At 35.6% G+C, this 57,671-nt stretch carries 47 protein-coding genes, 8 tRNA genes, 2 rRNA genes and 1 riboswitch (2 of these 58 cut by a window edge); of the genes, 41 read left to right on the top strand and 16 right to left on the bottom strand.

Annotated features, from left to right (window positions below; genetic code table 11):
• The 6 genes from LDX54_RS06610 to LDX54_RS06585 form a co-directional block, all read left to right on the top strand.
• Positions 1-60: transfer RNA gene (locus LDX54_RS06610), tRNA-Ile, on the top strand; it begins 14 nt to the left of the window's first position.
• Between the two features lie 41 nt (positions 61-101).
• Positions 102-174: transfer RNA gene (locus LDX54_RS06605), tRNA-Ala, on the top strand.
• A 122-nt stretch (positions 175-296) separates the two neighbouring features.
• Positions 297-3,202, top strand: a 23S ribosomal RNA gene (locus LDX54_RS06600).
• Between the two features lie 72 nt (positions 3,203-3,274).
• Positions 3,275-3,391, top strand: a 5S ribosomal RNA gene (rrf, locus tag LDX54_RS06595).
• Between the two features lie 10 nt (positions 3,392-3,401).
• Positions 3,402-3,474 (top strand) — tRNA-Asn (locus tag LDX54_RS06590).
• Positions 3,475-3,481: 7 nt separating this feature from the next.
• Positions 3,482-3,571 (top strand) — tRNA-Ser (locus LDX54_RS06585).
• Between the two features lie 98 nt (positions 3,572-3,669).
• Here the strand turns inward: LDX54_RS06585 and LDX54_RS06580 are convergent.
• The gene (locus LDX54_RS06580) at positions 3,670-4,617 is read right to left on the bottom strand and encodes a YhfZ family protein (protein ID WP_198202078.1); all 948 of its coding nucleotides are present in this window, start codon (positions 4,615-4,617) and stop codon (positions 3,670-3,672) included.
• A 268-nt stretch (positions 4,618-4,885) separates the two neighbouring features.
• On the opposite strand from LDX54_RS06580, the gene LDX54_RS06575 reads away from it, so the two are divergent.
• The 12 genes from LDX54_RS06575 (at position 4,886) to LDX54_RS06520 (ending at position 16,211) form a co-directional block, all read left to right on the top strand.
• A complete protein-coding gene (locus LDX54_RS06575) occupies positions 4,886-6,160 on the top strand; it encodes a PTS transporter subunit IIC (protein WP_174795437.1) in 1,275 nt (424 codons plus the stop codon).
• A gap of 25 nt (positions 6,161-6,185) precedes the next feature.
• The gene (locus LDX54_RS06570; RefSeq protein WP_198202080.1) at positions 6,186-7,229 is read left to right on the top strand and encodes a galactitol-1-phosphate 5-dehydrogenase; all 1,044 of its coding nucleotides are present in this window, start codon (positions 6,186-6,188) and stop codon (positions 7,227-7,229) included.
• Positions 7,229-8,734, top strand: coding sequence for an FGGY-family carbohydrate kinase (locus tag LDX54_RS06565; protein WP_265666546.1), 1,506 nt, complete (start codon positions 7,229-7,231; stop codon positions 8,732-8,734). Before LDX54_RS06570 ends, LDX54_RS06565 begins: the two co-directional genes overlap by 1 nt.
• A 17-nt stretch (positions 8,735-8,751) precedes the next feature.
• Positions 8,752-9,687 carry a hexose kinase gene (locus LDX54_RS06560; RefSeq protein ID WP_265666547.1) on the top strand — a complete coding sequence of 312 codons (936 nt, stop codon included), beginning with the start codon at positions 8,752-8,754 and terminating at the stop codon, positions 9,685-9,687.
• Between the two features lie 13 nt (positions 9,688-9,700).
• Positions 9,701-11,074 carry an FAD-binding oxidoreductase gene (locus LDX54_RS06555; protein WP_265666548.1) on the top strand — a complete coding sequence of 458 codons (1,374 nt, stop codon included), beginning with the start codon at positions 9,701-9,703 and terminating at the stop codon, positions 11,072-11,074.
• Positions 11,075-11,096: 22 nt separating this feature from the next.
• The gene (locus tag LDX54_RS06550; RefSeq protein WP_265666549.1) at positions 11,097-11,921 is read left to right on the top strand and encodes a hypothetical protein; all 825 of its coding nucleotides are present in this window, start codon (positions 11,097-11,099) and stop codon (positions 11,919-11,921) included.
• Positions 11,922-12,137: 216 nt separating this feature from the next.
• Positions 12,138-12,210, top strand: a tRNA-Val gene (locus tag LDX54_RS06545).
• A 123-nt stretch (positions 12,211-12,333) separates the two neighbouring features.
• Positions 12,334-12,405, top strand: a tRNA-Glu gene (locus tag LDX54_RS06540).
• A 4-nt stretch (positions 12,406-12,409) separates the two neighbouring features.
• A tRNA-Val gene (locus LDX54_RS06535) sits at positions 12,410-12,482 on the top strand.
• A gap of 80 nt (positions 12,483-12,562) precedes the next feature.
• A riboswitch (SMK box riboswitch) is annotated at positions 12,563-12,643 on the top strand.
• Positions 12,641-13,840 carry a methionine adenosyltransferase gene (gene metK, locus LDX54_RS06530; protein ID WP_265666550.1) on the top strand — a complete coding sequence of 400 codons (1,200 nt, stop codon included), beginning with the start codon at positions 12,641-12,643 and terminating at the stop codon, positions 13,838-13,840. (Overlaps the previous riboswitch by 3 nt.)
• Before the next feature lie 29 nt (positions 13,841-13,869).
• Entirely contained in the window at positions 13,870-15,324 is a 1,455-nt protein-coding gene (locus LDX54_RS06525; RefSeq protein WP_265666551.1) for an MDR family MFS transporter, read from the top strand.
• A gap of 140 nt (positions 15,325-15,464) precedes the next feature.
• Positions 15,465-16,211, top strand: coding sequence for a tyrosine-protein phosphatase (locus LDX54_RS06520; protein WP_265666552.1), 747 nt, complete (start codon positions 15,465-15,467; stop codon positions 16,209-16,211).
• Positions 16,212-16,258: 47 nt separating this feature from the next.
• On the opposite strand, the gene LDX54_RS06515 is transcribed toward LDX54_RS06520, so the two are convergent.
• From LDX54_RS06515 to LDX54_RS06500, 4 genes are all read right to left on the bottom strand, one after another.
• A complete protein-coding gene (locus LDX54_RS06515; RefSeq protein ID WP_265666553.1) occupies positions 16,259-17,392 on the bottom strand; it encodes a hypothetical protein in 1,134 nt (377 codons plus the stop codon).
• 4 nt (positions 17,393-17,396) lie between these two features.
• On the bottom strand, positions 17,397-18,008 hold the full coding sequence (locus tag LDX54_RS06510; RefSeq protein WP_265666554.1) for an ABC transporter ATP-binding protein: 612 nt from the start codon (positions 18,006-18,008) through the stop codon (positions 17,397-17,399).
• A complete protein-coding gene (locus LDX54_RS06505; protein ID WP_265666555.1) occupies positions 18,005-19,195 on the bottom strand; it encodes a hypothetical protein in 1,191 nt (396 codons plus the stop codon). The genes LDX54_RS06510 and LDX54_RS06505 overlap by 4 nt, the downstream gene beginning before the upstream one ends.
• 66 nt (positions 19,196-19,261) lie before the next feature.
• Positions 19,262-20,455 carry a hypothetical protein gene (locus LDX54_RS06500; RefSeq protein ID WP_122026266.1) on the bottom strand — a complete coding sequence of 398 codons (1,194 nt, stop codon included), beginning with the start codon at positions 20,453-20,455 and terminating at the stop codon, positions 19,262-19,264.
• Between the two features lie 331 nt (positions 20,456-20,786).
• Here LDX54_RS06500 and LDX54_RS06495 point away from each other — a divergent pair, with 331 nt between their 5' ends.
• Positions 20,787-21,275 carry a cupin domain-containing protein gene (locus LDX54_RS06495; protein WP_110446322.1) on the top strand — a complete coding sequence of 163 codons (489 nt, stop codon included), beginning with the start codon at positions 20,787-20,789 and terminating at the stop codon, positions 21,273-21,275.
• A 58-nt stretch (positions 21,276-21,333) separates the two neighbouring features.
• On the opposite strand, the gene LDX54_RS06490 is transcribed toward LDX54_RS06495, so the two are convergent.
• A complete protein-coding gene (locus tag LDX54_RS06490; RefSeq protein WP_122026265.1) occupies positions 21,334-21,996 on the bottom strand; it encodes a phosphatase PAP2 family protein in 663 nt (220 codons plus the stop codon).
• A 283-nt stretch (positions 21,997-22,279) separates the two neighbouring features.
• Between LDX54_RS06490 and leuS the strand changes: the two genes are divergently transcribed.
• Positions 22,280-24,694, top strand: coding sequence for a leucine--tRNA ligase (leuS, locus tag LDX54_RS06485; protein WP_122026264.1), 2,415 nt, complete (start codon positions 22,280-22,282; stop codon positions 24,692-24,694).
• A 95-nt stretch (positions 24,695-24,789) separates the two neighbouring features.
• Entirely contained in the window at positions 24,790-26,433 is a 1,644-nt protein-coding gene (locus LDX54_RS06480) for a polysaccharide biosynthesis protein (protein ID WP_122026263.1), read from the top strand.
• 208 nt (positions 26,434-26,641) lie between these two features.
• Here the strand turns inward: LDX54_RS06480 and LDX54_RS06475 are convergent, their stop codons facing one another.
• The 3 genes from LDX54_RS06475 to LDX54_RS06465 form a co-directional block, all read right to left on the bottom strand.
• Complete coding sequence (locus LDX54_RS06475; protein WP_265666557.1) at positions 26,642-27,748, bottom strand: pyridoxal phosphate-dependent aminotransferase; 1,107 nt, start codon at positions 27,746-27,748, stop codon at positions 26,642-26,644.
• A 204-nt stretch (positions 27,749-27,952) separates the two neighbouring features.
• Positions 27,953-28,177 carry a PspC domain-containing protein gene (locus tag LDX54_RS06470; RefSeq protein ID WP_046325161.1) on the bottom strand — a complete coding sequence of 75 codons (225 nt, stop codon included), beginning with the start codon at positions 28,175-28,177 and terminating at the stop codon, positions 27,953-27,955.
• Between the two features lie 304 nt (positions 28,178-28,481).
• A tRNA-Leu gene (locus LDX54_RS06465) sits at positions 28,482-28,565 on the bottom strand.
• Between the two features lie 100 nt (positions 28,566-28,665).
• Between LDX54_RS06465 and LDX54_RS06460 the strand changes: the two genes are divergently transcribed.
• The 5 genes from LDX54_RS06460 to fba all read left to right on the top strand — a co-directional run bounded on the left by LDX54_RS06460 (position 28,666) and on the right by fba (position 34,445).
• Positions 28,666-29,946: a serine hydrolase gene (locus LDX54_RS06460; RefSeq protein ID WP_265666558.1), complete on the top strand. Its 1,281-nt coding sequence runs from the start codon at positions 28,666-28,668 to the stop codon at positions 29,944-29,946.
• 2 nt (positions 29,947-29,948) lie between these two features.
• Positions 29,949-30,797: an NAD(P)H-hydrate dehydratase gene (locus tag LDX54_RS06455; protein WP_046325159.1), complete on the top strand. Its 849-nt coding sequence runs from the start codon at positions 29,949-29,951 to the stop codon at positions 30,795-30,797.
• Between the two features lie 44 nt (positions 30,798-30,841).
• Positions 30,842-31,489 (top strand): L,D-transpeptidase, encoded by a 648-nt coding sequence (locus tag LDX54_RS06450; protein WP_174795420.1) that lies wholly within the window; start codon positions 30,842-30,844, stop codon positions 31,487-31,489.
• Positions 31,490-31,747: 258 nt separating this feature from the next.
• Positions 31,748-33,433 (top strand): arginine--tRNA ligase, encoded by a 1,686-nt coding sequence (argS, locus tag LDX54_RS06445; RefSeq protein WP_265666560.1) that lies wholly within the window; start codon positions 31,748-31,750, stop codon positions 33,431-33,433.
• Positions 33,434-33,530: 97 nt separating this feature from the next.
• A complete protein-coding gene (fba, locus tag LDX54_RS06440) occupies positions 33,531-34,445 on the top strand; it encodes a class II fructose-1,6-bisphosphate aldolase (RefSeq protein WP_034980057.1) in 915 nt (304 codons plus the stop codon).
• Positions 34,446-34,571: 126 nt separating this feature from the next.
• Here fba and LDX54_RS06435 read toward each other — a convergent pair whose 3' ends face one another.
• Complete coding sequence (locus LDX54_RS06435) at positions 34,572-35,540, bottom strand: AraC family transcriptional regulator (protein ID WP_265666561.1); 969 nt, start codon at positions 35,538-35,540, stop codon at positions 34,572-34,574.
• A gap of 134 nt (positions 35,541-35,674) precedes the next feature.
• Here LDX54_RS06435 and LDX54_RS06430 point away from each other — a divergent pair, with 134 nt between their 5' ends.
• Together LDX54_RS06430 and LDX54_RS06425 are read left to right on the top strand one after the other, a co-directional pair.
• Positions 35,675-36,970 (top strand): PTS transporter subunit EIIC, encoded by a 1,296-nt coding sequence (locus LDX54_RS06430; RefSeq protein WP_265666562.1) that lies wholly within the window; start codon positions 35,675-35,677, stop codon positions 36,968-36,970.
• Positions 36,970-39,228, top strand: coding sequence for a family 78 glycoside hydrolase catalytic domain (locus LDX54_RS06425; RefSeq protein ID WP_265666563.1), 2,259 nt, complete (start codon positions 36,970-36,972; stop codon positions 39,226-39,228). The genes LDX54_RS06430 and LDX54_RS06425 overlap by 1 nt, the downstream gene beginning before the upstream one ends.
• A gap of 126 nt (positions 39,229-39,354) precedes the next feature.
• Here the strand turns inward: LDX54_RS06425 and LDX54_RS06420 are convergent, their stop codons facing one another.
• Positions 39,355-39,924, bottom strand: a complete 570-nt coding sequence (locus LDX54_RS06420; RefSeq protein WP_046325156.1) for a histidine phosphatase family protein — start codon at positions 39,922-39,924, stop codon at positions 39,355-39,357.
• Positions 39,925-40,052: 128 nt separating this feature from the next.
• On the opposite strand from LDX54_RS06420, the gene LDX54_RS06415 reads away from it, so the two are divergent.
• The 4 genes from LDX54_RS06415 (at position 40,053) to LDX54_RS06400 (ending at position 42,769) form a co-directional block, all read left to right on the top strand.
• Positions 40,053-40,919, top strand: a complete 867-nt coding sequence (locus LDX54_RS06415; protein ID WP_265667648.1) for an aldo/keto reductase — start codon at positions 40,053-40,055, stop codon at positions 40,917-40,919.
• A 431-nt stretch (positions 40,920-41,350) separates the two neighbouring features.
• Positions 41,351-41,644 (top strand): CAT RNA binding domain-containing protein, encoded by a 294-nt coding sequence (locus tag LDX54_RS06410; RefSeq protein WP_265666564.1) that lies wholly within the window; start codon positions 41,351-41,353, stop codon positions 41,642-41,644.
• Positions 41,645-41,650: 6 nt separating this feature from the next.
• Complete coding sequence (locus tag LDX54_RS06405; RefSeq protein WP_265666565.1) at positions 41,651-41,929, top strand: PRD domain-containing protein; 279 nt, start codon at positions 41,651-41,653, stop codon at positions 41,927-41,929.
• A 120-nt stretch (positions 41,930-42,049) separates the two neighbouring features.
• Positions 42,050-42,769 (top strand): acyl-CoA thioester hydrolase/BAAT C-terminal domain-containing protein, encoded by a 720-nt coding sequence (locus tag LDX54_RS06400; protein WP_265666566.1) that lies wholly within the window; start codon positions 42,050-42,052, stop codon positions 42,767-42,769.
• Positions 42,770-42,862: 93 nt separating this feature from the next.
• Here LDX54_RS06400 and LDX54_RS06395 read toward each other — a convergent pair whose 3' ends face one another.
• A complete protein-coding gene (locus tag LDX54_RS06395; RefSeq protein WP_265666567.1) occupies positions 42,863-44,233 on the bottom strand; it encodes a serine hydrolase domain-containing protein in 1,371 nt (456 codons plus the stop codon).
• Positions 44,234-44,435: 202 nt separating this feature from the next.
• The gene (locus LDX54_RS06390) at positions 44,436-45,302 is read right to left on the bottom strand and encodes an RluA family pseudouridine synthase (protein WP_198202101.1); all 867 of its coding nucleotides are present in this window, start codon (positions 45,300-45,302) and stop codon (positions 44,436-44,438) included.
• An 84-nt stretch (positions 45,303-45,386) separates the two neighbouring features.
• On the opposite strand from LDX54_RS06390, the gene LDX54_RS06385 reads away from it, so the two are divergent.
• The 5 genes from LDX54_RS06385 to LDX54_RS06365 are packed head-to-tail and all read left to right on the top strand — an operon-like array spanning position 45,387 to position 52,489.
• Entirely contained in the window at positions 45,387-47,444 is a 2,058-nt protein-coding gene (locus LDX54_RS06385; RefSeq protein WP_046325143.1) for a PBP1A family penicillin-binding protein, read from the top strand.
• A 15-nt stretch (positions 47,445-47,459) separates the two neighbouring features.
• Positions 47,460-47,810: a YlbF family regulator gene (locus LDX54_RS06380; protein ID WP_046325142.1), complete on the top strand. Its 351-nt coding sequence runs from the start codon at positions 47,460-47,462 to the stop codon at positions 47,808-47,810.
• 9 nt (positions 47,811-47,819) lie between these two features.
• The gene (locus LDX54_RS06375) at positions 47,820-49,031 is read left to right on the top strand and encodes a DNA repair exonuclease (RefSeq protein WP_265666568.1); all 1,212 of its coding nucleotides are present in this window, start codon (positions 47,820-47,822) and stop codon (positions 49,029-49,031) included.
• Positions 49,018-51,519, top strand: coding sequence for an AAA family ATPase (locus LDX54_RS06370; RefSeq protein ID WP_265666569.1), 2,502 nt, complete (start codon positions 49,018-49,020; stop codon positions 51,517-51,519). Before LDX54_RS06375 ends, LDX54_RS06370 begins: the two co-directional genes overlap by 14 nt.
• Positions 51,512-52,489: an HD domain-containing protein gene (locus tag LDX54_RS06365; RefSeq protein WP_122026246.1), complete on the top strand. Its 978-nt coding sequence runs from the start codon at positions 51,512-51,514 to the stop codon at positions 52,487-52,489. The genes LDX54_RS06370 and LDX54_RS06365 overlap by 8 nt, the downstream gene beginning before the upstream one ends.
• Positions 52,490-53,073: 584 nt before the next feature.
• Here LDX54_RS06365 and LDX54_RS06360 read toward each other — a convergent pair.
• From LDX54_RS06360 to LDX54_RS06350, 3 genes are all read right to left on the bottom strand, one after another.
• Complete coding sequence (locus tag LDX54_RS06360) at positions 53,074-53,973, bottom strand: peptidylprolyl isomerase PrsA (RefSeq protein ID WP_122026245.1); 900 nt, start codon at positions 53,971-53,973, stop codon at positions 53,074-53,076.
• Between the two features lie 114 nt (positions 53,974-54,087).
• Positions 54,088-54,429, bottom strand: a complete 342-nt coding sequence (locus LDX54_RS06355) for a hypothetical protein (protein ID WP_265666570.1) — start codon at positions 54,427-54,429, stop codon at positions 54,088-54,090.
• A gap of 9 nt (positions 54,430-54,438) precedes the next feature.
• A complete protein-coding gene (locus LDX54_RS06350; RefSeq protein ID WP_198202105.1) occupies positions 54,439-54,870 on the bottom strand; it encodes an HIT family protein in 432 nt (143 codons plus the stop codon).
• Positions 54,871-54,960: 90 nt separating this feature from the next.
• Here LDX54_RS06350 and LDX54_RS06345 point away from each other — a divergent pair, with 90 nt between their 5' ends.
• The 4 genes in view from LDX54_RS06345 to LDX54_RS06330 are tightly spaced (at most 31 nt apart) and all read left to right on the top strand, a layout consistent with a single transcriptional unit that may run on beyond the window.
• Entirely contained in the window at positions 54,961-55,701 is a 741-nt protein-coding gene (locus LDX54_RS06345; RefSeq protein ID WP_110446291.1) for an ABC transporter ATP-binding protein, read from the top strand.
• Positions 55,694-56,893: an ABC transporter permease gene (locus LDX54_RS06340; RefSeq protein WP_265666571.1), complete on the top strand. Its 1,200-nt coding sequence runs from the start codon at positions 55,694-55,696 to the stop codon at positions 56,891-56,893. Before LDX54_RS06345 ends, LDX54_RS06340 begins: the two co-directional genes overlap by 8 nt.
• Positions 56,894-56,897: 4 nt before the next feature.
• A complete protein-coding gene (gene trmB, locus LDX54_RS06335; protein WP_265666572.1) occupies positions 56,898-57,557 on the top strand; it encodes a tRNA (guanosine(46)-N7)-methyltransferase TrmB in 660 nt (219 codons plus the stop codon).
• Positions 57,558-57,588: 31 nt separating this feature from the next.
• Positions 57,589-57,671, top strand: partial view of a thioredoxin family protein gene (locus tag LDX54_RS06330; RefSeq protein ID WP_265666573.1) — the beginning only. 238 nt of this gene lie beyond the right edge of the window; only the first 83 of its 321 coding nucleotides appear in the window; it begins with the start codon at positions 57,589-57,591; its stop codon lies beyond the right edge, outside the window.

Raw genomic sequence — 57,671 nt, 5'->3', positions numbered from 1 at the left:
GCTGGTTAGAGCGCACGCCTGATAAGCGTGAGGTCGATGGTTCAAGTCCATTTAGGCCCATAGGCAAGTATAAGAAAAGCAGCGTGTCTAGAAAAGACATTGGGGGCTTAGCTCAGTTGGGAGAGCACCTGCTTTGCAAGCAGGAGGTCATCGGTTCGAACCCGTTAGCCTCCATTGGATCTGAGACAGATCCAATGAGTTAGTACATTGAAAACTGAATATAATCCAAGAAAAACCGAGAAACAATCAAAAGAGAACAGATTGCTAAAGAGCGACCGAGAGAGTATCTTGAGTAAGGTCAAGTAAAGAAGGGCGCACGGTGAATGCCTAGGCACAATGAGGCGAAGAAGGACGTGACGAACCACGAAAGGCTTCGGGGAGCAGTAAGTACGCAAAGATCCGGAGATATCCGAATGGGGAACCCAATGCATGCAGATGCATTACCAGGTGGTGAATCAATAGCCACCTGGGGCAAGACGCAGTGAACTGAAACATCTAAGTAGCTGCAGGAAGAGAAAGAAAAATCGATTTCCCTAGTAGCGGCGAGCGAAGCGGAAAGAGCCCAAACCAGATGATTTATCATTTGGGGTTGTAGGACTGCGACAAGGCAGCGCAAAGGATAGCAGAATTACCTGGGAAGGTAAGCCAGAGAGGGTGAGAGCCCCGTAAGCGAAATCCCAAGCGCGCCGAGCAGGATCCTGAGTAGGTCGGGACACGAGGAATCCTGATTGAAGCAGCGAGGACCATCTCGCAAGGCTAAATACTACATTGTGACCGATAGTGAACCAGTACCGTGAGGGAAAGGTGAAAAGAACCCCGGGAGGGGAGTGAAAGAGAACCTGAAACCGTGTGCCTACAAATAGTCAAAGCCCATTAAGGGGTAATGGCGTGCCTTTTGTAGAATGAACCGGCGAGTTACGTTAATTAGCGAGGTTAAGTCAGAAAAGACGGAGCCGGAGCGAAAGCGAGTCTGAAGAGGGCGCAGTAGTTAGTTGATGTAGACCCGAAACCAAGTGACCTACCCATGACCAGGTTGAAGGTGCGGTAAAGCGCACTGGAGGATCGAACCCACGTAAGTTAAAAATTGCGGGGATGAGTTGTGGGTAGCGGTGAAATTCCAAACGAACTTGGAGATAGCTGGTTCTCTCCGAAATAGCTTTAGGGCTAGCCTGGTGCTAGAAATGATCATGGAGGTAGAGCTCTGTTTGGACGAAGAGCCGTCAGGGGTTACTGAATTCAGATAAACTGCGAATTCCAGCGATCAAGGCACTGGAGTCAGACTGCGAGTGATAAGATCCGTAGTCGAAAGGGAAACAGCCCAGATCACCAGTTAAGGTCCCCAAATCTATGCTAAGTGGAAAAGGATGTGGAGTTGCGTAGACAACTAGGATGTTGGCTCAGAAGCAGCCATCATTAAAAGAGTGCGTAATAGCTCACTAGTCGAGTGACGCTGCGCCGAAAATTTACCGGGGCTAAGCATAGTACCGAAACTGTGGATGTGCAGTAATGCACGTGGTAGGAGAGCGTTCTAAATGCGGCGAAGTTTAACTGTGAAGATAAATGGAGCGTTTAGAAGTGAGAATGCCGGTATGAGTAGCGCAAGATAGGTGAGAATCCTATCCGCCGAAAGACTAAGGTTTCCTGGGGCAGGCTCGTCCGCCCAGGGTAAGTCGGGACCTAAGGCAAGGCCGAAAGGCGTAGTCGATGGAGAACAGGTAGAGATTCCTGTACTGCTTATCTTCGTTAACAGCGAAGGAGGGACGCAGGAGGCAAAGAACGCATGGCGCTGGAAGCCATGTTTAAGCGTCAAGTGTGGTAATGAGTCAAATGCTTGTTACTGATAAGCACAAGGCGTGATGAGGAGCGAAATTAGAGTAGCGAAGGTTCAAGCGTCACACTGCCAAGAAAAGCTTCTAGTGAGAAGATAGGTACCCGTACCGCAAACCGACACAGGTAGTCGAGTGGAGAACACTCAGGTGAGCGAGAGAACTCTCGTTAAGGAACTCGGCAAAATCGCCCCGTAACTTCGGGAGAAGGGGTGCTGGTGTAAAGCCAGCCGCAGTGAATAGGCTCAAACAACTGTTTATCAAAAACACAGGTCTCTGCTAAGTCGTAAGACGACGTATAGGGGCTGACACCTGCCCGGTGCTGGAAGGTTAAGGAGAGCTGTAAGCGTAAGCGAAGCAGCGAACTGAAGCCCCAGTAAACGGCGGCCGTAACTATAATCGATCCTAAGGTAGCGAAATTCCTTGTCGGGTAAGTTCCGACCTGCACGAAAGGTGTAATGATTTGGGCACTGTCTCAACGAGAGACTCGGTGAAATTATAATACCCGTGAAGATGCGGGTTACCCGCGACAGGACGGAAAGACCCCATGGAGCTTTACTGCAATTTGATATTGGGCAGCTGTTAAACATGTACAGGATAGGTAGGAGCCGGAGAAGATAGCACGCCAGTGTTATCAGAGGCAATGTTGGGATACTACCCTTGTTTGATGGCTGCTCTAACCAGAGCCTCTAAGCGAGGCATGGGACAGTGTCAGACGGGCAGTTTGACTGGGGCGGTCGCCTCCTAAAGTGTAACGGAGGCGCCCAAAGGTTCCCTCAGAATGGTTGGAAATCATTCACAGAGTGCAAAGGTATAAGGGAGCTTGACTGCGAGAGCGACAACTCGAGCAGGGACGAAAGTCGGGCTTAGTGATCTGGTGGTACCGTATGGAAGAGCCATCACTCAACGGATAAAAGCTACCCTGGGGATAACAGGCTTATCTCCCCAAGAGTTCACATCGACGGGGAGGTTTGGCACCTCGATGTCGGCTCGTCGCATCCTGGGGCTGAAGTCGATTCCAAGGGTTGGGCTGTTCGCCCATTAAAGCGGCACGCGAGCTGGGTTCAGAACGTCGTGAGACAGTTCGATCCCTATCCGTCGTGGGCGTAGGAAATTTGCGAGGAGCTGTCCTTAGTACGAGAGGATCGGGATGGACATACCGCTGGTGTACCAGTTGTCTTGCCAAAGGCATCGCTGGGTAGCTAAGTATGGCCGGGATAAGCGCTGAAAGCATCTAAGTGCGAAGCCCCCTCAAGATGAGATTTCCCATACGCAAGTAGTAAGACACCTCAAAGACTAAGAGGTAGATAGGCTGGGAGTGGAAGAGCCGTGAGGCTTGGAGCGGACCAGTACTAATCAGTCGAGGACTTGACCAAAGCTTAAAGGCAATCAAGGTTTTTTTAGCGGATTATATTTAGTTTTGAGTGTAAAAGCTCACAAGGAAAAAGTACGGTGGCAAGAGCAAGAAGGAAACACCTGTAACCATGCCGAACACAGCAGTTAAGCTTCTTCACGCCGAGAGTAGTTGGTGGGAGACTGCCTGCGAGGGTAGGACGCTGCCGTGCTTTTTAGTATTCCGGCTTAGCTCAGTTGGTAGAGCGCTTGACTGTTAATCAAGATGTCGTCAGTTCGAGTCTGACAGCCGGAGTTAATTTGGAGTGTTGTCCGAGTGGCTTAAGGAGCATGATTGGAAATCATGTATATGGGTTAATCCTGTATCGAGAGTTCAAATCTCTCACACTCCGTAAGAAACCCTGTAGTCATAAATAACTACAGGGTCTTTTTTCGCTAATTTTTTAAATTAAAATTTTATATGTATAAAAAACTGTTTTTAAAATCAACTCTAGAAAAGCGCATCGATTTTACCTTCGACGACTTGCTTTTGAAAGTACTGAATTTTTTCAACATTGATATTGCGTAAAAGTTCAATAATTAAGCAGTTATCTGAATTAACACTAATTACAGCTTTTGAAATTTCTTCAAGACTAACATTTTTGAGTAACTTTTGTTGAATCTTGATTGAATCTATTGAAGTTTTTTGTAAATACTTTTCATTTTGAGTGCGGTGCCAAACTGCACAATCAATATTTTGGTTTAAAATTTCAAAAGGTACATTGGAATATTTTACTGGTATGTATTCAGCGTTTGGATATATTTCTTTAGTGAGTATAGATTGATCATAGGAGCTATCATCTAAACCCACTCTTATGTTTGATACAAGTCTATTTTCTATTCCTTGTTTTTCCAGTAATAGCAATCCATCTTTCTTATAAAAAGTATGGCTGTTGAATTTTAATGCTATTTTTAACTTTGGACTAATTTCTTTTCTATCTTTAGCAGAGGCAAGTGAAGAAACAACAAAATCTTCTTTTGACTTCTTACTTAGAATACGATCAAATCTAATAGCTGAACCATACCCATATACTATAACAAGTGGTATATTTAAATCGTTTAATGCTTCCCTGATCCCCATGGCTAATCCCCGCATTTCTAGGCTAAGCGGTTCAGGAAATAATCCCACAAGATGACGATTTGGCAAAAATCCCCATAGCTTTTTGATATCTTTAGAAATCAAAATCGTTCCATAATGTGGTTGAGCCTTTAGTTTAATGATTTTCTCTTGCTCAAAATCCTTAAGTGCACTTTGAATAGTCCCAGTACCAACCTTTAATTCGTCATGAAGAAAACTAAAAGTCGGTATTTTATCTCCTATCTTGCAGGATAAAAGTATTTCAGCAAGCTTTTGTTGAGTGTGTGCAGTCTTACTCGAAAATATATTAATCGCTCCCATACTATCAATTTTTATTTAATAATCTGATATTTCCAACTAAAAATAATATTGAAATCATAAATTTAGAGTTGAACATTATTAAATATCATTATACACCGAATAGTGAATGTCTTTAAAAAAACAAATTATCTATTAGAGTAGTACTTCTAAAATAATATTTTTAATATTTGTTTGATTAATTATACAAAATACTGTATTATGTATTTGAACAAAAGTAATTTAGATTTATTCTTGTATTGTAAATATGTCTTGTAAAGGGGGTAATTAAGTGAATATATTAAAGGGAGCCATTGATTGGTTTATTGGTCTTGGAGGAACGTATTTTGTTCCAATTGTTATGCTAATTATTGGATTAGTGTGCAAAGCTGGTTTTGCGAAAAGTCTAACAAGCTCATTATTAATTGGAATTGGATTAACGGGTTTGAACTTGATAACTGATTTTTCGGTTCAGGCTATGCAACCAGTAACTAAGGCTTTGTCTATAAGACTACATGCAAACTTTTCAGTAGTTGACATTGGATACGGTAGTGTTACTGCTGCCTGGGGATGGCCAGGAGTTCCTTGGATAATTTTAGGAATTGTCGTTGTGAATATTATTTTAGTAACTTTAAAACTTACTAACACTTTGTGGGTAGACATGTGGAATATTTGGCATGGCTCGGCTCTGGGTGTTATGTTTTGGGCTTTCACTAAAAATTTATTGTTAGGCATTATTGCTGGGATTGTTACTCTTGTAATTTCAATGTTTTTAGCTGATTTTCATGCCAAAAAGTTTCAGGAATTTAATAAACTTGAAGGCGTAACTATTCCTGCGCCATCAGCAACATTTCCTGCAACTTTTGCCTTTTTTATGATGAAAATTATAAACATTATACCTGGGTTAAATAAAATAAAAGCTTCTTCTTCTGATATCAAAAAGAAATTTGGTATTTTTGGTGAAAACAGTGTAGTTGGTGCATTATTAGGAGCAGTAATCGGTTTAATTGCAGGAATAGGTGTCGCCTCGACTATACAATTAGCAATAAAATTAGCAGCTGTGCTTGTAATTTTACCGGCTATGCTTCAATTTGTTGCAGATGGGATTTTACCGATTACCACTAATTTGTCTACTTTTATGAAAGATCGTTTCCAAGGAAGAAAATTAAATATTGCTGTTGATCCAGTAATGTTATTAAAAGATCCATCTGTAATGTCAACAGTAGTTATTATGTATCCAATTGCAATATTTCTTTGTGCTTTCTTACCAGGTAACAATTTTCTTCCAGTTGCAAGCTTAGCCGCTTTACCATATTGGATTGGCGGAATGGCTCCATATACCAAAGGAAATATTGTTTATAACGTCATTTTGACAACTATTTGGATAAGTTTAACAACTATAGCTGCAACTCAACTAGCTCCACTTACAACTCAAGCTGCGCAGATGACTCACGTTCTTAATGGAGTTGTTGGTGGAAAAACGTTAGTTAGTTGCTGGGATGAAGGTGGAAATTTATTGATGTGGATTGTTGTATACTTTTCGAAATTATTAGGATTTGGAAACTAGAAGTTTTAAGTAAGAGGTTAAAAATATGAAGGCTTTACAAATTGTTGATAAAGAGAAAATGGTTCTTAATGAAATTGAGCCACCCCAAATTAAAGATAATGAAGTTTTAATTAAAGTTGCTTTTTGTGGTATATGTGGCTCAGATTTACCGCGCTACTTTCAAGGAGCAGTTCACCAATTTCCTCAAATATTGGGGCATGAATTTTCAGGAACAATAGTAAAAATAGGTAAAAATGTTCAGAGTTTAAAAAAAGGGGAAAGAGTCACTGCTGCACCTTTGACGGTATGTGGTTCATGTGAATATTGTTTAGCGGGATATCCAGAATTATGTGAAAATTATGGCTTTATAGGTTCTCATCAACCAGGAGCTTTAGCTGAATACGTGGCTGTTCCAGAAACAAATATTATTAAATTACCGAGCAACGTAAGTCTTAAAACAGCAGCTTTAGTTGAACCCTTTACGATTGGACTGAGCGCAACACAAAGATTTTCGCTAAAAGTTAATGAAACTGCAGTTATATTTGGCGCAGGAACTATCGGTCTGATGATCTTAACCGCTTTAAGGGCAGAAGGTTTGGGGAAAATTATTATGATCGATATTAATGATAAAAAATTGGATTTTGCTCATAAATTAGGAGCTGACATTACTATAAATTCGTCAAAGACAAATTTGATTGATTATTTTAATGATCATGAATGCCCTACAATTACTTTTGAGGCAATAGGCAATCCAATTACACAAGTGCAAGCCATATTAGTAACTAAAAAAAGAGGAAGGGTAGTATATGTTGGAACTAGTACCCATGATGTTACCTTTAAGGCAAATGAATTTGAAGAAATTTTTCGTAAAGAATTGTTAGTTACTGGTTCAATGATGTCATATTCAGCGCCATTTCCAGGCTATAAATGGCCAGCAGCAATTAGCTTATTAAAACGGCGATTAATTAATTTAGATCAGATGATAACGGCAACTTATTCGTTAGAAGACGGGGCAAAGCCTTTCTATGATCTAACTAAGAAAGATTCAGCTAATATTAAAGTTTTATACCAAATAGGGGGTGAAGAATAATGACAGATGCACTTTTAGGAATTGATATAGGAACATCAAGTTGTAAGTTAACTGCTTTTACTATTGATGGTAAAGTTATTATTTCTGTTAGTGAAAAGTACCCCACTTATTATCCTGATGAAGGTTGGGTTGAACAGAAGCCTGAAGAATGGTGGCATGCTGTTTGCGAAGCTACTAAGAAAATTGTAAGTAATAAAAAAATGGTAGATGTTACTATTCAGGGAATTGGCGTAGATGGTCAGGGTTGGTCAATGATACCAATTGATTGTAATGGAAAAGTCATTTTTAATAACCCAATTTGGATGGATACAAGAGCTACAGATCTTTGTAATCGTGTAAAAGAAGAAATTGGAGAGGAAAAAATATTTGAAGTCAGTGGTAATCCATTTCAACCCACCTACAGTTTACCTAAACTGTTATGGTTAAAAGAAAACCATCAAGAAATATTTAAAAGAGTTTATAAAGTGCTTCAATCTAATAGTTATATAGTTTATAAATTGACAGGTAAAATAACTCAAGATATTTCACAGGGGTATGGTTTACATTGCTTTGATATGAAAAAAGGTGAATGGAGTGAGGAAATGTGTGACGCGTTCGGTATTCCTTCTACCATTTTTCCTTCAATTTACAATAGCGATGAAGTTGTAGGCCACGTTTCCAGTAAAGCATCAGCTGAAACATGGATGGCAGAAGGGATACCCGTTGTTGCTGGAGGTGTCGATGCCGCCTGTGGTGCTTTAGGCACAGGAGTTATTTCAAATGGGGAAACACAAGAGCAAGGCGGTCAAGCTGAAGGAATGAGCATTTGCTTAAATAAATATATTGCAGATCCACGGCTAATCATGGGTTATCACGTTGTTCCAGGTCACTGGCTCCTTCAAGGAGGCACTGTTGGTGGCGGTGGTGTCATTGATTGGGTAAAAAACAATTTTTGTTTTGAAGAAAAGTCTAATGCACATTATCACGGTACTAGCACATACTATGAAATGGATCAATTGTCTGCACGAGTTCCTGCAGGTTCGGAAGGAGTAATATTCTTACCGTACATGAAAGGTGAACGCTCACCTATTTGGAATCCATATGCTAAAGGTGTTTACTATGGCTTAGATTTTACTAAGACCAGATCTAATATTATTAGGGCTTCGCAAGAAGGAATTGCATACTCACTAAGGCACAATTTAGTTATTGCCGAACAATTAGGTGCTAAGGTAAAAGAGCTGTGGGCAATGGGTGGCTCAGCTAACTCTACTATATTGACACAAATAAAAGCTGATGTAACTGGAAAAATAATTCGTGTTCCTTCATCTGATACTGCCACTACTTTAGGAGCAGCAATTTTAGCTGGTGTTGGTGTCCATGTGTATAAAGATTATGAAGAGGCTAGAGCAAAAACAGTGAGAATTCAAAAAGTATATAAGCCCAATAAAAATAATTTAGAAACCTATAATAAAGGCTTTGCAAAGTACTTAAAATTGTATGAAAGCCTGAAAGGCTTGATGAAATGACATGAGGCGAATACAAATTGATTTTAACTGTGACACTAAATGCTTCGGTTGATATTACATATCTACTTGATAAATTTCAATTAGGGAAGACAAATCGAGCCTTAAATATTACAAAAACTGCAGGTGGTAAAGGTCTAAATGTTACTCGTGTTTTAAATCAAGTTGGTAATAAAGCTGTAGCAACTGGAATTATTGGCGGAACTACTGGTAGTTTTATTAAAAGTCGCTTAAATGAACAAGAAATTAAACATCACTTTTTTGAAATAGACCAAGAGTCAAGAAATAATATTTCTATAATTACTGGTAAATTACAAACTGAAATTTTAGAAGCAGGTCCAAAATTATCATCAGAAACTTGCACGAATTTTCTTAACTTTTATCATGAGATTATTAACGATTTTGACACAATAGTCGTTTCAGGTAGTTTACCGCAAGGATTAAATCATGATTATTATAGTAAATTAACTGAAGTTGCTGTAAACGAGGGAAAAAAACTATTACTTGATACTTCCGGTTCAGCTTTAAAAGCTAGTATTTCAAGTTCAATAAAACCAATGCTAATCAAGCCTAACGAACACGAATTGGAAAGCTTGATAAACCGAAAAGTTGAAGTTAAGGATATGGGTGTTTTAAAAAAATATTTGTCTATGCCACTCTTTAACGGAATAGAATGGATTGTTTTAACTTTAGGGTCTGAAGGTGCTCTTGTAAAACATCGTGAATGTTTTTATGAGATTAAGGTACCAAAAATTAATGCAATTAATGCCATTGGGTCCGGTGATTCGGTAGTCGCTGGCTTGGCACTTGGTATAGATCAAAATGAATCAACCGAAAAAATTCTTTTACGGTCAATGGCATATGGCGTTTTAAATGCTCTTGATGAACATCCAGGACACTTAAAGCTTGATGAATTAGATGCGATTAAAAATAATATTACTATAAATAGAGTTTAAAAAGGAAATAAAAATGGATTTAATAACAGATAAAGCTGAAAAAAGGAAACATATTAAAGATTGGTGGCCGGCTTCAATGAAGTGGACTGAAGAGCAAATAGATAATCATTTGCCTGCGGGAATTGTCTTTCCAAAATCAGTTGATGAAATTAAACAAGCTGTTAAATATGCTTCTGAGCACAAGCTGGCAATTGTAACATATGGCGGAGCTTCTGGAGTTTTAGGTGGGATAGTTCCTGAGCAACCATCATTAACAGTAGATATGCAAGAGCTGAAGGGAATTATCAATTTTGACGAAAATAACCATTTAGTGACAGCATATGCTGGAACTTTAGGTGGCGAAATCGAAAAGTATTTAAATAAAAAGGGCTATACATTGGGACATTATCCACAATCATTGTATTTAGCTAGTATTGGTGGATTGGTTGCAACCAAATCTGCTGGAACTTTTAGTAGTAAATATGGCAATATTGAAAATATTGTACAAAGCTTGGAAGTAGTTCTTCCAAATGGTGAAATATTTGTTAATAGAAATATTCCTCGTTCAGCAACAGGCCCTTATATTCCTAATCTTTTCGTTGGCTCCGAAGGAACACTTGGAATAATTACTAAAGTTACTTTAAAGATCTGGAAAATACCTGAAACTAAAGAATTTAGAGGTATTGAGTTTGATTCAATTGAGGATGCAATTTTTACGGCGCGTGAATTTTATCGTAGAGATATAGTGCCAGCAGTAGTACGTATCTATAATCCTGCTGAAGCACAAAATTTATATTCAACAATTAACTATCAATCAAATAAAGTTTTGATGATTATAGGCTTGGTTGGTGCGAAGACAGTTGTACCAGAAGTATTAAAACAAGTTTTAATTACCGCTAAGAAAAGAACGGGTCATGATTTAGGAGCATCAATAGGAAACAATTGGGAGCGGGATCGCTATAATGCTGCATGGCTCAAAGAAGGAAATGATAGTAATACAAAGATTGCAGATGCAATTGAGGTATCAGGAAATTGGACAATGCTACCAAAAATGTTTCATCTTGTTTCAGAGAGATTGGAAAATAAGGTAGATAAATTATGGGCACATTGTTCTCACTGTTATCCAAGTGGAGCTAATATATATTTTATTATTTTTGCTACTGGTAAAGATGCAGCTGATACTTTAGCTAAGTATAATGAAATTTGGAAAATTGTGATGGATTCAGTTCATGAAGTTGGTGGTTCTGGTGCCCACCATCACGGAATTGGACGTCAGAGGTTGCCATGGTTCAATGAAGAAGTGGGTCCAGTCTCTTTTGATTTATTGAAAAAAATAAAATCAAGCTTTGATCCCAAAGGGATGTTTAATCCAGGTATTTTAAATTTAAAAAATGACGAAAAAGAATAGTCATTATAAAAAGGAGAATTTTATGGTAATTAAATGCACAAATCAAATTGGTAAAGAATTGAGACTAAGTCGCTTCTTGAATCCTAAATCAAAGCGATGTGTAATGGTAGCGTATGCACATGGTATTTTAATCGGACCCAATCCAGGAATGGCTACAAAAGAAGAAATAAAAAGGCAAAATGAAACTTTAAGAGAAGCAGATGCAATTTTGATGCCAATGGGATTTCTTCCCGCATGCCAACAACTGTTTACTGGGAAAAATGCGCCTGAGATGATTGCATTATATGATTGGCAAAATGTTTCAAGATCAAAAAATCAAGTTGGTTATGACGAAGGAGTTGCTGAATCAATTACTTCGATTGAACGCGTCCTTTCAAGTGGAGCAATAGGTGTAATGACTTATCTTTACATTGGACAAGATAATCCTGAGGTTGAAGCCAGAGAAATGAAACGCAACTTTGAAGTAAATGAGCTTTGTCAAAAATACGGGCTCTTGCATATTATTGAACCTAGAACAATTAAAAATAAAGAAAAAGATGAAGACGGGACTATGAAATTTGATTTAATGAAAATCAATACTCGTATGGCCGCAGAAATTGGTGCTGATTTTATTAAGGTCAAATATCCAGATACGCCAGAACAATTGCAAGAATTGCAAGAAATTTCTACCGCACCATTAATGGTAGCCGGCGGCTCGAAGATTGCTGAATCTGAAGCTGATAAAATGGCTGAAGCTGCTGTTAGTGCAGGAACGGCAGGAATAGTATTTGGCCGTAACATATATCAGTCAAAAGATCCTGTAGCTGCTTTAAGACGCTTTAGAAAAATTGTCCACCAACAATGTTAACTACTTAGAAATTTTATTTATTAAATACTTTTAGTATTAAACTTTAACTCTATATTTAATTAAAGAAGCTGAAGAATAACATGCATAGTTATTTTTTCAGCTTTTTTGTTAGAAATAGCTTCTATTAGGTTAATCTAGAATTTTTTCAAAAAAAGTGTAGACATAAAAAGGAACTTATGCTAAATTATTAGAAGTGGTCGAGAGACAACAACAAATGGAGGATTAGCTCAGCTGGGAGAGCATCTGCCTTACAAGCAGGAGGTCACAGGTTCGAGCCCTGTATCCTCCATAATAATGGTGGTGTGAAGGGAAGTTCGCGCCGCCATTATTTATTGATTTAACTAATAAATTGAATCCTTGCATTTTCTTTCAGAATAGGTATACTATTGAATGTGCTTTGATTCAGAACAATGACCCGTTGGTCAAGTGGTTAAGACATCGCCCTTTCACGGCGGTAACATGGGTTCAAATCCCGTACGGGTCACTTTGGAGGATTAGCTCAGCTGGGAGAGCATTTGCCTTACAAGCAGGAGGTCACAGGTTCGAGCCCTGTATCCTCCATCGTTCTATGGCTACCGAACATGCGGTAGCCTTTTTTATTATCAATATAATATATAAAAATATAGAACGAAGAGTAAAAAAATCGGTTCAAGTCCTGAGAGGATCCTTTAATGGAGATGCCTTGTAACCGAATAGCTATTGTCTATAGGGGGACTATTATGGAAAAACGTTTATTTACTTCAGAATCAGTTTCTGAAGGTCATCCAGATAAAGTTGCTGATCAGATTTCAGATGCAATTTTGGATGCTATTATTGCCAAGGATCCGCAAGCTCATGTTGCTTGCGAGACTATTGTCAACACTGGAATTGTCTATGTTTTTGGAGAAATTTCCACAACTGCATATGTTGACATTCAAAGCATTGTTCGCAAGACTGTTTTGAGAATTGGTTATGATAAACCTGAGCTTGGTTTTGATGGCAATAATTGCGCCGTTTTAATTGATATTGATGAACAATCACCGGATATAGCTCAAGGTGTTGACCATTCACTTGAAACACGTGAAAATCAATCTGATAATGATCAGCTAGATCAAATTGGTGCAGGTGATCAAGGCTTGATGTTCGGCTTTGCAATCAACGAAACGCCTGAATTAATGCCTTTACCAATTTCACTGGCTCACCGCTTAATGCGGCAAGTTGCAAAACTCCGTAAAGATGGCACTTTAACATGGCTTAGGCCTGATGCTAAGGCCCAGGTAACGGTTGAATATGATGAAAAGCAGAAGCCTAAGCGGGTTGATACTGTGGTTATTTCTACTCAAACCGATGATAAAGTTTCTAACAAGGAAATTCGTCAGGCTATGACTGATCTGGTTATAAAAAAAGTAATACCTGAGAAGTACCTGGACGAAAAGACCAAGTTTTTGATTAATCCGTCGGGTCGCTTTGTTATTGGTGGACCGAAAGGTGATTCAGGTTTGACTGGCCGCAAAATTATTGTTGATACTTACGGCGGCTATGCTCGTCACGGTGGCGGTGCATTTTCAGGCAAAGATCCAACAAAAGTTGATCGTAGTGCCAGCTATGCGGCAAGATATGTAGCCAAGAATATAGTTGCTGCAGGCCTAGCTGAACGTTGTGAAGTTCAATTGGCTTATGCAATTGGTGTCGCTCATCCTGTTTCAGTTATGATCGATACGGCAGGAACTGGAAAAGTTAGCGATGACTTATTGACCAAAGCTGTCCGTAAAGTTTTTGATTTACGTCCAGCCGGTATTATAAAAATGCTGAATCTTAGACGACCGATTTACGAGCAAACTGCAGCTTATGGTCATTTTGGCCGGACAGATATAGATTTACCATGGGAAAAGACCGATAAAGTTCAAGAATTGTTAGACTTTGTTAACGAAAATAAGTAAATTTTTTCATAAGTAAGGGAGTTGTAATTTTGAAGAAAACAAATGTACGAGTAGTAATGATTGCGATTTTTATGACCACATTTATGACTGCTATTGAAGGTACGATCGTTTCTACTGCAATGCCGACAATTGTTTCTGATCTAAATGGGTTGGAAATTATGAATTGGGTTGTTTCAATATTTTTGTTTATGACCGCTGTATCAACTCCTTTATATGGCAAATTAGCAGACAGTATTGGACGTAAACCAATTTTTTTGTTTGGAATAGCGTTATTTGTTATTGGGTCTGCACTTTGCGGCCAAGCTCAAAATATGGTTGAACTGATTTTATTCCGTGTTATTCAAGGATTGGGTTCCGGAGCAGTTCAGCCGGTCGCTATGACAATCATTGCTGATTTATACAGTATTGAAAAAAGAACAAAAATGTTAGGCCTCAATTCAGGATTTTGGGGCGTAGCTTCAGTCATTGCCCCATTACTAGGTGGCTTTATTGTGCAAAACCTTTCGTGGCACTGGGTTTTTTATATTAATGTGCCAATAGGGATCATTGCATTACTATTAATTATCTTTTTCCTAAAGGAACCCAAAAATAAGAAAAAATCAAAACTTGATATTAAGGGAACATTTTGGTTAATAGTTTTACTTTTGACTTTGATGTTCACATTGCAAGATTTGGGAACAATCAAACCGCTTGTTTTAGCCGCTCTAGTCGCTTTAATCGTTATCAGTGTTGTTATCTTCTATCATGAAGAAAAACGCGCAGAAGACCCAATAATGCCACTATCAATGCTAAAAGGCAGAGAGTTCCTAGCTGTAAATATGATTACGCTGTTAGTCGCCGGCGTAGTTATTGGCTTCGAATTTTATATTCCAACTTGGATGCAGGGCATTAATGGTACATCTGCTACAATCGCCGGTTTTGCTGTGACCCCAAGCTCTGTAATGTGGGTTGTAGGATCATTTTTAATTGGCGGTATGTTAAGCCGTTGGGGTGTTAAGAAAACTTTCTTTGGCTTATTAGCAGTGTTGTTAGTGGCAGATTGTATGTTGCTGATTGTGCCGATACACACGCCATTTTGGGTATTCTGTGTAATTGCTACTTTAAATGGCTTTTCCTTTGGGGGAGTTTTAACTGCTTCACAGGTGCGCTCACAAGTTTTAGTTTCTAAAGAAAATATTGGTGTAGCCACTTCTTTTAACACTTTGATGAGATATTTAGGCCAAACCATGATGGTATCAATTTTTGGTATTACCTTTAATACCATTGTGGCAAACCAACTTGCTAAACATCCCAACTTGACACAAGGTATGATGAATAAAATTGTTTCGTCAGCTAAGGCTCAAGAACTGGCTGCAAACTTAGTACCTCAATTAAGACAAGTGTTGTTTAGCGCCTTAAAAGGTGTTTACTGCGTTTCACTTGCTGCAATTATTATCTCCGTTATTTTTAACTGTATTTATCAAAAAGCAGATAGTAATAATTAATAATACAAAATTTAAATAATACCGCTGGAAGAATTGTCCAGCGGTTTTTTTGCTTAAAAATATCTTCCGCAGTAGAAATATCTTTTCTTAAAAATTATAATTAATACTATTAAAAATAAAATTTAACGGGAGCAGTAAAAATGGCAAGGGAAATTACAAATTGGCGTTCCTTAGGTGGAAATGTTGGCGCTGACGGAAGAAAGGTCAAAGATGGACTTTTATTTAGGTGTGGCCAGCTATATAATCTAACCGCCTACCAAAAAGAACAGGTTCAGAATAAATATCAAATTAGGAGAGTTTTTGATTTTAGGGGTGAGGAAGAAAGAAAACAATATCCGGATTACTTGTGGTCAGGATTAGATTATGTTGTAATTGATGTTTTAAAAGACGCTCAAGTTAATCAGGCAAGTGTAGATGAAATTATTTCTGCTAACAATCAAGCTGAAGAGGATATGCTTACCACCTATGAAGAATTAGCACTTCAAAATTCAGCACAAAAAGGCTATCACCAGTTTTTGCTAACACTAATAAATGATCCGGTGCCGACTGCCTTTCACTGTTTTGCTGGTAAAGATCGTACGGGTGTGGCAGCGGCTTTGATTTTGAAAAGTCTGGGAGTAAGTGATGAGCAAATTTTTGCTGATTACTTAAAAACAATTACTGCTAGAAAACAAGAAAATCAAGCGATTTTGGACTACTTAAGAGACCAATTAACCAGTTCCCAATTACAAGATGTGGCTGTGGCTTTAACTGTGCAAAAATCCTATTTAGAAAGATATTTTAAGGCTATTAAGCAAAATTATGGTGATTTTGACAACTATTTGATTAAAGGGTTGGATCTGCCGCTTGATTTTAAAACTAAAATGAGACAAATTTATTTAGAGTAAAAAACAAAAGAGCCCGGGAAAAATATTTCTCCCAGACTCGTTTATTTTTAACTTATTTGACTATTTTTACCTAATTTCTTCATCTGCCTTAAAAGCCATGGCCATGAAAAATTAAGGATTGTGAGCATGACAATTGAGACTATCAGAACTCTGCAACCAAAAGCAAAATGCAGCTGCGGGTTGTTAAATTTGGTTGCTAAGTTTCCAGTTGCCACCTGAGTTGAAAGCAGGTAAGTCATTGGTATGTATTGCACAACTACAGTTTTGGCAGTTCCCCCAATAGCTGAGGTTGATTGTAAAATAAATGGTAAAATTGCACCACCTAACAGTATGAATAGTGCTAAGAAAAGACAACTTAATTGATTACGGGTAATTTGAGCTAAAAGAAGTAATAAAATCACGATGAAAATGCATGCCAAGATAGATAAAATAAGCGCTGGCTTTAGCCAAACAGAAAGTGGCTGATAAGTACTTTTGAAACTATCTGGCAAAATAACTCCTTGAATTGGATAAGAGAGTGAGCCACTACCAAAAAGCAAACTGCAAAATCCCCAGATTAAAAGACAGATGAAAAGAGTTAGTAAAAAAGCAATTAGTAATCCTAAAATGATATCTAGAGTTACACTGTGCTTATTTGGTAACAATACGGCACGATTTAAATGATCAACATACTTTGATGCGAATATATTACTTAAAATAAAACAAAGCATGACGATGATCATTGCAGGCAGAAAACCTTCCGAAAGTTTAAATAAGAATAACCAACCTTGTTTGGGATGCTGCTCATTTTGTTCTGGTAAATTGGCTTGCTTTAGAGCATGCAAACGGGCATTTTTCTGCTTAATTTCTTGTCTGAGATCAGCCCCACCAATTTTGACTTGCGCTGCTTGCCTGTTATTTTGACGAATCATCAGTTCATATGCATGATCCCAATTTTCATTATCTAGGGCTTTTAATATCTGCCGCTCATTTCTATTTTGATTTTTAATCGTGGGCAAATTAGCTTGGGACTGTTTCTGCTTGCTTAAATCTTGGTTTATTTGGTAACGGATTGTATTTTGATCACCTTTTAAAGCATTATAGCCTAGAATAAACCCTGCACATATTAGCACTATACTTAAAATTAGCCATGTCAAAGTATTTTTAAATACTTTTTTAAATTGTAATTCGAAATAGGCCATAGCTCTATCCTCGAACTAATTGATGGTGCTTTAATGTCAAAGTATCATCAACAATTCCTGCTACTTCATCTTGATAATGAGAAGCCATAATAATAAGCTTGTTTTGCTTTGCTAAATTAGCCAATTCCTGATAAAGAGTTTGCCGGCTATCACTGTCAAGGCCATTATTAATTTCATCCATTAGTAAGTACTGGGCATCACTTAACTCGTAAAGGGCAACTACCAATTTTTGCTTCATACCTAATGAATACTTTCTAATTGCAGTTTTTACATAATTATTCATTCCCCAGCGGTTTATTATTTCTTGCAAATCCTTGCTTGATTGCCATTCGTTTTTTACAAATTGCATATAATCGAACCCCGAAAGATTTTTGTCAAACCAGTCAGAAGTTTCCAGGTAAAAAACTTGGCTTTTGACGTTAGCAAAAGGTTTACCATCAAACAGGACTTGGCCCGAACTTGGCGCCAGTAAGCTGACCATAGTTCTGAGGACGCTGGTTTTACCAGTGCCGTTAAGTGCATGAAGCATGTATATTTTGCCATTTTGAAAGTTAAAATTGGCATTTTTGAGTATGGGTTCACGTAATGTAAGGCTTAGATCTTTAATTTCAATCATCTTGTTTTCCTCCCTTTCTGGGCTTTTCGTGCTGTGAGGTAGTTTAAAAATAACAGAATAATAATTCCTAGGGCTAAAACTAGCATGCCATTAGTAAAATTAACTTGCGGATAAGTAACTAATTTGGTTTCATCAGCAAAGACATAGGCATTACTGATGCCAAACATACCATCGACTGGTTGTAAGGAGAAAAAGTAGCTCATGGGGATGAATTGGGCAAAATTTCTCGCTGCTACTACGTATTGTGGGAGAACCATACCACCAACTAATATTAGAGCGGAAATGAATAATACCAACAGACGGTTTTTAAATACTTGTACGAAAAGCAAAACCGCATTTGCAATGAACATAAAGCTAAATAATTCTAAAATTAAAGTAGGGCAAAACAACTGATACATTGGAATGAAGATATTCCGTTTAGCTACTGCGTCTATGCCCATCATCGGATATTTAAAGTTACCAGTACCAAAAAATATACTTGGAATAATAAAAAGCAATAGAAATGCTGCTAAGAAATAACCGAATCCAATTAATGAACTAGTGCCAAATTCAATCAGCAAATGATTTTTTTGCGGCAAAAGATTTGCTAGACGCATTCGTTCATAAAAACCGGACGAATATAACTTGATCAAAATAAAAATTACGGCTAAAACTGCTAAAGGTGGCAAGACTTCCTGCATCATTTCTAATATAAAAAATCCGCCCTTAACAGAATAGTGCTCATTTTCTTCTGGTAAGTTATTTCGTTTCAGATACTGTAATTTTTGAATATTACTTTCAATTGCCAGTATATTATCTTTACTGGCATTATTACGTTTTGCATCAGCAAGATTGTATTTTTCTTGCTTTATTATGATTTGATAAGCCTTGTGCCACTTATTTGTTTGAATTGCTTTAATTAAGGTCTTAAATTCTTTCATAGAAGACTTATTTTCTGCCAGATCCAATTCAATTTTGCGGCGGGTTGTTTTGGTCAAATTAGCTTTTTGTAACTGTTTTTGATAATATCTGACATTTTTCTCTTCCAGAGCTATATTTTCTTTAGCTTCTATTATGCGCGGATTAATATAGCGAGAATTGTAGTTTTTTATCCAAAAATAAAAACATCCGAGTAAAATGGCTAAAAGGCTAATCCAGGTAAATTTACTTTTGAGCACCTGTTTGATTTGTAACTTAAAATATGGCATTTTTCTCACCTCTTTATATAAAAATTAAAAAGATAGTTTAGACGTTTTAAGATAATATTGATAAAGTTAACTTGTTTTTATTCCTTTTTGTGCTTTTTCGGCGACAAAGTAATTTAGAAGCAAAAGAATTAATATTCCTACTAGTAAAACAATTACACCGTTAGTAAAATTTACTTGCGGATAAGTTACCAATTTCGTTTCATCTGCGATGACATAGGAATTACTGATACCAAACATGCCATTCACTGGTTGTAAAGCAAAGAAGTAGCTCATCGGAATGAACTGAGCAAAACTCCGTTCAGCTACTATGTATTGTGGGATAACCATACCTCCAACCAATACCAGTACAGAAAAAAGTAACGCAATAATAGGATTCTTAAAAAACTGAACGAAAAATAACACCATGCCTGAGATAAAGATAAAACTTAACAATTCTAACATTAAAATTGGCAACAAGAGTTGATGCATTGGAATAAAAATATATTCTTTAGTCACAGGATTCATGCCCGCAATTGGATAGTTAAAATTGCCAGTTCCGGCAAAAAGACTAGGTATCAAAAAAATCAACAAGAAGGTAACGAGAAAATAACAGAAACCCATTAAAGAACCAGTAGAAAATTCGCTTAATACCAATCTATTTTGCGGTAATAAGTTGCCTAACCTCATACGGTCAAAGTAATCACTTGCAAATATTTTTACCAGAACAAAAATAACGGCTAGGACTACAAGTATAGGTAAGAATTGTTCCATAACAAAAATAAGAAAAAAACCGCCTTTTACTGGATTAATAGTCTGTTCTTTTGGTAAATGTTGTTTGGCTAATGTTTGCAGTTCCAATAAATCACGTTTACTTATAGCAACGGCTTCACTATTCGAGCCATTTTTCTTAGCATCAGCAAGCCAAAATTTGGCTTCTTTAATCATGATCGGATAGGCTTTTTGCCAATCTTTGGACTGGAGGGCCTTAATGAGTTTTTGTTTTTCAGCTATATCTGATTGGGAACTCTTTAGACTTTTTCTTATTTGCTTCTTATTGTCCTCATCTAATTTTTTCTGTTTGAGTTCTTTTTTAAAATATATGACGTTTTTCTTTTGAATAGCTACATTAGCTTTTGCAGTAATAAGTTCCATACTGACAGACTTGCTAGCATAATAATTCTTTGTCCAAAAAGAGAGGCAACCTACTAGAATAGCTATCAGACTAATCCAGGTAAATTTACTTTTGAGCATTTGCTTAACTTTTAACTTCATGTACGGCATTTTTCGTCACCTCTTAATCTAGGTTTAAAAAAACTGCTAGATTAAAATTATTGATCTAGCAGTTTTTATGACTTCAATATTAAAATTAATGTCACGGCACTAACACGGTACCTTTTAAGTGTCAACATTTAATTACTTGATGATATAATATTATTTCCTTTTTTGCAATCAAAAATTCATATAATATTTATTATCCAAAGGGTAAATTTAATTAATAAAATTGAAAAATTAATAAGTAGTTAAACTTTTGTTTTAAAAATTACTAGCTGACTTTAAAGTGAAAATGAGTTAAATTTGTATATATAATTTGAATTTTTGTTAAGGAGAAAATATGAAACGTGACGATTATATCAAAGCACTAAATCTTGAACCTCACCAAGAAGGTGGCTGGTTCAGGCAAGTTTATGCGAGTGATAAGCAGTTTTATGATGAAGATAGTAAAGCAGAACGGTTTTATTATACGTCCATCTATTTTTTGCTTGATGACACAAGTTGTTCTCACTTTCACCGTTTGAATCATGATGAAATGTGGTATTACCATGACGGTGAAGCGATTACTATTCACTGTATTACTCCAGAAGGTAAATATTCAGCCGTTAAATTGGGTAAAAATGTTTCTGCTGGTGAAAGAATGCAATTCAGAGTTCCGAAGAATACCATTTTTGCTTCGGAAGTTGTAAAACCAGATAGTTTTTGTTTAGTAAGCTGTGTAGTTTCGCCAGGATTTGATTATCACGACTTTGAACTGCTTAAAAAGGGAGATTTACTCAAACAATATCCTGCCTACAAAAAAGTCATTGAGCGGTTAGCGCTGGATTAGAATGATTTTGATACTAAAAAAAGGATTCAAAACTTTAAATCAGTTTGAATCCTTTTACTTAGTATAAATTGCTTTGTGCTCTTTGACTTTCTAAATAATAATGGTAAAGAAAGGAGTATCCAATTAAGAGAAATGCGATTCCCTCTAGAAAACCCCCAATTACGTCAGATGGATAATGGACATGAATGAAAATTCTGGTGTAACCAATTAATATTGGAAAACAAGCCCAAACAAGACATAATACTGTTTTAGCAGCTTTATTTTTGATTAATAAAATTGTTAGAACAATTAAAATTCCAAATAAAGTAGCACTGCCAACAGAGTGACCTGAGGGAAAACTGTAACCATGAGCTGCAACAAGATGTTCAGTAAGTGGTCTTTGCCTTGCAATTGCATGCTTGATGATCCAATTATAGCCATTAGCACCTATCATGGTTCCTGCAGTAAAAACAGCACATGCAAATCTTTTGCTAAGTGCTAAAACAATCACCAAAATTATAGTTTCAATTGTGATTACATTTGTATTTCCTAAATTAGTAAAAGTTGTCGCAAACTTGATTATAATAGGATTATTGTTGCAGATAATATTAATCATTGATTGGTCAAAATTGTGAATAAATTGATTTTCAGAAGCAACTAAAATTGCCCAGATAGCGTACAAAATCAAAAATATGGTCGCAGGTATTATCGTGTCTCTCTTTGTTTGTATCGTTTTGTTCAAAAATTTTCTCCCCTTGTTTTTTTTTGCATTTGTGGTAAATTATAATCATTATTGGTCAAAAAATAAAGATCAGGAACTAGTAGCAGTTTTATTTTTCTATAGAGAAAAGTCGGTTGGTGCAAGACTAGAAAAAAGATTGTGAACTGAGCCTGGAACAATTCTAACGTTTGCTATCCGCGTTAAGGGGCAAGAAGTGTCACGCTTTTAGCGTGGAACTTAGGTGGTACCGCGATTATTCGTCCTATGAAAGAATTTCATAGGACTTTTTTTATGAGGTAAAAATATGTACAATCACAAAGTTGTTGAAAAAAAATGGCAGGATTACTGGGAAAAAAATCAAACTTTTAAAACAGGTAACGATCCCAAAAAGAAGAATTTTTATGTTTTAGATATGTTTCCTTTTCCATCTGGTAAGGGACTTCACGTAGGACACCCCGAAGGGTACACAGCAACAGATATCATTGCAAGGATGAAACGTAGCCAAGGCTATAATGTACTGCACCCAATGGGCTGGGATGCTTTTGGCCTTCCGACTGAACAGTATGCTCTTCAGACTGGGCAAGACCCGGCAGTTGTTACTACTGAAAATATTGCCAATTTCAAACGGCAGCTTAATACTCTAGGATTCTCATACGACTGGAACAGGGAAGTAGCAACTTGCGATCCTAAATACTACAAGTGGACGCAATGGACATTTGAACAAATGTATAAAAATGGTTTGGCCTATGAAGCGGAAGCACCGGTTAACTGGTCACCTGATTTAGGTACAGTTGTTGCTAACGAAGATATTGTTGATGGTAAGACTGAACGCGGTGGTTATCCTATATATCGGCGCAACATGAAGCAATGGATGCTGAGAATAACTAAATATGCAGATCGTCTTCTTGCCGGTTTGGATAATCTTGACTGGCCAGAAAATATTAAAGAAATGCAACGTAACTGGATTGGGCGGTCAGTAGGTGCCCAAATTACTTTTAAGGTTAAAAATTCTAATGAAACATTTGATGTCTTTAGTACCCGACCAGATACTTTATTTGGCGCAACCTATGCTGTTTTAGCTCCTGAAAATAAATTAGTCCAAAAAATTATGACCGCTGGTCAAAAAGATGAAGTTAACGCTTATATTAAGCAAATTGAATCTAAGTCCGACCTTGAAAGAACAGATTTAAATAAAACCAAAACTGGAGTCTTTACTGGCGCTTACGCCATTAACCCCGTAAACAACAAAGAAATTCCAATTTGGATTGCTGATTATGTTCTTGCTAGCTATGGGACTGGTGCCGTAATGGCTGTACCGGCCCATGATACGCGTGATTATGAGTTCGCTCGGAAATTCAATTTGCCTATTAAACCAGTTATTAAGGGCGGAGATGTTGCACAAGAAGCATATACTGGTGACGGCCCACACATAGATTCAGAGTTTTTAAATGGGCTCAATAATGCTGAAGCAAAGGATAAAATCGTTGGGTGGCTTACTGAACACCACGCTGGAGAAAAAAAGGTTAATTACAAGTTACGTGACTGGGAATTTAGTCGTCAGCGTTATTGGGGTGAACCAATTCCAGTAATTCACTGGGAAGATGGAGAAACTACATTGGTTCCAGAAGATGAATTACCGCTCGTTTTACCTCATGCTACTGACATTAAGCCGTCAGGTACACCTGAAAGTCCATTGGTAAACTTGAAGGACTGGGTAAATGTAGTTGACAAAAACGGTCGTAAAGGTAAAAGAGAAACTAATACCATGCCTAATTGGGCCGGTTCATCATGGTATTTCTTACGCTTTGTTGATCCACATAATGACAATAAGCTGGCTGATTACGAAATGCTAAAGAAGTGGATGCCAGTTGACCTTTATATTGGTGGCGCAGAACATGCTGTCCGGCACCTGCTTTATGCCAGATTCTGGAATATGGTATTGTATGACTTAGGTGTTGTTCCTAATGAAGAACCATTCCAAAGACTATTCAATCAAGGATTAATTCTGAAAGATCATGATAAAATGTCCAAATCAAAAGGCAATGTAGTTAATCCTGATGATGTCATTGATGAGTATGGTGCAGACAGTCTTAGAATGTATGAAATGTTCATGGGCCCACTAGATGCATCTATTGACTGGGATGATAATGGTCCTGCTTCAACCAAAAAGTTCTTAGACAGAGTTTGGCGTCTGTTTGTTAATGATTTGGATCTTAAAGCCATACCACAAGAAAATATTGTGGCTGAAAACGATGGCACTTTAGATAAAATTTATAACGAAACTGTTAAAAAAGTAACTGAAGATTTTGATGACTTACATTTCAATACTGCAATTTCTCAATTAATGGTCTTTGTTAATGCTGCGCAAAAAGCAAAAACGATTCCAAGAAAATATGCGGAAGGTTTCATTACGCTTTTAGCCCCAATCGCTCCGCACATGATGGAAGAAATCTGGCAAATCTTTGGTCATGAGCAATCCGTAACTTTTGCCAAATGGCCAACCTATGATTCAGCCAAACTGGTTGAATCAACAGTCGAAATCATGGTGCAAGTAAATGGCAAGCTGCGTGGCAATTTTAAGGCGGCTGTTGACATGGATAAAGATCAAGCTCAAAAACAAGCATTGGCATTGCCTCACGTCCAGAAATTTTTAGAAGGCAAAGATATTAAAAAAGTCATCGTCGTACCAAATAAGATTGTCAATATTGTAGCTAAATAAAGTTAATTTTTCCTAAAGTGCAAAGTATATTTGTTGTTAATTGCTCATTTTCATTCACAATAATATAGTTAGTAGACTAGATTTAGGGAACTTTAATGAAAGAAAATAATTTATCTGAACAAAATACACAAAATACCTTCATTAAAGGCAGTGCGTGGATGACTTTCGGCTCTATTACCTCACGTATTTTGGGTGCTCTCTATATTATTCCATGGTTTTATTGGATGTCGCCCTATGGTAATATTGCCAATGCCTTAACTGCCAGAAGTTATAACATTTATAGTATTTTTATTTTAATATCCACTGCGGGCATTCCAGGTGCTGTTGCTAAACAGGTGGCTAAGTATAATGCGCTTAATGAGTACGGAGTTGGACGTAAGCTTTTTCATCGCGGCTTAATATTAATGGTATTTTTAGGAATTATTTCTGCTGCAGTGATGTATTTTGCTTCACCTTTTTTAGCTTCTAATGGTTCACAAATTGATCCAAGACAAGTAAGGGTAATGAGAAGCCTGTCTTACGCCATCTTAATTATTCCTGTATTAAGTATTATGAGGGGTTATTTTCAAGGCTACGAAGACATGATGCCGTCAGCAATGTCCCAGTTTGTAGAACAATTAGCACGAGTAATTTGGATGCTGTTAACTGCTTATATTATTATGCAAGTACAGCATGGTAATTTTGTTGATGCGGTGGTGCAATCAAATTTGGCTGCTGCGATTGGAGCAGTTTTTGGCATAGCTATTTTAACGTGGTTTTTGCTGTCTAGACGTAATAAACTTAACGAGTTAGTTGAAAATTCCAATAATGAAATACAGGTTTCAACTTCTGCTCTTTTTGCTGAAATTATTGCCCAGGCAATTCCTTTTATAATTATTGATGCAGGTATTCAGCTTTTTTATCTGGTAGACCAATATAGCTTTCACCCAATTATCTCCAGTTTGGTTAGCGCAACTAATAATACAATTGAAACTTGGTATGCGTTATTTGCGCTTAATGCCAATAAGTTGATAATGATCATTGTGTCTTTAGCAAGTGCTATGGCTGTGACGACAATTCCTCTGTTGTCTGCAGCTCACACTAAGCATGATTTTCGTGCAATTTCTGACCAAATTGGTAATACTTTAGACTTATTTCTATTTGTCATGATTCCCGCTTCCTTTGGCATGGCTGCGATTTCTACACCAATCTACACCATCTTTTACGGATATGACAAACTAGGATCAAATGTACTATACCTTTCTTCCTTTACAGCTATTAGTTTGGGCTTATTTACGGTATTAATGGCTATTTTACAGGGCCTATCGGAAAATGGACTTGCAATTAAATATTTAGTATTAGGTTTAATCATTAAGATTTTAATGCAATACCCCATGATTTATGTCTTTAAAATATTTGGCCCATTGATTGCCACTAATTTAGGAATGCTTGTCATTATCTTTATGGCGATAGAACACCTTAAGATTAATTACAATTTCAATCAGGATCGTACAAGACGACGTTTTATTGGCATTACTGCATTTTCAGTTGTCATGTTTTTGCTGGTTTTGGCAGTAGAAAAAGGACTGGAGTTGTTCTTAAGTCCTGCAAGCAGTTTACAGTCACTCGTCATTGTTTTTGTCGCGGTCGTTGTGGGTTGCTTGTTTTATGGCTTTGCGGCTATCAAGTCTAATTTAGCACAGAAAATTTTAGGCAATAAAATCATTCCAATATTGGAAAAACTGCACATTCGTGCTTAAATAAAACCTAATATAAGTGAATTTGATACCGATATTCTTTCGGTATCATTTTTTATTTTATTTAACTAAAAAACTTAAGATTAATTATGAAGTACGTAAAATGTGAGAAAAAATGAAAAAGCTCCTAGGCTGCTAGAATGAACTCTGGCGCTTGCTGAGCTTTTTTTAATATAATAATCTTTAAATTATTCTTGTAATTTTATACGTGCTACTTAATATAATTCAAAGTGTAATCTACACAATCAATAATTTTTTGTACACCTTTTACTAAAATTCCTTTTTCGGTTGAAAGAGAAATTCTGAAGTATCTGTCTGAATATTGGAAATCACTTCCCCTGGCCACAATTACATGAAAGTGTTTTTCCAGCAATTTATAGTATAGGTCAATGTCCTTGATGGTTTCTGGTACTTCAATAAACATGTATAAGCCACCCTTGTATGAGGAGCAAGGAAAATATTTACTCCTAGTAAAAAGTTTGGTTAATTCTGCACCGGTCTGTTTAATTTCCTCAATATGGTGGGTATATTTCTCTGGTTCTTCCAAAATTATTTCCCCGATGAACTGACTAATAGTTGGAGCACTAAAAGTGATACCTTCATTATAAAAGCCATCCCGTTCAATAATATTGGCCGGTGCAATGACGTAGCCAAGACGTATTCCGGGTATAGCAAAACTTTTGGAAAAGCTGCTGACTAAAATTTGATGAGAAATATCAGTTGAAATTGGTTGGTATTGGTAATTGCTAGGATAATCGCTGTAAACGTGATCGTCAACCACGAAAATATTTTTTTCTTCACAGAGATTATTCAAGAATTCTCGGTCCGTTGGCGATAAACTGGCTCCAGTAGGATTGTTAGGATAATTAATAATAATAGCCTTGGTATTTGCATTGACGGCTTTTTTGATTTGCTCAATTGGCAGTGCAAAAGTAGGAGACTCTGATTTAACAATTACTGGAGTTGCGCCAACGCCTGCAATTAAATTTAAGTATGAAGGGAAAAATGGGGCAACAACAATAATTTCATCAGATTTAGTATTGATGATAGATCTTAATGATAAAAAAGCACCATGCAGACATGAAACGGTGATTTGAATATTATTGATGTCAATATCCTTTATACCATAGGTTTCACTGTAATATGATACAATCCTTTCCCTCAGTTCAGGCAGTCCTAAACCCGGAGTATATCCATTTCCAGCATGCTCAACTCTTTTTACTAATTTATCAATTATTCTCTTGTTTATTCCGGAACGAAAATCTCCAATAGATAAGTCAATGTAATCGGATGGAAGTATATTAACGTCTAAGCTCATAATACGCTAACCTTTCTTTAAGTAAATTATTGTCTAAATCATATTCTTTAATTAAAAAAAGGTCAACTTGACTAAAAAATAAATCCAAGTATAAATGAGCGGTTTTGCTCATATATACTTGGATTTTTAGCTAATCTCACATTAATTTAGTTTAGAAAGGCTTAAATAACGTGTTGAAATTCAATTTATATTTTTACAATCAGTTTAAGGCTTATGAAATTCACCATCAAGAGTATCATCATGACGATTTTTTTCAGGCATCACAATTGCAGCAATAATATATAAAAGCAGTCCGGGAAATGTTGTACATAGTATTAATGCTGCACCACCAATTCTGGTCCACGCTTTATCCCAACCGAAATATTCTGCCACACCGCCAAATACGCCGGATATAACTTTATCCTGGGATTTTGTTAATCGTTTTTGCATGACTGTGCCTCCTTTTGTATTAATTTTAATACAAAATAATCATTAAAGTATATATTAAAATATTTTTTATTATAAAAATACTAGTTACAATATCAATATGGGAAAAATCAAATTCAAAGCATGCCACACACAAAAATATATTATTGTTTGCAACATATAAGGATTATGATGTTGGCTTCATCAGAGTCGAGTAGTTAAGTTGGAGTCAGGGTCTTTGGAGCTTTCACTTTTATTGCTTGCGCAGCGCAAAAGTATCAGAATAACAAAAGAGCTAATCCCTAGAGATTAGCTCTTCCTACACAAATGCCCCGAAAAAGATTCGAACTTTCACTTAGTTACCTAAACAGCGACCTGAACGCTGCGCGTCTGCCAATTCCGCCATCGGGGCTTATTATTTTTAGCACAGTAATAATCATACCAAAAATTTGGTAAAATGTAATCATAAAACGTAAAATAATTAAAAAAAATCAGGAAAGGGTGATTTGTACTTGAAAAAGAAAGCTAAAGCGATCATTTTAATTTTTATCAGTTTATTAATTTTAGTGGTTCCTGTGGATGTAAAAGCCGCCCCAGAGTTACCTGATAACTATAATAAAAATGAAGTCAACATTGATGCCAAGGCGGCAATTGCTATAGACAGTAAAACAGGACAGTTGCTGTATGGTAAAAACATTAATAAGCAATTACCTATAGCTTCGATGACCAAATTAGTGACTGTCTATTTGACACTAAAGGCGATTGATCAAAATAAAATAAATTGGGATACTAAAGTAACGCCAACTCAGCAAATCTTTGCTGTTGCAAGTAACAGAGAATATTCCAACGTTCCGCTTCGTATGAAACATACCTATACGATCAGGCAGTTGTATCAGGCAACGTTAATTGAATCAGCTAATGGAGCCGCAATGATGCTAGCACAGGCAGTTAGTGGTTCCCAAGTAGCTTTTGTCAAACAAATGAAAAAGCAGCTAAATAAATGGGGTATTAAGAGCAATCAGATATATACGACTTGTGGTTTACCTAACAAGAGTGTGGGTAACGATGGCTATCCGGATGCAGATAAAAACGCCGAAAATATGTTGTCGGCCAAAGAGATGGCAATCATAGGGCAGCATTTAATTCAAGATTTTCCGGAAGTGCTCAAAACTACTAACATTGCTAAAATGAATTTTATTGACCAAAAAATGGCGATACCAATGAGCAATTTTAACTGGATGTTAAAAGGAATGCCGCAGTATCGCAAACGGTTTAAGATTGATGGCTTAAAGACGGGAACAACTGATGCTGCTGGTGCTTGTTTTATTGCAACCGCGCGCCATCAGGGTGGCAGAATCATCACGGTCATCATGGGAGCAAAACATTTAACCAATACTGACCCAGCGCGTTTTATTCAGACTGGCAAGTTACTTGATTATGTTTATCAGAACTATCAGCCTCTAGTCTTTCAGCGTAATGAAGTAATTATTGGTCATACTAATGTAGAAGTTCACAACGGAGAAGCCAGACAAATAAATATTGGTATGAAGAATAAAAGTCTGATTTGGGTGCCTCAAAATGGTCCAAAATTTAAAGTGGGTTTAAAGGCAAAAGTTGTTGAAGCTCCCATTAAAGAGGGGCAAAGAATTAATTATTATTACTTTAAAGCCGGTAAAAATAAAATTATTTCTCTGCAACAGCCTAATGGCTTACTTTTACCTGCTCAGGCATTACAATCAACTAATAAAGTTAACTTTTTAATTCGATTTTGGCGTTGGCTATTTGGAGGCTAATCATGTCTGAAATAACTGCAAAGATTTTGACAAAAGTAATTAAAAAACGACCCAGTAATTCACATAAGGGTAATTATGGCAGAATCCTGTTAATTGGGGGCAATGAAAATTATGGTGGTGCGATCATTATGGCAGCTGAAGCTGCGCTTAATAGCGGTGCAGGTCTAATTTCAGTAGCTACCCATCCAGTTAACTTGAATGCACTACATGCTCGTAATCCTGAGGTAATGTTCATTGATTGGCGTGATCGGAACTTACTAAATTTAATCACTAAAATGGATGTTATTGTTTGCGGACCAGGGTTAGGAACTAACTCTTTTGCTCATCAAATGATGCTTACTCTTTGTCAGAATGTTTCCTCAAATCAAACATTAGTTTTGGACGCAAACGCTTTGGATTTAATTGGACAAGACCCTAAGCTAATCCCGACCAGTGCTGGCTTGATCGTTTTAACACCTCATCAAATGGAATGGCAGCGTTTAAGTCAAATTAGAATTCCTTATCAAACTGATAGTGCTAATTTGAGTGCTTTAAAAAAGATTTTTCCTACCCAAAATGTTATTTTGGTTTTAAAATCAAATCGCACTCATGTTTATACTAGTACTAACGAAATTTTTGTAAATACTAGCGGTAATCCTGGTATGGCTACCGGTGGAATGGGAGATACATTAGCAGGGATAATTGGTGGCTTTATAGCACAGTTTGGGGGCACGCTAGATCCAGTCCTGGCTGCAATTTATCTTCATTCCTTAGCTGGCGATAGAATTGCTGAAACGGATTATGTGGTGCGCCCAACTAAAATAAGTGCAATATTGCCTCAGTTGATGAATCAATATGCTGACAAAGGATAGATTTTCCGTTGAAACACAAATATGATTTGGAGAAAAGTTATTATATGAAAAAAAGTCTATTAAAAGTTCTTACTGCTTTTTGTATTATTCTAATATGCGCTATCAGTCTTGCGCGGGTTTTCATGCCTACTCAGCCCAAAATGGATAATAAAACTAAGGATGCCAAGAAAACAGTGGTTATAAAAACTGCTGCATCTTACCGTCCTTATCAAGACCCTAAAGACTTGCGTTCTCCTTTCAATTGGAAAAAAGCGAGTGAAACTAAGCCTTATCCCAAAATAAAGCATTCTGAAAACAATTTGAAAATTAGAGTATCGCTTAAAGGTAATCGTGTTTATGTTTTACGTGGCAATCAAAGAATATATACCATGTTAGCGAGTGCAGGACTTTTTAAAAAGAATAAATCGTTAACACCAACCGGAACATACAAAATAAAGTATGATCGTGGAGATTCTTTTTATAATCCTGAATTAAACGAGGGCGCTAATAACTGGACCAGCTGGGACAAGGAAAATGTTTATCTTTTTCATTCGGTTCCGACAAAAAGTAATGGCAAATACAACATTAAAGAGGCTGAAAAGTTGGGAGTTAAGCCTGCTTCTCACGGTTGCATCAGGTTAAGCGTTCCCGACTCACGTTGGTTGGTTGAAAACATTCCTGCCGGCACAAAGGTAATTATCAAAAATAACTAAAAAATTTGGCGCAGACATTATTTGCTGTTATAATCATTTGATGAAAGTAGTTAGAAGTAGTAGGCATTTTTTCCAATATAGCGAGCTTGAGATTGATGAGAGTCAGGCTGGAAAAATGACTGAAGGCGTGTCTAACCGACCAATTAGAAAATTTAATAAGCGGATACTTTGTATCAAAAAGAGTGGTACCGCGGGTTATTCTCGTCTCTTCTTCAAGTTAGTGAAGGAGAGACTTTTTTTGGCATTTAGGAGGGAAAAATGGATTTTAAAGACAAGGTTGTCGAGTTGGTTGCTGGACAGGTTGACCTTTCCAAAGAGCAAATCAGTTCGTTAATTGAAAGGCCCAAAAATGAAAAGATGGGTGACTATGCATTTCCAGCCTTTGCTTTGGCAAAAGTGGAACACAAAAATCCTGCAGTTATTGCACAAAATATTGCCAGTGAGCTAAAGAGCACTGATTTTGCATCTATCACAGCTGTAGGTCCATACGTTAACTTTTCAATAGATCATAGCAGATTGATCTCGCAAAGTCTTGCAGAAATTTTGCAGCAAAAAGAGCACTTTGGGGATCAAAACTTAGGAAAGGGCAATGTCCCGATCGATATGTCTAGTCCTAATATTGCCAAGCCAATGTCTATGGGCCATTTAAGGTCGACTGTGATTGGTAATTCAATTGCTAAAACTTTGGCAAAAGTTGGCTATACGCCTATAAAAATTAATTATTTAGGTGACTACGGCACTCAATTTGGAAAATTAATTGCTGCTTATAAGCATTGGGGCGTTGAAGAAGATGTGAAAAAAGACCCCATCATGAATTTGTTTAAGTACTACGTAAAATTTCACAAAGAGGCTGAAAAACATCCAGAACTGGATGATGAAGGACGTGCTTGGTTTAAAAAACTAGAAGATGGCGATCCCGAAGCAGTTAAATTATGGCAATGGTTCCGGGACGTATCTCTAACTGATTTTAATCGTATTTATAAAGAACTCGGTGTAACTTTTGATTCTTATAAAGGCGAAGCTTTCTTTAATGATAAGATGCAGCCGGTTATTGATGAATTAAAAGAAAAAGGACTTTTGCATGAATCTCGCGGTGCACAAGTTGTTGACATGGGTAAAGATGAAAATCCAGCTTTGATTGTGAAATCTGACGGCACTAGTATTTACTTAACACGTGATTTGGCAGCAGCCATTTATCGTCAAAATACGTATCATTTTGTCAAAATGCTTTATGTTGTCGGTAATGAGCAGTCCCAGCATTTTGTGGAGTTAAAAACCGTTCTGAAGAAAATGGGCTATGATTGGGCTGACGAAATTTATCATGTTCCTTTCGGCTTAATTACTCAAAATGGTAAAAAGCTTTCTACTAGAAAAGGGAATGTAGTTTTCCTTGATCAGGTTTTACAGGATGCTGTTAACTTGGCGCAAAAGCAAATTGAGCAAAAGAATCCTGATTTAGCTAATAAAGACCAGGTCGCTCATGATGTGGGAGTTGGAGCAGTAATTTTTCACGATTTGAAAAACGAGCGGACTGAAAACTTTGATTTTGATCTTGACGAAGTTGTCCGTTTTGAAGGAGATACTGGTCCTTACGTGCAATACACAAACGCGCGTGCTCAAAGCGTTTTGCGTAAGGCTGCTGAACAAGGACATAAACCTGGTCTTTCTAATATAAAGATAGATGATAACTGGTCTTTTGGAGTTACTAAATCTTTGGCCGACTTCCCTCGAATCATTGCTCGCAGCAGTGCTAAGTTTGAACCGTCAATTATTGCTAAATATGCACTTGATTTAGCTAAGAAGTTTAATAAATATTATGCTAATGTCAAAGTGTTGGTTGATGATGATCAAATAAGTGCTCGATTGGCATTAGTTCAAGCAACCTCAATTGTTTTAACCGAGGCTTTGCGACTATTAGGTGTCAATGCTCCTAAAGAAATGTAAAAATTTTCAAAAATAACGTTTTCATCAAATAAAAGATTGTTCAATGCTTAATTAATACGATACAATATGACTGTAAGTTTATTAGGAGGTATATTTAATGGCATATTTAGATAATGGTAATCAAATCTTTAAGGATGCTCGTAAAAACCATTATGCAGTAGGTGCTTATAACACTAACAACTTGGAATGGACACGTGCAATTTTGCAAGCAGCTGAAGAAACTAGAACTCCGGTTTTAATTCAGGTTTCTATGGGTGCAGCTAAGTACATGGGTGGCTATAAAGTTGCTAAAGACTTAGTTGAAGATGAAATGGATGCAATGGACATTTCTGTTCCAGTTGTATTGAATTTAGACCATGGTAGCTTTGAAGCTGCTAAAGAATGTATTGCTCTTGGTTACTCATCCGTTATGTTTGATGGTCATGCTTTACCAACTGAAGAGAACTTAGCTAAAACCAAGGAAATCGTTAAGTTGGCTCATGAACGCGGTATTTCAGTTGAAGCTGAAATTGGTAAAATTGGTGAAAACCAAGGAGCCGATGGTGGTGAATTAGCATCTGTTGAAGACGCAAAAACTTTCGTAGCCGCAGGAGTTGACAAACTTGCTTGTGGTATTGGTAACATTCACGGCGTTTACCCAGAAGGCTGGAAGGGCTTGAACTTTGATCGCTTAAAGGAAATTGCTGATGCAGTTTCTGTACCACTAGTTTTACACGGTGGTTCAGGTATTCCTGAAGAGCAAGTTAAGAAGGCTATTTCCCTTGGAATTTCTAAAGTTAACATTAACACTGAATTCCAATTGGCTTTCCAAGCTGCTACTCGTAAGTACTTTGAAGCCCACAAAGATGAAGACAAAGACAACAAGGGTTATGACCCTCGTAAGCTCCTTCTTCCTGGTACTGAAGCAATTACAGCTTCAATGAAGGAAATGATCACTTGGCTTGGTACTCCATCAATTGATGACAAGATTAAGTCAGCTGGTTTTGATAAGAGTTCATTGAATTTGGAATAATAAAATAAAAAGTTTGAAAAAGCTTTAATTTAAAGGCTAATAAATTACGTTGAAGAGACGTTAATTTATTGGCCTTTTTCTTTTTCCAAACTTTTTTAGATTTTTTTGTTCAGACTTTGTTTTTTCTTAATGTTTTTTCTTTCTAATTTCCAAAGGAAGTTCGTGGTATTTTTCTCTAAATTTTTTATAAAAAAAGGTTGTATTTGAAATACCAACTGAGTTAGCAATTTGGTAAACCGAATCATTACTGTGCAACAGCTTCTCATAGGCAACCGACAGTCTTTTATCAGTTAAGACATTTGAAAAAGTATCTCCAAGCTTTTCTTTAAATAGGTTGCCTAAATAATTTCTATTATAATTATATTTAGTAGCAATGCGATTGAGTGATATTGTTTGATAGGAGTTCATTATCTCTCTTAAGATTATTAATACTAGTTTATCTTGTTCACTGTCATAAATTGTTTTTGAATTAATATTAATATTACGAAATAGTAATTTGAAAAAAATATTTATGTATGAATCTAGTATGGAATCCGCATTCTTTTGGTTTTTTAAATATTCTGTAATCATTAATTCCACTATCGTTTGTAAACTAGATTCGGTATCTTCTTTTTTGAATAAAAGAAAATGTTTATCAAAAATATTAGAGTAATACAGGTTCCCAATCGCATCATTTTCACTGAATTTATTTAAATTGTCAAATGCATAATTAATATCTCTAAAAACAATATTTATAAGAATATCTTTAAAGTCAAGTGCCTTAATTGAATGTACTGTTCCTATGTCTAATAGCAACAAATCTCCATTTTCAAGAATTATTTTTTGACCATTAACAATTTCTACTGCTTTTCCACTAAGTACGTAATTGATTTCCACAAATGTATGTGAATGCGTAGGATATGAGGCAAAGCGATTATGCTTCGCAATATAAATCTCTCTTTTTTTAATAAAACCAGTTGTAAAAACAGGTATCTGTGAATTTTCTAGACTAATAAGAGTTTTATTTTTAAAATCGCTATGGAATTTATGGTCAATTAATTGAGAAGACTCAATGGGATTAGGCTCAAGTAACTGAGCGTATATATTTTTTTCCATTATTTCTACCTGTATATCTGTTCTAAATGATTAAACTTTTTGATATTGTACCATTAATATGAATCGCTTACAATTCAAATTGAAAGAAAAAGTAAATGCATTTACATAGAAAGTGATAACATGGAGATTCAATTATGAAAACAAGTCAGACAGAAAAAATACAAGGAAAATTGGGAAAACTATCAGCTTTTTTTAATTCAAATGCGTATATTCAAGCAATAAAAAATGGAATGTTAGCTTATGTACCATTTACTATTATAGCGTCAGTATTTTTAATAGTTGGGAGTTTTCCAATTCCCGAAGTAACAAGTTTTTTAGCTTCCCTTTTTAAATTAAGTGTAAATGAATTTGCTGCAAGATTAGGAATAGTAAATGATGCTAGTTTAGTAATTGGCGGTCTAATTGTTTTGCTAGCTATATCAAAAAATCTCGCGATTGAAATGAAGCTAGATGATACACCGATAATGTTAACAGCACTAGTGTGTTTCTTTATTTTGACACCTTATGAACTTGATAAAAATGGTAATAACATACTTCAGGTTACAAACATAGGGGCTCAGTCCATCTTTTTGGCAATAGTTGTTTCAATTCTTGTCGTTATCGTTTATAGAACTATAGACAAAAAAGGGATTACAATAAAATTACCATCTTCGGTGCCACCTGCTGTTTCAAAACCTTTTGAATCAATTATTCCTTCATTAATTGTTATAACGGTCTTTTGGGTTATAAGGATAATTTTAGGAACATATTTCAATTTGAGTGCGCTTGAGATAATTAATAAGATTCTTGGTACACCATTAAAAGCAGTTGGAGGATCAATTTTTGGTATTGTAATAGCAAAACTATTTTCACAATTTTTATGGTTTTTTGGTATACATGGAGATAGCATCGTTAATAGCGTAATGACTCCAATTCTACAGGTTTTGCAAGATCAAAATAAAACAGCTTATTTAACGCATAAAGCACTACCTAATGTTATAAATCAAAGCTTTTGGGATCAATTTGCCAGCATTGGTGTAGCAGGTGCTATAATTGCCATAACTATAGTTGCACATAGCGAAAGATACAAAGCATTAAAGAAAGTTGCACTTATACCTTATATTTTTGGAATAGGAGAACCAACTTTATTTGGTATTCCATTGATGCTTGATTTTACTTACTTTATTCCATTAATAATAACTCCAGCAGTTTCAGCGATTATTTCATACATAGCATTTGTTACAAATTTAGTTCCAATACCCAATGGAACGGTTCAAGTTCCGTGGACTACTCCTCCGATTATTAGTGGATTTTTAGTAACTGGAAGCTGGCGTGGTGCAATGTTACAGCTCGTTTGCTTCATTGTTGCTACACTCATATGGATACCGTTTGTTAAAATTGCAGATGAGCGAAATTTAAAATTAGAGATTAAAAATGAAAAAGGAAAATAATGACTAGAACTTTTCAGGGATATTGGTTAACGCGAAGACATATTAATTATGGTTTAAGCGAAGAAAAATATTATCAAAAAAATCCATCAGTTATATATTCTGGGAGCTTTAATTTAGAAAAAGTAACTTCTTTAAAGTTAAAAATATGTGTACTAGGTTACTATATTATAAAAATTAATGGTAGACTAGCAAGCAATACTGCTTTGAATAACGATTGGACTTATTTTTCGAAAAGAAAATACTACGATGAATATGATATTACGGGCCTGATTCATATAGGTGAAAATATTATAGAAGTTGAATTAGGTAATGGTATGTATAATCCATTTCCCTTAAAGTTTTTTGGAAAACATAATTTTCGCCATGGTTTAAAAGATGTTGGAGAACCTAAATTTGTCTTAGATCTTTTAGATTTAGAAGGTAATGTCATTTTTACCAGTAATAGTGCTTGGCATTTAATGACAGGTGATCGTATTTTTAATAATTTATTTTTAGGTGAAGAAGTTGATTCTTCTTTTGAAGGAAAACGGCTATCTTACAAAACTGTAAAACTTACTGAAAAAGAACAACAAACACTAGTTAAAAGTTTTATTCCAAAAATTAGAGAATTTGAACCTATTTACTTTGTAAAAATGAGCAAGAAAGGTGAAAATTTAGTAATTGACTTCGGAAAAACAACTTCTGGCTTTTTAAAATTAAACTTTGAATGTACAAAAAATAAAAAAGTTCAGATATTTTATTGCGAAACTAAAGAAAATGGGAAATTAGCTTATGAAACTTCTTTTGCAGGCGGAATTGGAAATATTCCAGGAATAACAGGTGGACCTGGTTCTCCTGAAAAAGCATTTGAAAAGGATGTAATATATGCTAAAAAAGGTATAAATAACTTTAAAAATAAGTTCACTTATCATTCATTTAGGTATATTGAAATAGAAAATTTGAGTATTGATGAAATAAAAAGTTTATTTGCCATACCTGTGCATACCGATTTGAGTCAAACGGGTTTGGTTAAAACAAATAATACTTTTTTAAATAATTTATTTGATGCTGGTATTAATACAAGATTAAATAATGTACATTCGGTTTATGAAGATTGTGCACGTGAACGCCTCCAATATGGAGGAGATATTGTCGCTTTGATTACAGCAATGAGTGATATTTTTGATTTAAGCCAGTTTAATCGTAAGGTAATTGATGACTTTTTGTTAGGGCAAACCGATAGAGGCGGAATACCTGAAACAGCTCCTTATATGGGTATTCAAACAAACGGTACAGGAGATGGTGAGGGGCCTTTATTGTGGCAAATAGTTTTTCCTTATCTTATATATAAATATTATCAATATTACGCAGATCAGAAATTTGTAGCTGATCGTTATCCATACGTGAGAAAACAATATGACTATCTAATGTCATGGGATTTATCAACATTAGCTCAAAAAGATATTGGTGATCATGCAAGTCCAAAGCTAACAAATTTTTACGAAGCTACACCTGACAAAACATTTGTAGGCTATTGCACAATATTATTATTCAATGAATTGACAATCAAAATATCTAACATTTCGGGTAAAGAAATAAATAAGTTATTAGAAGAAAACATAAAAATTAGAAAAACAATTGATCAACTATATAAAAATGAGGACGGTACATACGGACAAAAATCTCAAACGGCATATGCTTTTGCGCTTTTCTTAAATTTGGGAAATAAAAATATACTTTTAAAAGGTTTAGAAAAAAGAATTAAAGAAGAAAATAATATATTCAATTGTGGAATTTTTGGTCAGTCAATTCTTTATACTATATTACACAAGGAAAATAGAGACGACATTGTTTATAAGTGGCTTACTAATTCAGGCGAGATTAGTTTTAGACACATGTTGTCCAATGGAAATCAAGTCTTAAAAGAACAATTTACCGATGGAAAACTATCTGACTCTGGTAATCATGCAATGTTTGCAAGTTATCTGAAATGGTATTTTGAAGCTTTAGGCGGTATAAGTCTTACCGAAAATGCTGTGGGTTTTTCTAAAATATTAGTTAATCCGTATTTTAATGATGAACTTACAACAGTACAAACTTCAATTAATACAATACAGGGTAAAATTAATACAGAGACTATATTAAGAAAAAATAATTGGCATTATTACCTAAGCTTGCCAAATAAGATTGAATATACTTTGGGGGAAAATTTAAAATCCTTTAATATGACTATTAAAAAGTTAGATAATAGAATTAATCTACATTTTTCTCAAAAATAAGTGATAAAATTCCTTTAATGTAAAAGTAAAAAGCTGAGTAATAAAAAGGCTAATAGATTAGTGTTATGTACTCCGTATAAATGGAATGATAATACTAATGATTAGTCTTTTTTATTTTAAATTCCTTTAGCAGCTAGGATTAAATATTGACTGCAAACGAAAAATACCATTTTCATATTCGTATTTTAAAACGGCACAATTCTGATAGTGATTATTACGGTTAAATATATTATATTTTTCCCACTTTCTATAAAAATTAGCTATAGCTCCGGCATGGGAGACGATTAAAATTTGTTTATGGCATGAAGATTCTACAATCTCTGTAATCGCTTTATTAATTCTGGCAACCACTTGTTCTTGAGATTCTCCACCAAACTGAACAAAAAAATCTTTGTATGGTAAAGGCGGATTAAGGTGCTCCCCCTCACCTTCATACGCACCAAAATTCCATTCTCGTAAATCTTTATGAGTTTTAAATGGTAAATTGGTGACTAATTTTAAAGTATCTATCGCCCTTTCAGAAGTGGAGCAATGAGCTTCTTCTAAAGTAATCTGTTCATTTTCAAAATATTCTTTTTTCGTAGTTTGTGCTTGTTTAATTCCCAGAGTGGTCAATGGTGAATCACAAAAGCCCTGTATTTTATGTTGGACATTAAATAAAGTTTGTCCGTGACGCATTAAGTAAACATATTTCATAAATTTGCCTTCTTTTATCTTTTTAAACTAAATTGTAACTAAAAAAGTTTTAAAAATCTAAATGAAAAATGATTGACTTAAACATGAAGTTAAGCGTTATACTCAAGAAAAGGCATAAGGAGGGAAAAATTATGATTTTTGAAGAAACATTTACACTTAATAACGGGGTAAAGATCCCTAAACTGGCATTGGGAACTTGGAAAATTCCCGATAGTGAAGTGGCTTTACCAGTCGAATCTGCTTTAAAAATGGGCTATAGGCATCTTGATACTGCTCAAGCTTATCATAACGAGAGTGGAGTAGGTCAGGGGATTAAAAATTCAGGTATTGCTCGTGACCAAATTTTTGTTAACTCAAAAGTAGAGGCTGAAATTAAAGACTATCAAAAAGCTAAAAAATCTATTGATGAAACTCTTTTGCGAATGGATCTTGATTATTTAGATATGATGATTATCCATAATCCGCAGCCATGGAAAGAGGTAAACCAATCTGATGATCGGCATTTTGCAGGTAACTTAGAAACTTGGCGCGCTTTAGAAGACGCTTTGAAAGAGGGGAAATTACGTGCTATTGGAGTTTCTAGTTTTCAACCGGAAGACTTGCAGAACTTAATTGACAATAGTGATGTTAAGCCTATGGTTAACCAAATTTTGTGTCATATTGGTGCGACACCTAAAAAGCTAATTGATTTTTGTCAGCAGCAGAATATTGTAGTTGAGTCTTTTTCACCTGTTGCGCATGGCGAAGCTTTAAATAATGCTGTAATTCAAAAGATGGCAGAAAAATATCATGTTTCAGTTGCACAACTTTGTATTCGTTACGATTGGCAACTTAATACCGTAGTTTTACCTAAGTCTGTCAATCCAGAACATATGAAACAAAATTCAGAATTGAATTTTGAAATAAGTGAAGATGATATGGCTACTCTAGAAAATATTAATACTTTTGATTATGGCTCTGCCAGTCATTTTCCAGTTTTTGGTGGAAAAAGATAAATAAAAATCAAGAAAAAATTTTACTGTGGAATTTTGAGCTAAACACCTTAATGATTTCAACTAAGTAGTATCAAAGCATTTTAAGTCAAGAACTCTCATTTATGAACAAAAACCAAAGTTTATAAAACTTGAAAAGCGAAAACTTTTGTAATTCAGCCTTTTTCAAATAGTTTGTTAAGAAAATACAACAAATCGCAGAACAAATAACCATAGATGGAACTATTTAAAAATTATATTTTTTGAAATCGCTTGCAATAGGCCCTGAAATAAAATATAATAATTTCAGTGAAATTGTTAGCTTCGGCGCAAAATTCATGAAATTAAACATGGGTGCTATTTCGTTTTGAAAGCAAGACCAAATATTAGACTATTTTAATGTAGTTAATATTTGGCCTTTTTTATTTTGTCTTGAACCAGAAAGGAGGTAGAAATTGAAGATTCTTCATAAACTAAATAACAGTGCAGCTATTTGTACAAATAGTTCTTCAGACTCAATTATTGTTATTGGCAAAGGAATTACTTTTGGTAAAAAAGAAGGAGATGAAATAGATAAGTCGAGAATTGACAAAATTTATACTAATGCTGATCAAAAAATTACTAAACTAATTGAACAAATACCTGATGAATATTTTGAAATGGCCACTATTATTATTCGCTATGCAGAAAGAAAATTAGAACAGCCACTTGCAGATGATGCATACTTTGTTATTTCAGATCATATTTAAGGAATAATGTATCGCTATAAACATAGTATTAGTATGCCTTTTGGTTTTATGCAGGAAGCTGAGCTTTTTTATCGCAAAGAATTTCAAGTTGCGGAATGGATATTGGATTATTTGGATGCGGCTTTAAATGTTGAATTACCTGATGATGAAATTGGTTTTTTAACTATAGATGTTGTTAATTTGATTGGGAATAACAATGGAATGAATGAGCTCAAGCAGATAATGGAAGTTGTTAAAGAAGTCGAAGGGGAAGTAAATGCAATCAAATATTCATATCTTAATTAGATAACACTTGATTAAAAATAACAGTATAATATATCTAAATCATAAAATCATCGAGACTTACACAAGGAGATAATTGAAGTTCGTGAAGAATTACGGTTTTTAAAGTGCATTGATCATGAAGTGCCGATACAGATTGATATTCCAGATAATGGAGATAAATTTCCGGCTATGTTGTTGGTTCATGGCTTCATGTCCTCTAGAAACAATGATAATCATATGCTGGCAAGAATCAGTAAAAAAATAGTTGAGGCAGGAATAGTAGAAGCTAGAATAGATTTATGCAGTATGGGTGAGAACCTATATTCTAGAGAAAATTATGGTATGAAAGTAATGACAGAAGAGGTCAAGGCCAGTTTTAAATACTTGCAAAGTTTACCTTATGTTGCAGAAAATAATGTTGGCTTGTTAGGTCATAGTCTCGGTGGCCGTTTAGTATTTACCTGCTCAGATTTACCAGCTAAAATCATAGTTTCTTTAAATGGTGCGATTAATACTTCAGAACCATTGGAAATGGCATATGATAAATTTGAAATGGATAATTTAGGCTACTGCATTGTTCATACTAGTAGCGGTGGTGTTGAACTCGTATACCGCAGATTCTTTGATGAATTGAAAACAACTTTGAATGATAACATTAAAAACTTTAAAAATCCGATTTTAGTTGAAGTATGCACCAGTGATCCAACTTTAGACCCCAATATTAGCTTAAACTTTATTAAAAATTGTCATATGACTAATGTAGATTCTTTTACTGTAGAAAATGCAAATCATACTTATAATGTTGAAACTGGCGATTTTACCAAGCTTAATGAGGTAATAGGTAAAGTTGTGATGGAATAGTTCACATATTAAATAAAAAAACCAGCTTTTAATTAAGCTGGTTGCCTAGAAAATATTATGAGCCTAGCTTTAATTTTGAAAAAGTTAGGCTTTTTAGTTTATCTTTTTAAATACTGTTGGTTTGTTAAGTGCGCGGTCAGTCCATAATAAAACTTGTTTTTCCTGAAGTTCAATTGGCAAAAGTTCGTGCTGGTACAGCCTTTCTTCTACAAACATTTTGCCTTCCTCATTTACAAATACCGGGTAGTCCCATTTACCGATGGTAACCAATAAATCACCATTTTTTTCTTTTAGTGTAATTAAACCATAGCCTGGGTTTTCATAATCACCTAAAAGATTATCTTCTGCTTCAACACTTTGTGGGATTTCCCCTATTTGTTCTTTAATTCTTTCCTCACGAGTTGCTACTTTTTTATCAACTATCTTTTTAATTTTACTGGTCCAGTCTGTTTCGTGAATATCCAGAACATTATCAATAGTTTGATAAGCTAAAGCAAAAATGGCATCAGTTGAATCCAAATTTGTTGTTGAGACAAAAGCTAAGTCAAGGTCAGGAACAAAGCCCATGAAAGAACAATAGCCAATATATGAACCGCTATGGTAGAAATATTTATGTCCCCGGTAATCTTCCATCATCATGCCCAGACCATAAGCGCCAAAATTTGCGCCGCCATACGCACGGCTAGGAGACATAATAGATTGAGGCAGAAAATGCTCAGCCATTGCGTTATTTTTGCTTTCTTTTTGCAATTTTAATTGGTATTTGGCCCAAGTTAGCAAATCAGATATAGTTGAAAGCATGCTGCTGGCACCACCAACTTTTCCAGGCGCAATAAATGGCACTTCTTCGGTAATGTCATTATCTCTAATATACGGCTTGACTATTCTTTCACGTGGTGCCTCGTGATGATTAACATAAGTATTGTTCAAATGCAAAGGCTTCAGTAAATGCTCGTGCTCATAACTGCCGTAATCTTGATTAATAGCTTGTTCAAAAGCATATGTAGCAACAGCAAAAACCAGGTTACTATACTGCATTTTGTAACGCAGTTCATGATTAGGCTCTAAAAAACCAACATGTTCTGCCTTTTCTTTTAAAGTAAGATCATGCTTGTTCATATTGGTAAAACGCATTAAGTCATGAGCTGGCAATCCACTTTGGTGACTTAAAGCATCCCTCCAAGTTAAATGGTCTGCGGCATATTTATCTCTTAGTTTGAAATCAGGCCAATATTTTTTTAACGGGTCATCCAAAGTAATTTTACCTGAATCAGCTAATTGGCAAACTGCAGTGGCAAAAAAGGTTTTTGAAATTGATGCTAAAGGATACAAACTATTTTGCTCTGCATCGCCAAAGACGTGACTGTAACTTTCACCTTTATGATAAACGCCTACACCTAAACTAGGTAAATTAAACGTGTCACTAACATTTTTTGCTAAATCAGCAATTTTTTGATTATTCATGTTCACTCTCAATTTCTTTATATAAATTTTCAATAATAGAATTATACAAGAGCATCTGGTAATTTACACTAATGAAGTCGCGTAATTAAGATAATAATTGTGCTCAATGTGATATTGGTTAGATGACCATTGTTTTATTATGGTAAACAGCAACAGGATTTTTAACTACTTAATACCTAAGTAAAAGCTCTTGAGGGATTTTTTACTTGAGCAAAGGTATTTTAGCTTTAGGCAGATTGACTTTTAATTCTTCAAATGAAAATGGCAGTACCACAGAAATTTGATAAGCGGTTAAATGTAAATATTCTTTGCTTATAAAAGTAGGATTATATAAAGGATCACCCACAATCGGACAACCTATTGCCGCTAAATGAACACGGATTTGGTGTGTTCTTCCTGTTTCTAAGTCGAGCTTAATTAAAGCAGTATTATTGCTAAAGCACTTTAGAATTTGGTAATGTGTGATTGCTTTAAGTCCGTCAGCAACAATCTTGCGCTTGCGCTTATCAAGTGGGTCTCGTCCAAGGGGCAGGTTAATTATGCCAGTATCTGCTATTGGCTTAGTCATATTGACTACTGCTAAGTATTCACGGTGAAAAATTTTACTGCTTAATTCACGATTTAAAATAGGAACAACTGCCGGATTCTTAGCAACCAAAAGTAAACCACTGGTTAGCATATCCAAACGATGTACAATAAAAGGAGAGTACCTTAAATAAGTAGCACAATCATTCAAGGCAGTGTTGGTTTCATTTAAGTTAGGATGTGTTTTTTGTCCTGCGGGTTTATTAATAATTAACAGATTTTGATCTTCGTAAATCACTTCTGGCATTTGTCCGCTTGCTGGATAAGTATTTTGACTACTCTCAATGTGTTTTAGCCACAGCTCAATTTTATCGTCTGGAAAGACCATTTGATTAAAATAATGATAAGTGCCGTTAATCAAAATCTGGTGTTCAGTTCGTAAGTAATGACGCCATTTGCGTGGGATCAGCAAAAGACGCAATAAGTCGTTTACTGAGCATGGTTTGAGATTTTGGGGAAAATTAAATGTAAAATAATAGCTCATAAATATTTGTTAAATCTTTTTGAAAATAAAAGTAATATCCTCTAATATGATACAATTTTAATTGTTTCTAAAGGAGCAGATAAAATGGAAAACAATGAACCAAAGAAAAACGAAAAACGTGGCTTATGGTACCGTTTTGATCATCGTTTTTTTATCGGTCGCTGGATCATTTTGATTTTGCTTACCGTCATTCTCTTGGTTTGTACTTATTATACCGTTAAAGTTAAAACATCCAATATATCAAATTTAAAAGCGTCATTACCTGTTACGACGGGAATTTATGATCAAAAAAACCAACGAGCAGGCTCATTATACTCACAAAAGGGAACTTATGTTGAATACAACAAAATTTCACCTAACGTGAAAAATGCTGTAATTTCGACCGAGGACAGGACTTTTTGGAAAAATCCCGGCTTTAGTATTAAGGGAATGGGGCGTGCCGCTCTAGGTATAGTGCTTAATCACGGGCAAATTGCCGGAGGCGGTTCAACTATCACCCAGCAATTAGCTAAAAATGCCTTATTAACTCAAAAACAAACATTTTCGCGTAAAGTTGAGGAACTTTTCTTTGCTATCGAACTTAATCATGTTTATTCCAAAAAAGATATACTAACGATGTATCTTAACAATTCCTATTTTGGTAATGGCGTCTGGGGCGTAGAAGATGCCAGCCAAAAATATTTTGGCAAGAATGCCAGTCAGCTGACAGTTGGTGAAGGTGCCACGTTAGCAGGTATTTTGCGTAATCCTAGCAAGTATAATCCCATTGATCACATGTCTTATGCTTTATCGCGACGCAATTTAATTTTGAATTTGATGGTTGATAATAAAAAATTATCAAAATCACAGGCTGAAAGTGAACAAAAAATTGGTTTAACTTTACGTGATACATATCATAATAAAGATGGTTATCGTTATCCCTACTTCTTTGACGCTGTCGTGGATGAAGCAATTAATCGCTATGGCTTAAAAGAAGAAGATGTCATGAATAAGGGCCTGAAAATATACACTACTCTTAATCAAAATTATCAGAGTCAGCTGCAAGAAAGGTTTAACCAGGATTACTTATTCCCTCAAAATGCCGCTGATGGAACTAAAACTCAGGGTGCTACGGTAGTGATGGATCCTACTACTGGTGCAGTCCGCGCTGTGGTAGGAGGACGGGGCAAGCATGTCTTTCGCGGTTATAATCGCGCGACACAAATGAAGAGGCAACCTGGTTCTTCTATTAAACCTATTGTTTCTTATGCGCCTGCCTTGCAGCAAGGATATCATTATGATTCCCAGCTTTCTAACAAACTGCAGCGCTTCGGGAAGAATGGCTATCAGCCCCACAATGTTGACAACGGTTATTCGGATAAAATTCCTATGTATGTGGCTTTGGCGCAAAGTAAAAACGTGCCTGCTGTTTGGCTATTAGACCGCATTGGAGTAGCTAAAGGCGTCCAGTCTGCTAATAATTTCGGCTTGAAGGTAGCAAAAGAGGATCAAAATTTAGCTTTGGCTTTAGGCGGATTATCGACTGGTGTTTCACCTATTCAAATGGCTCGTGCCTATTCGGCTTTTGCTAATAAAGGTAACTTACCGAATAATTCTTACTTTATTACCAAAATTACTGATGCAAGTGGCAATGTGATTGCGGAAAATCACGATACAGGTACTCATCGAATTATCTCTGAAAATACTGCTAAAGAGATGACTACAATGCTGTTAGGCGTATTTGCAGGCGGTACAGGAACTTCAGCTCAACCTGCCGGATATCGAGTTGCTGGCAAAACCGGTTCTACCGAAGTTCCTAATTCATACGGTTTTGGCACTAAGGACCAATGGATCGTTGGTTATACTCCAGATGTTGTTGTAGCAACTTGGGTCGGCTTTGATCGCACTAATCAGCAGCATTTCATGCACGGTGTATCCGAAACTGGTATCACAAGGCTTTATAAAGCTGAAATGGAAGGTATTTTGCCGTATACCGCACAAAATCAATTTAGAGAACAAGCGCCAAGGCAAATTATTCAAAATAACGGTGCTGGTACTGATTGGACGCAAGGTTTTGGTAAAAAAATTGAAAAAGGGCTCGGATCTGCCAGTGAAAAGATTAATGAATGGTATAATGACATAAAAGGACTTTTAGGTCACTAATTAGGAGGAAAAAATATGATAAATATTTACGATTCAGCAAATCAAGTGGCGACAGATTTCCAAAAGCTTGATGAATTTAAGGCTTTAGAAAATGCTGTTAATGCCGTGAAAAATAATGAGGAAAGTGCAGCTTTATTCAAGCAAATGGATGAGATGCAAACTAAAATCATTAATTCTCAAACTGAAGGAAGAGACTTTCCTAAGGATTTAGAGGAAGATTATAAAAAGTTGAATGAAAAAGTGCAAAAGAATGATCAAATATTGCAACTTTTGCAAGCTGAGCAGGCTGTCTCTAAAACAATTGAAGATGTTCAAAAGGCAATTACCAAACCCATTAATGACCTTTATGACGGCCTTAGAAATTAAAATATAACGATGAAATTTATCCATTTTGCTGACGCACATTTAGATAGTCCATTTTTGGGACTATCTTTTTTACCATCTAAGAGCTTTAATCAAATTCAAAAAGCTCCAATGCAATCTTTAACTAACATTGTCGATTTAGCTATTAGGGAAAATGTTGATCTAGTCTTAATTGCAGGCGACACTTTTGACAGTTTCAAGCCTAATCCCAGCGCCCAGATTTTTTTTGCGCGCGAAATTGAGCGGCTAATCACAGCTGAAATACAAGTAGTTATGGTTTTAGGTAATCATGATCATATGGCAAAAGAAGACCTATTGGTGCCTGAAAGCCCGTATTTTAAATTATTAGGTGAGGACGAAAAAGTTGAAACTGCCTCTTACACTACCAGAAGTGGTTTTGACTATGATGTGATTGGTTTTTCATATTTGGCCAATCACATTACAGATGATCTTGCTGCCCAATTTCCTCCTAAAAATAATCGTTACACTTTTGGTATTATGCATGCTCAGGAAAGGGCGGGTTTGAGCTCTCAAAATGTATATGCTCCATTTACCTTAAGTGAATTACAAAATCTTAATTATGACTATTTTGCTCTGGGTCATATCCATTTAAGGCAAATATTGTCAGAAACGCCACTAATAGTTTATCCTGGTAATATTCAGGGCCGTCACATTAACGAAACTGGTCCCAAAGGCTGTTATTTAGGCACTATTGATGAACAAACAAAGAAAACCAAAATTCATTTTGTTCAGACTAATCTTATTACTTGGGATAAAAAGCAGCTTGAATTAACTAAGCCAATAGCAAAAACCGAGCTGGAAAAGATGATAATTAATTGTTTGCCAGCGACTACCACTAGCTATTTTTGCCTACAAATAATCGGTGCAGATTTTTTAAATGAAAAAGAAGCCGAATTAATTCAAGACAGTGATTTTTGGCAAATGATTTCAGAAAAACTTGCTCATGGTTCTCAACTGGTAGATGTGCGTTTCCTTAATGGAAGCAAATTAGCTGTTGCTGTTAATGATCAAAAATATTTTACACAGGCTGAAGAAGAGATTTTTACGCCGGATCAATTTGCCCAAATTAGTAAAGACTGGTCCTTAAAAACTGAGTTTACCAATAATTTGGCCCATGACCCAAGTTTTATTCAGGAAGTTAAACAACTGGCAGAAGTCAAGCTGAACAGTAAATTGAAAGGAGTCAATGATGAAATTAATTAAACTTAAGATAATTAATTTTGGTCAATTTTCAAATTTCACTTTTGATTTACTTAATCCCGACGTTAACGTCTTTTATGGTACAAATGAAGCAGGGAAAAGCACAATCGTAGCTTTTATTAAACAAATTTTGTTTGGCTTTCATCTTGCTTCACACAATTCCCCTTTTTTTGAAAACTACACTCCTTTGGCCCAAGTTAGCCCAATGGGAGGGTATTTGCTTTTTGAAAATGAAAAAGGACAGCGCTATGAATTGGAACGCCTATACGCCCACGGCAAAGGTTCTAAATTGGGCACACTAACAGTTAAATGTGACAATCAAGTAGTGCCCGAAAATGTTTTTTTTGACCAAATAAAGAATATTGACGGTGACTTTTATGCCGACAGTTTTATCTTTAACCAGGATATGTTGACAAAAGTTGACCAGATCAAGCAAAATGACTTATTAGAACGTATATATTACTTGGGCGCAGCCGACAGTGATAAATTGATAACTGTGCGCGATAATTTTGCCAAAAATGCTGATAGTTTATTTAAAAAGAGGGGCAGAAAACTTCCGCTTAACCAACTTTTACTGCAGATTCAAGAGCAGCAAAGTAAAGTCAGTGATTCTGAAAATGAATTTTCTGTGTATAAAGAGCTGAATAGTGACTTAAAAAAACAAGAAGAGCTGCAACACCACGAAGAAGCAAAAAGACTAGATCTGCAAAGAAAATATGACAACTTGGAAAAAGTTGAAAAGCTTGTACCCAGTTACGAAAAATTGCAGGATTTACAAAGTCAGACCAAAGCAATTCATTTTGACTCGGAGCAATATCAATCTGCACAAAATTTAGCAGTTCAAGCAGAAACTTTGCGTAAAAAACAGCAAAAAATCACGGAAAAGCTAACTGAATATTCTCAAGTTAAAGATGAGGATATTAGTGAAACAAAGCTGCTGCAAAAGAAGCCGGAAATTTTACAGTGGCAAGCGGAATACCATAGCTGCCTACAAAAAGAGACGCAAATTAAAAGCGAACAACAGCAGCTCATTACTCTTGATCCCAACCTGAACCAAGTTGCTGCATTGACTCAAGAGCAAGTAATTAAGTTGCAGGAAGATTTTCACAAATTACCGCTAAAAGAAACAGTTATTAACCAGGATAAAAGTAATAAGCCTAAGCAATTTCTTTTGCTAGGTGGAACTATTTTCATTTTAGGACTAATTTTATTGTTCATTGCTCGTGCCCTTGGTTTTTTGGCTGTTGGTGTTGGGGTAGCTTTTGCAGTGCTTGGTTACTACCAGCAAAAGCAAGTGCAAAAATCAAATGAAGCACAGTCTGAAAAAAGCAGAAAAGTTAAAGAGCAACGATATTTATTTGAGCAACAATATAGCATTGATCCTAGCAATTTAGATCTTAATAATTTGATCAACGAATGGCGGCAGTACCAGGTTTTATCCCAAAACTTAAAGAGAAATCAGTTACGTAAAACAGAAATATCTGATTTGCTCACGCCCTTTGCAATGCAGTTAGGTCAAGAACTGAAACAAGCAATAGGTACTAATTTTTCTGATGTATTGACTGCATTAGATCAACTTGCTGAAAAAATAGACACGGATCGTAAGCGCAGAGAAGAGCAAAATAGTTTAAAAAACAATTTAACTGAAAATAATGAAGAGCTCCAAGAAATTAATGTTAAATTGAAAATGATTTTGGCAAGAGCTCAAGTTAGCAGCTTAGATGAATATCGAGAAATTCAAAAACAAAAGCTGAGACAGGATAATATTAAAAACCAAATTAGTGCTCTCAAATCCAGTTTGCAAAGCGACCTTATCCAGCTGCAAGAATATGTACAGGATAAAAGTAGTGGACACAAGAAATTACAGGATTTAGCTGCTCAAATTTCCTTACTAAATGAAAATATTAACCTTTTACAAAGTAAAACGGCTGAAACTAAAGTCAAGATGGAAAATCTGGCCAGTTCAACGGCGGTATTCGAGGAAAAACAAAAATTAGCAAACTTAAGAACTAGACTTAGAAATTTAAGCGCGGAGTATTTGGCTAATTTATTTACTGCTAAGTGGATTAGCCGCGCACTTGATCTTGCATCTAATGAACGTTTTCCGAAAATGCTGATTACTGCTAAAGAATATTTGCGACTATTAACAAATAATCGGTATAATAATATTGAAATAGGTAAAAAAATAATGGTTACTCGTTTTGATGGTAAAAAATTAGCGGTGGAATATCTTTCTCGGGGTACCTCTGAGCAACTTTATTTTGCTTTGAAATTGGCTTTTGTTGAACAAATAAAGGATCAAATTAATTTACCAATTTTGATTGATGACTCTTTTGTTAACTTTGATGATCAAAGGATCAATGAAATTGAAAAGTTGCTGCAGACAATTGCGCAAAGCAACCAGGTATTGATCTTTACTGCTCAAAAAAGCCTTGTTGATAAACTGCAATTACAGCCGCTAACTTTTAAGAAAGGAACCGAACATGTATAAACGTTTGCTGGATTATAATGATGGCGAAGAGTTAGAACTGGTCGTGTTAATTAAGAACTCGCAACTAAGACATACCAAAAAGGGTAAGCTCTATTTGGCAATGTCATTTGGTGATTCATCTGGTGAAATTCGCGGTAATTTTTGGGATGCCAATGACCAAGATGCCTCTACATTTAATTCAGGAACAATTGTTGAACTTAACGGCAAACGGGAAGAATATCAGGGGCAGCCACAAATAAAAATTTATAGTCTACGGGTTGTTGGCCCTGAAGAAGGTTATGATCTCAGGCAGTTTATTAAATCAGCCCCAGAAAAAGTTGCTGATATGAAAGAAGAAATCAATCAGTACGTTTTTGAAATTTTGAATCCAACCTGGAACCGGATAGTACGGTTTTTATTAAAAAAATGGGACAAGCGGTTCTTTGAGTTTCCAGCTGGAAAAAGTAACCACCATGCCGTGCGAGGAGGTCTGGCATACCATACATTATCAATGTTGCGGGATGCTAAAGGCCTGGCAAATAATTATGCGCAAATTAATCGTTCATTATTATATGCTGGCTGTATTTTACATGATATGGGTAAAGTATTGGAATTAACTGGTCCGGCTGCCACTCAATATACTAATGAAGGTAACTTGATTGGCCACTTGGTTTTAATTGACGAGCAAATAATGTTAGCGGCGCAACAACTAAATATTGACCTTGAATCTGAAGACTTGCTCTTATTGCGTCATATGGTTTTGTCTCATCATGGTAAATTTGAGTATGGCTCACCTAAATTGCCGGCACTCCTTGAAGCAGAATTGTTACATCGCATTGATGATTTAGATGCGTCAATTTACGCTATTACTAATGCTTTACAACATACACGACCGGGCAATTTTACCGAAAATATTATGAGTCAGGGTGGCCGGAAATTTTATAGACCTAAAGATGATGAATCTTTAGCTAAATCACATAAATTAGAATAATTGCTTAGAGAATATGAGAAGCAAATAACTTTATTGAGGGTTAGCAAAAAATATAAAATATTAGCTTTATACTTGCAAACGGAGAGCTAGAAAGCAGCTAAAAGTACGACATTACTTTTAGCTGCTTTTTCATTTGCCTTAATTTAAGCAGAATTTCTCGTTCACGCAACATTTTGATAAACATTTTGATAAATGTAAAAATAATTTTGATCAAACTGCTTTTTTATAATCTTAAAAAATATGATGCCGTGCTTTTCATGGAAGATAACACTATTACTGTAGAAGGTTCTTATGAAAAATTGCTTGAGCAAAAGGTGATTTAGATAATCTATGTAGTTTAACAGTTAATTAGTTCGTAAATTGTGTCAGGTTATTTGATCAATCAGAATATTTTAGAAAGTTACTATAAAAACAAATATTAGATGAAAATTATTTCAATGTCAGCTGAAGCCTATAATAAAAAATTATCATTAAAAGAAAAATTTAATACAAAAAAATCCCGCTAATAGCTATTTATAAAAATGACTGTTAACGGGATTATTATATTTTTAGCAAAGAACTAGTCTTAACTGTAATAGTTTTAATTACTTCTTATTTGTTGAAGTAGAAACATAAGCAGCTAAAACATCCTTTAGATCATTATCCTTTATGTTGACTCCCGCCTTTTTAATTACCTTGGCAAGGACATCATGCATAGTTTGTTGATCTTGAGACATTGATTGATAAATTTGATCATCAATTTCTTTTTTATGTGAAGCAAAAGAACCTTTGGCAGGGTGTTTAATCATTCTAATTACGTGGTAGCCTGATTGAGATTTAACGGGGCTCTTCGTAGTTTCACCGGTCTTTAGCTTAAATGCTGCATTTTTAAAAGCAGGATCTAAACTAGTATCAGTGGAATCAAATGCTGGCAGTTTACCTTCATTACTTTTGGTTCCAGTATCTAAAGAATACTTTTTAACTAGGCTCTTGAAGCTTTTACCATTCTTTAATTCTTTAGTAATTTCTTCGGCTTTAGATTTCTTAGAAACTAATATGTGTTGCACTGTAACTTTAGGCTGATATGCTTTCCAGGCTTTTTCTTCTTGGCTCTTTGAGATCTTTTTAATATCTTTCAAGGCGGCTTCGGTCAGCAAGTTTGTTTTTAGGTTTTGCTTGAAACTTGCAGTAGTCATACCATTTTGTTGCAAAACGGCATCAAACTGACTACCATATTGTTTCTTATAGTTGCTATATTGTTTATCAACTTGCTTTTTTGAAACTTTATTGCCATATTGTTGCTCTAAAACACGATTAATAATCATATTTGCCAAAGCGGTTTTACCAGCCTGAGATTTTTTCATATCATCATAATACTCTTGCTGGGTAATCTTGCCGCCTTTATAAGAAGCAACAGTTTTGCCACCATTAGAACAAGCAGCTGTTGATAATGCCATACCGGCTACGGCAATCACAGCTGCAGCTTTTTTAATATATTTTTTCATAAAATAAATTCTCCACATCCTTAATAAATTAAGTCACCGACAACTAATATAACATAAACTGGCAAAACTGGTTTTCATTTTTATTTTTTTAAAACAAAAAAGAGAGTTTCTTTACTATTTTTTAGAACTATTAGTTTCAGTTGCGTTATTGGAATTAATTGTCGCAGTTTTGGCTTTCAGCTTGCCGACGATACGATTAATGCTGATCTGATAATATTCTATTTCGTTTTGTAACTCAGAAACAGCTTTCTTTGCTCGCGGTAAAGATTTTTTTAATTCTTGCTGAGCAGTTTTAAATTTACTACTTGCAGCAGAAATGTCACTAATATCTTCTTTTAATGACTTTATTTGCTTTTGCACAGGTGGAAACAGGCGGTTGCCATTTTGATCTTTAAACAGTGAAAGGATCACGCCAAAGCCTGCACCTACAGCCAATCCTAAACTAAAACGTTTCATCTTGTCACCTTAAAATTGTGCTCTAATGGCAGCAGCAACCTTTTCATAATCTTCGTCAGTGTATTTTTCCGCATTGTTACGGGTGGCAATCTTTAAGCCATCACCTTCAAATCGCGGAATAAAATGAATATGTGAGTGCATAACTACTTGACTTGCACTGGCACCATTATTGCTGCTAATATTCATACCGGTGATTCTCGGATCAAATTTTTTAATTGCATTAGCAATTGTAGGAATATATTGTAAATAGCGTTGAGCATCTGCCTGGGTATAATCAAAAAAGTTTGTGATGTGTTTTTTAGGCACCATCAAAGTATGACCAGGGTTAACCTGGGATAAATCTAAAAATGCTTTAACATCGTCATTTTCAAAAACAGTGTAGCTGCTGGCTTCCCCTTTAATAATTTTACAAAATAAACAATCTTTATCTAAATCTTCCATTTTAAAACCTCTACATTTCAAAATTTAGTTTCTTTTAATATCATGCTATCATATTAAATGAGTAAATTCATTAAAAGAAAGATAGGAATTATGACTTTAAAAATTGAGCATTTGACTGGTGGCTACACGGGTATACCAGTCATAAAAGATATTAACTTGGAAATAAAACCCGGGGAAGTTTTAGGAGTGATTGGCCTAAATGGTGCTGGTAAATCTACTACTATTAAACATATTTTAGGATTACTCAGACCGCAAAAAGGGAAAATCACTCTAAATGGCATTGATTTAACGGCTGAACCTACTAAATTTAAAAGACAAGTCGCATATATTCCCGAGACGCCAGTTTTATATTCAGAATTGACTTTAAAAGAGCATCTTGACCTGACTATTCTTAGTTACCAGCTAAAGGAAAAACAGGCTTGGGCAAAGGCTCACGAGCTGTTACAGCTGTTTAGGCTGGATGACAAGTTAGATTGGCTGCCGATTCATTTTTCAAAGGGTATGAAGCAAAAAGTAATGATTGTTTCAGCGTTTTTAGCAAATACTGACTTGCTGGTAATTGACGAGCCGTTCACTGGACTTGATCCGTTGGCAGTGGCCAATTTGGTGCAATTGATTAAAGAAGCTGCTGGTCAGGGCAAAATGGTGTTAATGTCAACACACATTTTAGCTGACAGTGTGCAGGCAGTTTCTCGTTATGCGGTCTTAAATAATGGCAAAATTCAAACTGCTGGTACTTTGGCTGAAATTCGCATGCATTATGGCCTAAAGGAGACAGATTCATTTGACCAAATTTACCAAATTTTAAGTCAGGAGCAACAAAATGCGTGATTTGGCTAAAAGAAGGCTGCAGGAAAACTTGCGCCAGTCTTTGAAATACCTAGTATTGGTTTTTAATGATTTCTTTATCCTAGCTCTGATTTTTCTTTTTGGAGCACTCATGTTCTGGTATGCACAGGCAATGAAGACTATGCCAGAAAATCTGTGGTATTACCGTCCCCTAGTTGGTATTTTGCTGTGGTTGCCACTTTTAATAGGCAAACTGGTAACATTGCTAAAACCAGCTGATTTACAATTTTTACTGCCTGAAGATGAAAATTTAGCATCATATTTGCAGCCAATGCTAAATTACAGCTTGATTGTACCTACAATTTGCTTAGTTTTAATGGCGGGAATTATATTTCCTTTTGCCACGATCAAGGCAAAGATTGAACCGTTAGATTATGTTTTCGCGGTTTTTGCTGTTTTTCTGGCCAAAGTATTGCAGCTGAAAATTATGGAATATAATTTATTCTTTAACCGTAAAATTTCTATCTCAATTTTGAATATTTTCTTACTGCTTTTATTCATTTTGGTAATGTTTAAACCAAAAAGTATGATATTTATTGCTGGTTTGCTGTTAATTATTGTAATCATTTTTATTTTAAAACCGCAACATGCAGCACTTTTTGACTGGCAATTTGCCATCGAGCAAGAAGAAAAACGTAAAAACGTTGTTTATAACGCTTTTAGTATGTTCACCGATGTTAAGGAAAGGCAAACTAATATTAAAAGACGGAAATATTTGGACTTTTTATTACCTCAAAATTTGGCAAGGGAAAATCCTAATAAGTTTTTGTATAGGCGCTCAGTTCTGCGCAATCCGGAAAACATTAATCTAGTAGTTAGAATGACTGCTTTTGCAATTCTAATTTCGTGGTTAGTGCAGAATTGGCTTTGGGCATTAGGCTTGTCCTGCTTAGTAGTATTCTTAACTATTTACCAATTAGTACCGATGGTTGATGAATTTGACACCAATGTCATGTATCGTGTTTATCCTATCGAGCGCACTAAACGAGGCTTAGACTTAGTTTCTGCACTTACTGGGATAATGTTGGTACAATGGTTGATTATTAGCATTTCATGGCTGATTACACTGCCTATTAGTTTGCACTTGTTTGAAGCAATGGGGATTTTAGTTGTTTTCAGTTACGCGGTATTAAGGTTATACTTACCAGCAAAAGTAAAGAAAAGGAAGTTGTAAATAAATGAGACTACGTAACAAACCGTGGGCTGTAAAACTTGTGCAAGAGCATCCAGAAAGTGTGATAGATCGTCCAGATCCAACCCAAAAGATTGATTGGTCAAAGCGGTTTGCTGACATTTCAAAACCATTAGAAATTGAAGTTGGTCCGGGTAAAGGGAAGTTTATCACCACAATGGCTGAAAAGCACCCTGAAAAAAATTTCGTTGCTCTTGAACTGCAGATGACCGCAGCTGGAATTATTTTACGGTCAAAACTAGCTCAAAATTTGCCTAATTTACAAATTTTATGCGCAGATGCTGCTAATATTGATTGCTTTTTTAAAAAACATAGTGCAAATACCATTTACCTAAATTTTAGTGACCCGTGGCCTAAAACCAGGCACGAAAAGAGAAGGTTAACCTATAAGACTTTTTTACAAAAATACCAATCCGTTTTACAAGAAAATGGTCAGATACAGTTTAAAACAGATAATGCAGGTCTTTTTGCTTATTCTCTTCAAAGTATGAATAATTATGGGATGCATTTTGATTTTGTTACAGTGGATCTGCATAATGAGAAAGAAGATATTTTAACTTCAAATATTGAAACCGAGTATGAGCACAAATTTGCCAGCCAAGGTAACCCAATTTATGCCTTGCATGCTGATTTTGGGGTAAAATAAGTAATAATAAGGATTGAGAGGTTTTTTCAAAATGGAACAAATAAAAGAATTAGATCAAAAAAAATTAGAAGATATTACCAAAAATGGTCGTGTGGTTTTGGAATTTTCTGCTGG

This window comes from Lactobacillus sp. IBH004 (assembly GCF_026185255.2).
Lineage (GTDB): Bacteria > Bacillota > Bacilli > Lactobacillales > Lactobacillaceae > Lactobacillus > Lactobacillus melliventris.
Note: the sequence above shows the minus strand (reverse complement) of the source record. Positions and strands in the feature narration are given on the sequence as shown.

Excerpts from the sequence above, each read along its gene's own strand:
- LDX54_RS06355 (WP_265666570.1), bottom strand. The coding sequence starts at position 54,429 with ATGAAACGTTTTAGTTTAGGATTGGCTGTAGGTGCAGGCTTTGGCGTG.
- LDX54_RS06520 (WP_265666552.1), top strand. The coding sequence starts at position 15,465 with ATGGCAAGGGAAATTACAAATTGGCGTTCCTTAGGTGGAAATGTTGGC.
- LDX54_RS06550 (WP_265666549.1), top strand. The coding sequence starts at position 11,097 with ATGGTAATTAAATGCACAAATCAAATTGGTAAAGAATTGAGACTAAGT.
- LDX54_RS06375 (WP_265666568.1), top strand. The coding sequence starts at position 47,820 with ATGAAATTTATCCATTTTGCTGACGCACATTTAGATAGTCCATTTTTG.
- LDX54_RS06405 (WP_265666565.1), top strand. The coding sequence starts at position 41,651 with ATGTATCGCTATAAACATAGTATTAGTATGCCTTTTGGTTTTATGCAG.
- LDX54_RS06395 (WP_265666567.1), bottom strand. The coding sequence starts at position 44,233 with ATGAATAATCAAAAAATTGCTGATTTAGCAAAAAATGTTAGTGACACG.
- LDX54_RS06365 (WP_122026246.1), top strand. The coding sequence starts at position 51,512 with ATGTATAAACGTTTGCTGGATTATAATGATGGCGAAGAGTTAGAACTG.
- LDX54_RS06555 (WP_265666548.1), top strand. The coding sequence starts at position 9,701 with ATGGATTTAATAACAGATAAAGCTGAAAAAAGGAAACATATTAAAGAT.
- LDX54_RS06380 (WP_046325142.1), top strand. The coding sequence starts at position 47,460 with ATGATAAATATTTACGATTCAGCAAATCAAGTGGCGACAGATTTCCAA.
- LDX54_RS06370 (WP_265666569.1), top strand. The coding sequence starts at position 49,018 with ATGAAATTAATTAAACTTAAGATAATTAATTTTGGTCAATTTTCAAAT.
- LDX54_RS06385 (WP_046325143.1), top strand. The coding sequence starts at position 45,387 with ATGGAAAACAATGAACCAAAGAAAAACGAAAAACGTGGCTTATGGTAC.
- LDX54_RS06340 (WP_265666571.1), top strand. The coding sequence starts at position 55,694 with ATGCGTGATTTGGCTAAAAGAAGGCTGCAGGAAAACTTGCGCCAGTCT.
- metK (WP_265666550.1), top strand. The coding sequence starts at position 12,641 with ATGGAAAAACGTTTATTTACTTCAGAATCAGTTTCTGAAGGTCATCCA.
- leuS (WP_122026264.1), top strand. The coding sequence starts at position 22,280 with ATGTACAATCACAAAGTTGTTGAAAAAAAATGGCAGGATTACTGGGAA.
- LDX54_RS06430 (WP_265666562.1), top strand. The coding sequence starts at position 35,675 with ATGAAAACAAGTCAGACAGAAAAAATACAAGGAAAATTGGGAAAACTA.
- LDX54_RS06390 (WP_198202101.1), bottom strand. The coding sequence starts at position 45,302 with ATGAGCTATTATTTTACATTTAATTTTCCCCAAAATCTCAAACCATGC.
- LDX54_RS06500 (WP_122026266.1), bottom strand. The coding sequence starts at position 20,455 with ATGCCGTACATGAAGTTAAAAGTTAAGCAAATGCTCAAAAGTAAATTT.
- LDX54_RS06345 (WP_110446291.1), top strand. The coding sequence starts at position 54,961 with ATGACTTTAAAAATTGAGCATTTGACTGGTGGCTACACGGGTATACCA.
- LDX54_RS06425 (WP_265666563.1), top strand. The coding sequence starts at position 36,970 with ATGACTAGAACTTTTCAGGGATATTGGTTAACGCGAAGACATATTAAT.
- LDX54_RS06580 (WP_198202078.1), bottom strand. The coding sequence starts at position 4,617 with ATGGGAGCGATTAATATATTTTCGAGTAAGACTGCACACACTCAACAA.
- LDX54_RS06510 (WP_265666554.1), bottom strand. The coding sequence starts at position 18,008 with ATGATTGAAATTAAAGATCTAAGCCTTACATTACGTGAACCCATACTC.
- LDX54_RS06515 (WP_265666553.1), bottom strand. The coding sequence starts at position 17,392 with ATGGCCTATTTCGAATTACAATTTAAAAAAGTATTTAAAAATACTTTG.
- LDX54_RS06455 (WP_046325159.1), top strand. The coding sequence starts at position 29,949 with ATGTCTGAAATAACTGCAAAGATTTTGACAAAAGTAATTAAAAAACGA.
- LDX54_RS06475 (WP_265666557.1), bottom strand. The coding sequence starts at position 27,748 with ATGAGCTTAGACGTTAATATACTTCCATCCGATTACATTGACTTATCT.
- trmB (WP_265666572.1), top strand. The coding sequence starts at position 56,898 with ATGAGACTACGTAACAAACCGTGGGCTGTAAAACTTGTGCAAGAGCAT.
- LDX54_RS06450 (WP_174795420.1), top strand. The coding sequence starts at position 30,842 with ATGAAAAAAAGTCTATTAAAAGTTCTTACTGCTTTTTGTATTATTCTA.
- LDX54_RS06570 (WP_198202080.1), top strand. The coding sequence starts at position 6,186 with ATGAAGGCTTTACAAATTGTTGATAAAGAGAAAATGGTTCTTAATGAA.
- LDX54_RS06420 (WP_046325156.1), bottom strand. The coding sequence starts at position 39,924 with ATGAAATATGTTTACTTAATGCGTCACGGACAAACTTTATTTAATGTC.
- LDX54_RS06565 (WP_265666546.1), top strand. The coding sequence starts at position 7,229 with ATGACAGATGCACTTTTAGGAATTGATATAGGAACATCAAGTTGTAAG.
- LDX54_RS06505 (WP_265666555.1), bottom strand. The coding sequence starts at position 19,195 with ATGCCATATTTTAAGTTACAAATCAAACAGGTGCTCAAAAGTAAATTT.
- LDX54_RS06480 (WP_122026263.1), top strand. The coding sequence starts at position 24,790 with ATGAAAGAAAATAATTTATCTGAACAAAATACACAAAATACCTTCATT.
- fba (WP_034980057.1), top strand. The coding sequence starts at position 33,531 with ATGGCATATTTAGATAATGGTAATCAAATCTTTAAGGATGCTCGTAAA.
- LDX54_RS06470 (WP_046325161.1), bottom strand. The coding sequence starts at position 28,177 with ATGCAAAAACGATTAACAAAATCCCAGGATAAAGTTATATCCGGCGTA.
- LDX54_RS06435 (WP_265666561.1), bottom strand. The coding sequence starts at position 35,540 with ATGGAAAAAAATATATACGCTCAGTTACTTGAGCCTAATCCCATTGAG.
- argS (WP_265666560.1), top strand. The coding sequence starts at position 31,748 with ATGGATTTTAAAGACAAGGTTGTCGAGTTGGTTGCTGGACAGGTTGAC.
- LDX54_RS06350 (WP_198202105.1), bottom strand. The coding sequence starts at position 54,870 with ATGGAAGATTTAGATAAAGATTGTTTATTTTGTAAAATTATTAAAGGG.
- LDX54_RS06360 (WP_122026245.1), bottom strand. The coding sequence starts at position 53,973 with ATGAAAAAATATATTAAAAAAGCTGCAGCTGTGATTGCCGTAGCCGGT.
- LDX54_RS06495 (WP_110446322.1), top strand. The coding sequence starts at position 20,787 with ATGAAACGTGACGATTATATCAAAGCACTAAATCTTGAACCTCACCAA.